Annotated in this window: 50 protein-coding genes and 1 pseudogene (2 of these 51 only partly in view); 23 read left to right on the top strand and 28 right to left on the bottom strand. The window is 72.5% G+C overall.

The features are described 5' to 3' along the window. Window positions 1-698: the 3' end of an APC family permease gene (locus CPH93_RS02210; protein WP_231977149.1), read on the top strand. It extends 760 nt beyond the left edge of the window; the window shows 698 of its 1,458 coding nt (coding positions 761-1,458); the start codon falls outside the window, past its left edge; the stop codon is at window positions 696-698. Between the two features lie 58 nt (window positions 699-756). On the opposite strand, the gene CPH93_RS02205 is transcribed toward CPH93_RS02210, so the two are convergent. Continuing rightward, a complete protein-coding gene (locus tag CPH93_RS02205) occupies window positions 757-1,095 on the bottom strand; it encodes a hypothetical protein (protein ID WP_096211764.1) in 339 nt (112 codons plus the stop codon). Window positions 1,096-1,545: 450 nt separating this feature from the next. On the opposite strand from CPH93_RS02205, the gene CPH93_RS02200 reads away from it, so the two are divergent. The 7 genes from CPH93_RS02200 to CPH93_RS02170 all read left to right on the top strand — a co-directional run bounded on the left by CPH93_RS02200 (window position 1,546) and on the right by CPH93_RS02170 (window position 10,072). Continuing rightward, window positions 1,546-4,254: a SpoIIE family protein phosphatase/ATP-binding protein gene (locus tag CPH93_RS02200; RefSeq protein WP_096211763.1), complete on the top strand. Its 2,709-nt coding sequence runs from the start codon at window positions 1,546-1,548 to the stop codon at window positions 4,252-4,254. Between the two features lie 41 nt (window positions 4,255-4,295). Continuing rightward, window positions 4,296-4,691, top strand: coding sequence for an SHOCT domain-containing protein (locus CPH93_RS02195; protein ID WP_096211762.1), 396 nt, complete (start codon window positions 4,296-4,298; stop codon window positions 4,689-4,691). Between the two features lie 126 nt (window positions 4,692-4,817). Next, a complete protein-coding gene (locus tag CPH93_RS02190) occupies window positions 4,818-5,630 on the top strand; it encodes a DeoR/GlpR family DNA-binding transcription regulator (RefSeq protein ID WP_096211761.1) in 813 nt (270 codons plus the stop codon). A gap of 33 nt (window positions 5,631-5,663) precedes the next feature. Further along, complete coding sequence (locus CPH93_RS02185; protein WP_231977148.1) at window positions 5,664-7,031, top strand: four-carbon acid sugar kinase family protein; 1,368 nt, start codon at window positions 5,664-5,666, stop codon at window positions 7,029-7,031. A gap of 61 nt (window positions 7,032-7,092) precedes the next feature. Beyond that, window positions 7,093-8,181 carry a 4-hydroxythreonine-4-phosphate dehydrogenase PdxA gene (pdxA, locus tag CPH93_RS02180; protein WP_096211759.1) on the top strand — a complete coding sequence of 363 codons (1,089 nt, stop codon included), beginning with the start codon at window positions 7,093-7,095 and terminating at the stop codon, window positions 8,179-8,181. Further along, complete coding sequence (locus CPH93_RS02175; RefSeq protein ID WP_096211758.1) at window positions 8,178-9,515, top strand: MFS transporter; 1,338 nt, start codon at window positions 8,178-8,180, stop codon at window positions 9,513-9,515. The genes pdxA and CPH93_RS02175 overlap by 4 nt, the downstream gene beginning before the upstream one ends. Window positions 9,516-9,835: 320 nt before the next feature. Beyond that, entirely contained in the window at window positions 9,836-10,072 is a 237-nt protein-coding gene (locus CPH93_RS02170; RefSeq protein ID WP_006607969.1) for a hypothetical protein, read from the top strand. A gap of 138 nt (window positions 10,073-10,210) precedes the next feature. Here CPH93_RS02170 and CPH93_RS02165 read toward each other — a convergent pair whose 3' ends face one another. The 14 genes from CPH93_RS02165 to CPH93_RS02100 form a co-directional block, all read right to left on the bottom strand. Beyond that, entirely contained in the window at window positions 10,211-11,038 is an 828-nt protein-coding gene (locus CPH93_RS02165) for an alpha/beta fold hydrolase (protein WP_093487731.1), read from the bottom strand. A gap of 81 nt (window positions 11,039-11,119) precedes the next feature. Beyond that, the gene (locus CPH93_RS02160; protein ID WP_143048121.1) at window positions 11,120-11,458 is read right to left on the bottom strand and encodes a hypothetical protein; all 339 of its coding nucleotides are present in this window, start codon (window positions 11,456-11,458) and stop codon (window positions 11,120-11,122) included. 286 nt (window positions 11,459-11,744) lie between these two features. Continuing rightward, window positions 11,745-12,944 (bottom strand): MFS transporter, encoded by a 1,200-nt coding sequence (locus CPH93_RS02155; protein WP_096211757.1) that lies wholly within the window; start codon window positions 12,942-12,944, stop codon window positions 11,745-11,747. 107 nt (window positions 12,945-13,051) lie between these two features. Then, window positions 13,052-14,857: a M4 family metallopeptidase gene (locus CPH93_RS02150; protein WP_096211756.1), complete on the bottom strand. Its 1,806-nt coding sequence runs from the start codon at window positions 14,855-14,857 to the stop codon at window positions 13,052-13,054. Window positions 14,858-15,210: 353 nt separating this feature from the next. Continuing rightward, a complete protein-coding gene (locus CPH93_RS02145; protein WP_096215264.1) occupies window positions 15,211-15,774 on the bottom strand; it encodes a hypothetical protein in 564 nt (187 codons plus the stop codon). A gap of 209 nt (window positions 15,775-15,983) precedes the next feature. Next, window positions 15,984-16,274: a hypothetical protein gene (locus CPH93_RS02140; protein ID WP_093487739.1), complete on the bottom strand. Its 291-nt coding sequence runs from the start codon at window positions 16,272-16,274 to the stop codon at window positions 15,984-15,986. Window positions 16,275-16,693: 419 nt separating this feature from the next. Then, entirely contained in the window at window positions 16,694-16,945 is a 252-nt protein-coding gene (locus CPH93_RS02135) for a hypothetical protein (protein WP_051007125.1), read from the bottom strand. 132 nt (window positions 16,946-17,077) lie between these two features. Beyond that, on the bottom strand, window positions 17,078-18,202 hold the full coding sequence (locus tag CPH93_RS02130; protein WP_096211755.1) for a PP2C family protein-serine/threonine phosphatase: 1,125 nt from the start codon (window positions 18,200-18,202) through the stop codon (window positions 17,078-17,080). Window positions 18,203-18,383: 181 nt separating this feature from the next. Beyond that, window positions 18,384-21,125: a fumarate reductase/succinate dehydrogenase flavoprotein subunit gene (locus CPH93_RS02125; RefSeq protein WP_443031423.1), complete on the bottom strand. Its 2,742-nt coding sequence runs from the start codon at window positions 21,123-21,125 to the stop codon at window positions 18,384-18,386. Window positions 21,126-21,383: 258 nt separating this feature from the next. Continuing rightward, window positions 21,384-22,160 (bottom strand): ABC transporter ATP-binding protein, encoded by a 777-nt coding sequence (locus CPH93_RS02120; protein ID WP_096215261.1) that lies wholly within the window; start codon window positions 22,158-22,160, stop codon window positions 21,384-21,386. Continuing rightward, window positions 22,157-23,050 (bottom strand): ABC transporter permease, encoded by an 894-nt coding sequence (locus CPH93_RS02115; RefSeq protein WP_173909695.1) that lies wholly within the window; start codon window positions 23,048-23,050, stop codon window positions 22,157-22,159. The genes CPH93_RS02120 and CPH93_RS02115 overlap by 4 nt, the downstream gene beginning before the upstream one ends. Beyond that, on the bottom strand, window positions 23,047-24,492 hold the full coding sequence (locus CPH93_RS02110; protein WP_096211754.1) for an ABC transporter substrate-binding protein: 1,446 nt from the start codon (window positions 24,490-24,492) through the stop codon (window positions 23,047-23,049). Before CPH93_RS02110 ends, CPH93_RS02115 begins: the two co-directional genes overlap by 4 nt. A 13-nt stretch (window positions 24,493-24,505) precedes the next feature. Then, window positions 24,506-24,733, bottom strand: a complete 228-nt coding sequence (locus tag CPH93_RS02105; protein WP_006607955.1) for a 4Fe-4S dicluster domain-containing protein — start codon at window positions 24,731-24,733, stop codon at window positions 24,506-24,508. A gap of 56 nt (window positions 24,734-24,789) precedes the next feature. Continuing rightward, a complete protein-coding gene (locus CPH93_RS02100) occupies window positions 24,790-25,560 on the bottom strand; it encodes a GntR family transcriptional regulator (RefSeq protein WP_231977147.1) in 771 nt (256 codons plus the stop codon). Window positions 25,561-25,984: 424 nt separating this feature from the next. Here CPH93_RS02100 and CPH93_RS02095 point away from each other — a divergent pair, with 424 nt between their 5' ends. Further along, window positions 25,985-26,905, top strand: a complete 921-nt coding sequence (locus CPH93_RS02095; protein ID WP_096211752.1) for a DMT family transporter — start codon at window positions 25,985-25,987, stop codon at window positions 26,903-26,905. A gap of 7 nt (window positions 26,906-26,912) precedes the next feature. Here CPH93_RS02095 and CPH93_RS02090 read toward each other — a convergent pair whose 3' ends face one another. Then, complete coding sequence (locus CPH93_RS02090) at window positions 26,913-28,064, bottom strand: aromatic ring-hydroxylating oxygenase subunit alpha (protein WP_096211751.1); 1,152 nt, start codon at window positions 28,062-28,064, stop codon at window positions 26,913-26,915. 237 nt (window positions 28,065-28,301) lie between these two features. On the opposite strand from CPH93_RS02090, the gene CPH93_RS02085 reads away from it, so the two are divergent. The 3 genes from CPH93_RS02085 to CPH93_RS02075 all read left to right on the top strand — a co-directional run bounded on the left by CPH93_RS02085 (window position 28,302) and on the right by CPH93_RS02075 (window position 30,681). Then, window positions 28,302-28,712: a hypothetical protein gene (locus CPH93_RS02085; RefSeq protein WP_093487751.1), complete on the top strand. Its 411-nt coding sequence runs from the start codon at window positions 28,302-28,304 to the stop codon at window positions 28,710-28,712. Further along, window positions 28,709-29,998, top strand: coding sequence for an NADH-ubiquinone oxidoreductase-F iron-sulfur binding region domain-containing protein (locus tag CPH93_RS02080; RefSeq protein WP_096211749.1), 1,290 nt, complete (start codon window positions 28,709-28,711; stop codon window positions 29,996-29,998). Before CPH93_RS02085 ends, CPH93_RS02080 begins: the two co-directional genes overlap by 4 nt. 71 nt (window positions 29,999-30,069) lie before the next feature. Then, a complete protein-coding gene (locus CPH93_RS02075; RefSeq protein WP_096211748.1) occupies window positions 30,070-30,681 on the top strand; it encodes a TetR/AcrR family transcriptional regulator in 612 nt (203 codons plus the stop codon). Window positions 30,682-30,743: 62 nt separating this feature from the next. On the opposite strand, the gene CPH93_RS02070 is transcribed toward CPH93_RS02075, so the two are convergent. Further along, window positions 30,744-31,733: a D-cysteine desulfhydrase family protein gene (locus CPH93_RS02070; protein WP_096211747.1), complete on the bottom strand. Its 990-nt coding sequence runs from the start codon at window positions 31,731-31,733 to the stop codon at window positions 30,744-30,746. Between the two features lie 281 nt (window positions 31,734-32,014). On the opposite strand from CPH93_RS02070, the gene CPH93_RS02065 reads away from it, so the two are divergent. The 3 genes from CPH93_RS02065 (at window position 32,015) to CPH93_RS02055 (ending at window position 36,942) form a co-directional block, all read left to right on the top strand. Next, window positions 32,015-32,566, top strand: a complete 552-nt coding sequence (locus CPH93_RS02065) for a MarR family winged helix-turn-helix transcriptional regulator (RefSeq protein WP_096211746.1) — start codon at window positions 32,015-32,017, stop codon at window positions 32,564-32,566. Further along, on the top strand, window positions 32,563-35,211 hold the full coding sequence (locus tag CPH93_RS02060) for an MFS transporter (RefSeq protein WP_096211745.1): 2,649 nt from the start codon (window positions 32,563-32,565) through the stop codon (window positions 35,209-35,211). Before CPH93_RS02065 ends, CPH93_RS02060 begins: the two co-directional genes overlap by 4 nt. Window positions 35,212-35,481: 270 nt before the next feature. Beyond that, window positions 35,482-36,942 carry an SDR family NAD(P)-dependent oxidoreductase gene (locus tag CPH93_RS02055; RefSeq protein ID WP_093487761.1) on the top strand — a complete coding sequence of 487 codons (1,461 nt, stop codon included), beginning with the start codon at window positions 35,482-35,484 and terminating at the stop codon, window positions 36,940-36,942. 24 nt (window positions 36,943-36,966) lie between these two features. Here CPH93_RS02055 and CPH93_RS02050 read toward each other — a convergent pair whose 3' ends face one another. Beyond that, window positions 36,967-37,950 carry a LysR family transcriptional regulator gene (locus tag CPH93_RS02050; protein ID WP_096215260.1) on the bottom strand — a complete coding sequence of 328 codons (984 nt, stop codon included), beginning with the start codon at window positions 37,948-37,950 and terminating at the stop codon, window positions 36,967-36,969. On the opposite strand from CPH93_RS02050, the pseudogene CPH93_RS02045 reads away from it, so the two are divergent. After that, a pseudogene (locus CPH93_RS02045) lies at window positions 37,930-38,280 on the top strand (maleylpyruvate isomerase family mycothiol-dependent enzyme); the annotation flags it as partial. The gene CPH93_RS02050 and the pseudogene CPH93_RS02045 sit on opposite strands and share 21 nt — an antisense overlap. 63 nt (window positions 38,281-38,343) lie before the next feature. Here CPH93_RS02045 and CPH93_RS02040 read toward each other — a convergent pair. Further along, on the bottom strand, window positions 38,344-40,368 hold the full coding sequence (locus CPH93_RS02040) for a M3 family metallopeptidase (RefSeq protein ID WP_096211744.1): 2,025 nt from the start codon (window positions 40,366-40,368) through the stop codon (window positions 38,344-38,346). Window positions 40,369-40,565: 197 nt separating this feature from the next. Between CPH93_RS02040 and CPH93_RS02035 the strand changes: the two genes are divergently transcribed. Further along, the gene (locus tag CPH93_RS02035; protein ID WP_093487769.1) at window positions 40,566-41,000 is read left to right on the top strand and encodes a CBS domain-containing protein; all 435 of its coding nucleotides are present in this window, start codon (window positions 40,566-40,568) and stop codon (window positions 40,998-41,000) included. 313 nt (window positions 41,001-41,313) lie between these two features. After that, entirely contained in the window at window positions 41,314-41,904 is a 591-nt protein-coding gene (locus tag CPH93_RS02030; RefSeq protein ID WP_096211743.1) for an LppU/SCO3897 family protein, read from the top strand. Between the two features lie 200 nt (window positions 41,905-42,104). Here the strand turns inward: CPH93_RS02030 and CPH93_RS02025 are convergent, their stop codons facing one another. Beyond that, window positions 42,105-42,794 (bottom strand): LysM peptidoglycan-binding domain-containing protein, encoded by a 690-nt coding sequence (locus tag CPH93_RS02025; RefSeq protein WP_096211742.1) that lies wholly within the window; start codon window positions 42,792-42,794, stop codon window positions 42,105-42,107. Window positions 42,795-43,433: 639 nt separating this feature from the next. Here CPH93_RS02025 and CPH93_RS02020 point away from each other — a divergent pair. Continuing rightward, window positions 43,434-45,053 (top strand): FAD-dependent monooxygenase, encoded by a 1,620-nt coding sequence (locus CPH93_RS02020; RefSeq protein WP_096211741.1) that lies wholly within the window; start codon window positions 43,434-43,436, stop codon window positions 45,051-45,053. A 57-nt stretch (window positions 45,054-45,110) separates the two neighbouring features. On the opposite strand, the gene CPH93_RS02015 is transcribed toward CPH93_RS02020, so the two are convergent. Beyond that, window positions 45,111-45,599, bottom strand: coding sequence for an EF-hand domain-containing protein (locus tag CPH93_RS02015; protein ID WP_093487775.1), 489 nt, complete (start codon window positions 45,597-45,599; stop codon window positions 45,111-45,113). Window positions 45,600-45,904: 305 nt separating this feature from the next. Here CPH93_RS02015 and CPH93_RS02010 point away from each other — a divergent pair, with 305 nt between their 5' ends. Together CPH93_RS02010 and CPH93_RS02005 are read left to right on the top strand one after the other, a co-directional pair. Next, complete coding sequence (locus tag CPH93_RS02010) at window positions 45,905-46,333, top strand: hypothetical protein (protein WP_096211740.1); 429 nt, start codon at window positions 45,905-45,907, stop codon at window positions 46,331-46,333. A 191-nt stretch (window positions 46,334-46,524) separates the two neighbouring features. After that, a complete protein-coding gene (locus tag CPH93_RS02005) occupies window positions 46,525-47,256 on the top strand; it encodes a L,D-transpeptidase family protein (RefSeq protein WP_093487779.1) in 732 nt (243 codons plus the stop codon). A gap of 101 nt (window positions 47,257-47,357) precedes the next feature. Here CPH93_RS02005 and CPH93_RS02000 read toward each other — a convergent pair whose 3' ends face one another. Further along, a complete protein-coding gene (locus CPH93_RS02000) occupies window positions 47,358-47,744 on the bottom strand; it encodes a thiol-disulfide oxidoreductase DCC family protein (protein ID WP_096211739.1) in 387 nt (128 codons plus the stop codon). 131 nt (window positions 47,745-47,875) lie between these two features. Next, the gene (locus tag CPH93_RS01995; protein ID WP_093487783.1) at window positions 47,876-48,379 is read right to left on the bottom strand and encodes a hypothetical protein; all 504 of its coding nucleotides are present in this window, start codon (window positions 48,377-48,379) and stop codon (window positions 47,876-47,878) included. Between the two features lie 223 nt (window positions 48,380-48,602). Here CPH93_RS01995 and CPH93_RS01990 point away from each other — a divergent pair, with 223 nt between their 5' ends. Together CPH93_RS01990 and CPH93_RS01985 are read left to right on the top strand one after the other, a co-directional pair. Then, window positions 48,603-49,424: an SDR family oxidoreductase gene (locus CPH93_RS01990; RefSeq protein ID WP_096211738.1), complete on the top strand. Its 822-nt coding sequence runs from the start codon at window positions 48,603-48,605 to the stop codon at window positions 49,422-49,424. 40 nt (window positions 49,425-49,464) lie between these two features. Next, window positions 49,465-49,968 carry a metallophosphoesterase family protein gene (locus CPH93_RS01985; protein WP_096211737.1) on the top strand — a complete coding sequence of 168 codons (504 nt, stop codon included), beginning with the start codon at window positions 49,465-49,467 and terminating at the stop codon, window positions 49,966-49,968. A 68-nt stretch (window positions 49,969-50,036) separates the two neighbouring features. On the opposite strand, the gene CPH93_RS01980 is transcribed toward CPH93_RS01985, so the two are convergent. The 5 genes from CPH93_RS01980 to CPH93_RS01960 all read right to left on the bottom strand — a co-directional run. Further along, the gene (locus tag CPH93_RS01980) at window positions 50,037-50,546 is read right to left on the bottom strand and encodes a mycothiol transferase (RefSeq protein WP_093487789.1); all 510 of its coding nucleotides are present in this window, start codon (window positions 50,544-50,546) and stop codon (window positions 50,037-50,039) included. Window positions 50,547-50,937: 391 nt separating this feature from the next. After that, window positions 50,938-52,173 carry a cytochrome P450 gene (locus CPH93_RS01975; protein WP_096211736.1) on the bottom strand — a complete coding sequence of 412 codons (1,236 nt, stop codon included), beginning with the start codon at window positions 52,171-52,173 and terminating at the stop codon, window positions 50,938-50,940. Further along, on the bottom strand, window positions 52,170-52,895 hold the full coding sequence (locus tag CPH93_RS01970; RefSeq protein WP_096211735.1) for a TetR/AcrR family transcriptional regulator: 726 nt from the start codon (window positions 52,893-52,895) through the stop codon (window positions 52,170-52,172). The genes CPH93_RS01975 and CPH93_RS01970 overlap by 4 nt, the downstream gene beginning before the upstream one ends. 228 nt (window positions 52,896-53,123) lie before the next feature. Continuing rightward, complete coding sequence (locus CPH93_RS01965; RefSeq protein ID WP_096211734.1) at window positions 53,124-55,979, bottom strand: condensation domain-containing protein; 2,856 nt, start codon at window positions 55,977-55,979, stop codon at window positions 53,124-53,126. Beyond that, window positions 55,969-56,384: the 3' end of a non-ribosomal peptide synthetase gene (locus CPH93_RS01960; protein WP_096211733.1), read on the bottom strand. It continues 1,501 nt past the right edge of the window; only the last 416 of its 1,917 coding nucleotides appear in the window; its start codon lies beyond the right edge, outside the window; the stop codon is at window positions 55,969-55,971. Before CPH93_RS01960 ends, CPH93_RS01965 begins: the two co-directional genes overlap by 11 nt.

Raw genomic sequence — 56,384 nt, 5'->3', positions numbered from 1 at the left:
CCGTGCTGTGGACCCTCGCCATCGGCGCGGCCGTCGTCCTGATCCCGGTCATCGCCATCACCCTGGGCGCCCCCGACCTGAAGACCCTCGGCGCCGGTGACGTCGCCGGCATGGTGCAGGACTGGAGCAACTCGGGCGTCGGCACCTTCGTCAGCCTCTGCATCGCCCTGGCGATCATCAATGCGGCGATCGTGATGGTGATCCAGAACTCCCGGGTGGTCTTCTCCTCGGCGCGCGACGCCGCCTGGCCGACCACCGTCAACCGCATCTTCTCGCACGTCGGCCGGCGCTTCGGCTCCCCCTGGGCGGCCACCCTCGCGGTCGGCGTGCCCGGAGCGGCCCTGTGCTTCGTCAACCTCGACACCCTGAGCGAGGTCACCGGGGTGGCCGTCGCCGCGATGTACGTCTTCGTCGCCCTGGGCGCCCTGGTCTCGCGCCGTGGTGAGCACAAGCACCGGCTGGCCTGGCGGATGCCGCTGTGGCCGGCGATCCCGGCGCTGCTGATCGTGGTCCTGGCGTGGGTGCTCTACCAGCAGAGCACCAAGAGCCTGGTGATCACCGGCGCGATCGTGGCGGCCGCCGCCCTGTACTGGGTGTGCTACCTGCGCCCCCGCCAGGAGACGCACTGGGTGATCTCGGTCCCCGAGGACGAGCAGGCTCCCGTGGAGACGGTGCCCGCCGGCCCGCCGTCCGAATAGGGCCCTGACGGCCCCAGAACCGCCCGCCCGGAGCGTCTGCCCGGGCGGGCCTTCTTCTTTACCGGCCGGGGTGCGCGGAGAGCGCGAGCGCGTCCAGCAGAAGGCATACGTGGTCGACGGCGTCCCGCCCGGCGGAGCTGTCGGCCACCGGTGCGTCGTCGAGCAGCCCGGCGGTCTCCTGCAGCAGCTTCAGCAGCCGCTCGTGCAGCCCGGCCGACGGCTCCGTGTGCGCCAGGGCGGACCGGATCTGCTCGCCCGTGAGCGGCAGACCGGTTTCGAGGAAGCGGTAGAGCGCCACGGCGGCTCGCCGGTCGGCGTCATTCGGCTTCCACAGCCCGAGCGCGTGGTGGTCGATGAGTGCGGCCGCCTCGGCACGGATCTCCTCGGGAACATGCATGCCCACGAACGTCTCATACCGTCCCGGTGTCCCCTCTTACGGCAGGGGTGACCTCGGCGCCACCCCAAGGGCGGACCCGTTCGCCTGGCGAGCCGGGCTGACCAGGCATATTGTGCTTACGCCGGACTCGCATGGGCGCCCGACCCCGATCAGGCAAGCGTCCGGGCCTGTGGGAAGAGTTACATGAACCGTCCGGCCTCTGGGCGATTTGTTCCCTGTGCGGCGGCGCGCTGCGGGCGCCGCGTATGTCCTCTTCGCCGAAGAGGTTCGCATATGCGTACCAGTAAAACCTACCCGGGAGACTTTCCGCCCTCTGGCGCCCGGACCCGGATCACGGGACGATCCTCTGACAGCCCGTGAGGCCGCCCGGCAGCAGCGCGGGCGCTCGCTGCTGCTGCGCTCCGCATCGCGCGGCTCGCCCACCGTATGCGGGAGGTGTAGAAAGAGGACATGGCCGGACGCTACGGCCGCCCGCGTTCGGTTCTCAGGATGCGAACTGTCGCAGGTCAGGTCTTTCTCCTGCAGGTGGCGATCGTGGTGTTGCTCGTCGCCGCCGCCATCGCAGCTCTCGTGCTGCAATCGCGGGCCGACGGAGACCGCGAGGCCCGCAACAGGTCGGTCGCGGTCGCCGAGGCCTTCGCGAATGCGCCGGGCATCGAGACCGCCCTGAAGAGCGCCGATCCGACCTTGGTGCTGCAGCCCCGGACGGAAGCCGCGCGCAAGCGCTCCGAGGTCGACTTCATCGTCGTGATGAACACGCAGGGCATCCGCTACACCCACCCCATCCCCAACCGCATCGGCAAGAAGTTCGTCGGCACGATCAAACCGGCACTGGCCGGGGGCGTCGTCACCGAGCGGATCACCGGCACCATCGGGCCCCTGGTACAGGCCGTGGTACCGGTGTTCGGGCGTAACGGCAAGGTCATCGGGCTGGTTTCGGCCGGTATCACCGTCAAACGTGTCAGCGGCGTCGTCGACAACCAGTTCCCGCTGCTGTTCGGCGCCGCGGCCGGCGTCCTCCTCGTCGCCACCGGCGGTACGGCCCTGGTCAGCAGGCGCCTGCGGCGGCAGACCCACGGCCTGGGCCCGGCCGAGATGACCCGGATGTACGAGCACCACGACGCGGTTCTGCACGCCGTACGGGAGGGCGTGATCATCGTGGGCGGGGACGGCCGTCTGCTGCTCGCCAACGACGAGGCACGCCGGCTGCTCGACCTGCCGTCCGAGGTCGAAGGGCGGCCGGTCGCCGAGCTCGGACTCGACCCCGCCACCGCCCATCTGCTGGCCTCCGGCCGGGTCGTCACCGACGAGGTCCACCCGGTCGGCGACCGGCTGCTGGCCGTCAACCAGCGCTCGACGGACCAGGCCGGCGGACCACCGGGCAGCGTCACGACGCTGCGGGACACCACCGAGCTGCGGGCCCTCACCGGGCGGGCCGACGTGGCCCGCGGCCGCCTCAAGCTGCTCTACGACGCCGGCACGGAGATCGGCACCACCCTCGACGTGGTGCGCACCTGCGAGGAGCTCGCGGAGTTCGGCGCCGCCCGCTTCGCCGATATCGTCACCGTCGATCTGGCCGAGGACGTGCTGATCGGCGAGGAGCCGACCGCCCCCACCAATGCGATCGTCGAGATGCGGCGCACGGCCCTCAGCGGCGCCCCGGCCGAGAGCGGCCTCTACCCCGTCGGCCGGCTGATCCGCTTCGAGCCGGCCACCGCCCTCGGCGCCAGTCTCCTGAGCGGGCAGGCGGCCCTGGAAGCGGATCTGACGGCGTTCACCGGCTGGCATCTGCAGAGCCCCGACCGGGCCAGAAAGATAGTCCAGCACGGCATCCACTCCAGGATCGCGGTGCCGTTGCGGGCCCGCGGCGTCATCCTGGGCGTCGCCATCTTCTGGCGCTCCAACGTGCCCGAGCCGTTCGAGGACGAGGACCTGTCCGTCGCCGAGGAGCTGGTCGCCCGCGCCGCGGTCAGCATCGACAACGCCCGCCGCTACACCCGCGAACACACCATGGCGGTCACCCTGCAGCGCAGCCTGCTGCCGCGCGCCCTGCCGGAACAGAACGCCGTCGAGGCGGCCTACCGCTATCTGCCCGCCCAGGCCGGGCGCGGCGGGCTCGGCGGCGTCGGCGGCGACTGGTTCGACATCATCCCGCTGCCCGGCGCCCGGGTCGCGCTGGTCGTCGGGGACGTCGTGGGGCACGGACTGCATGCCGCGGCCACCATGGGACGGCTGCGGACCGCGGTCCACAACTTCGCCAACCTGGACCTGCCGCCCGACGAAATCCTCTGGCACCTCGACGAACTCGTCACCCGTATCGATCAGGACGAGGGCGCCGAGGGCTCGGTCACCGGAGCCACCTGCCTCTACGCCATCTACGACCCGGCGTCCGGGAGCTGCACCATGGCGCGCGCCGGGCACGTCCAGCCGGTGCTGCTGCGGCCCGACGGCACCGCCGAGATCGCCGACGTGCCCGGCGGCCCGCCGCTCGGACTCGGCGGGCTGCCCTTCGAGACCTGGCAGCAGCAGCTGCCCGAGGCGAGCCGTCTGGTGCTGTTCACCGACGGGCTCGTCGAGGACCGCAACCGCGACCTCGACGAGGGCATGGCGCTGCTGAGCCGTACCCTGTCCGACCACCCCGGCCGGACGCCGGAGGAGACCTGTGAGGCGGCGCTGAGCGCGCTGTTGCCGGACCGCCCCAGCGATGACATCGCCCTGCTCGTCGCCCGCACCCAGGTGCTGGACGCCGCGCACGTCGCCGAGTGGGACGTGCCGCCGGATCCCTCGGCGGTGGCCCACATACGCGCCACGGCGGTCCGCAAGCTGATCGAATGGGGCCTGGCGGACGCGGCGTTCACCGCCGAGCTGATCCTCAGCGAGCTGGTCACCAACTCCATCCGGTACGCGGCCGGCCCCATCCGCGTACGGCTGATCCGCGACACCTCCCTGATCTGTGAGGTCTCCGACCGCAGCAGCACCTCACCGCATCTGCGGCAGGCCGCCACCACGGACGAGGGCGGCCGCGGCCTCTTCCTCGTCGCCCAATTGGCCGAACGCTGGGGCACCCGGTACACCGCCAGCGGCAAGGTCATCTGGACGGAACAGGCACTCACCGGCATCGATCTGGTAGCGGTGGACGTCGACCTCGACGATGCTTGAGGTGAGGGAGCTCGGGGTCTCTGCGTCACGAGGAGGCCGTGATGGATTACCCGCTGCTCAACGCATTCTGGACGATGTGCCTGATCTTCCTGTGGGTCATGTGGCTGATCCTGCTGTTCAGGATCATCGGCGACATCTTCCGGAGCCGTGACATCAACAACTGGGCCAAGACAGGCTGGCTCGTCCTGGTGATTCTGCTGCCCTTCCTGGGCGTCTTCATCTATGTGATCGCGCGCGGCCACGGCATGAGCGAGCGGGAGTTCGCGCAGGCGGAACGGCAGCAAAAGCAACTGCAGACCTACCTGCGGGACACCGTCGCGAGCGGTGACGAGACGGCGCGGCACGCGGATTCCCTGGCGAAGCTCGCCGAACTGAAGAACCACGGGGACATCACCGACGAGGAGTTCCAGAAGGCCAAGGCGAAGGTACTCGCCTGACCACCCGAGGCTGCCCGCCGCTGTCTGCCCGACTGCTAATCTCGAATTGCGCGAAACACGCAACTTGAGTGCCGGCGCCCCGCCAGGGCGCCGCGCGGTCGACGGCAGGCGGAGGCGGGCAGCGAAGTGACCGGTGGGGAACGCTCGGCCACCCGGCAGCGGCGCGAGCGGATGGTGCAACTCCTCGGCGCCGGGGACATCAGCGTGCACGATCTCGCCGCCGAATTCGACGTCTCGCTCTCCACCGTCCGCCGCGATCTCGCCACGCTGGCCGCCCTCGGCCGGATCACGCGGACATACGGCGGCGCGGTCGACCACCGGGCGGTGGAGCGCTCCCGGCACGACAAGGAGCGGGCACAGCGGGGCGAGAAGGACGCCATCGCCCGGGCCGCGGCCGGGCTGGTGCGCAGCGGCGACGTCGTGCTCCTCGACGCGGGCACCACCGTCGCCCGGCTGGCACACGAGCTGCGCGGCCGCGGCGACCTCACCGTCGTTACCAACGGCCTGTCCACGCTGGTCGAACTGGCCGACGCCGAGGTGGAGGTCGTGGTGCTCGGCGGCCGGCTGCGGCGCCCCAACGAGTCCCTGCTGGGCACCCGGACCGAACAGGCGCTGCGCCGGCTCACCCCGGACATCGCCTTCCTCGGCGTCGACGGTCTCGACCCCCGCCGCGGCATCAACTGTCCCGACCCCGAACAGGCCGCGCTGAAGGAGACCATGGCCGGATGCGCCCGGGCCGCCTGGGTGCTCGCCGACCACTCCAAGCTCCGCGGGGGAGGGGGCTTTCCGTACTGGGCGGAGATGTCGGCGGGTACGGGGCTGATCTCCGGGGGGACGGAGCGGGAGCTGGCCGCGTTCTCGGACGAGGGATGGCGGGTGCAGCTGGTCACGGACGGCACCGGGAGGCCCGCCGACGGGAGCGCCGTACGCACCTCTTGACAGCCCGTTCGGCTAGTCGCCACTCTGAGTTGCGTGAATCACGCAATCAACATTGCGTGGTTCGGTCACTTCGGGGTCGGCAGCACGGCACCGGAGCCGACGGGAGGAGACCTCGTGGCCCAGGTGCTCGTCATCGGAGACGACCTCACCGGCAGCAATGCGACCGGTGCGCGCTATGCGCGACTGGGTCTGCGAGCCATCACCGTCGGCGCGCTCGCCCAAGTCGAGCGCTATGCGCACCGGGTGGACGTCCTCGTCGTCAACACCGCCTCTCGGCACTGGCCCCCCGCCCGCGCCTATGCGGCCGTGCGGACCGCCGTCGAGACGTCGGGCGGGGCGCCCCTGATCGTCAAGCGCGTCGACACCACCCTGCGCGGCAACCCCGGCAGCGAACTCGACGCGGTGCTGGACGTCCTCGCCGCCCGCGAGCCGTCGGCCCGGGTCCGCACGCTGGCCGTCCCCGCCTTCCCCGACGCCGGCCGGACCACGGTGGGCGGCCTCCACCTCGTCGACGGCGTACCGCTGACCCGCACGGCCGTGGCCCGCGACCCGTTCGACCCCGTGCGGCATTCCCGGGTCGCGGCCGTGCTCGGCGCACAGAGCGGGCGCACCACGGACGAGGTGGCGCTGGACGTCGTGGAGCGCGGCCCGGACGCGGTGGCCGTGGCGTTACGGGAGAGCCCGGCCGAGATCGTGGTCTGTGACGCCACCGAGAACGCCCATCTGCGGACGGTCGCGGTGGCCGCCGCCCGGCTCGCCGCCGAGGACCGCATCCGCTGGGTCGCGCTGGACTCGGGACCGTTCGGCGCCGCGCTCGCCACCGAACTCGGCCTGCGGCCCGAAGCCGGCGCACCCGCCCGCATCCTCGCGGTCGTCGGCAGCGTCACGGACCGCACCCGCACCCAGCTCGCCCGCACCGAAACCGCGCTCGGCGCCCGCTGGAGCACACTCGACCCGACTGCCCCGGACCCCGACCGGACGCTGGCGGCGCTGCGCGCGGCAGCGGGGGAGGGCGCCACGGTGCTCGGCGTCCGGCTCGCCCCCGGACCGCCGGCCGCGCCCACCGGATCCGCCGCGGTGCTCGATCCCGGCACCGCCGCGCGCATCCTGCGGGCCCTCGCCGAGGTCGCCCGCCGTGCGGTCGCCGAACTGCGCCCCGGCGGCCTGTACGCCTCGGGCGGCGATGTCGCCGCGGCCGTCACCGCGGAGCTGGGCGCCGACGGCTTCGCCATCGAGACCGAGGTGCTGCCGCTGGCCATCGCCGGACACCTGGTGGGCGGCCCCCACGACGGGCTGCGCTTCGCCACGAAGGGCGGCCTGATCGGCGGCCCCGAGGCCGCCTGTGACTGCCTGGAACATCTGCGCGCGGCCTGCAGCCGGCACACCCTCGGCGCGGGATGACCAGCCCACCGCACCTCCACCAATCCCCTCGTACGCGCACGGCACCCCGAAAGGCAGCTTGATGACGCACCCTCAGCAGACGGGCCCGGACGGGACGGCGGCCGCCCGGCCGGCCTCCGACGGCCGGTTGCCGCTCCTCGCCGTCACCCTCGGCGATCCCGCCGGGATCGGCCCCGAGATCACCGCCCGTACCCTCGCCGACCCGGCTACTGCCGCGCTCGGCCGCGGACTCGCGGTCGGCGATGCCGCCGTACTGCGCCGAGCGGTGGCCGTCTGCGGGCTGGACGTCGAGGTCCGTGCGGTCACCGCGCCCGCCGAGGCGCGGTTCGAGCCCGGCACCATCGAGGTGCTCGACCTCGGTATTGCCCCTGGAGACCTCCCCTGGGGCAGGGTCGACGCGGTGGCCGGCCGTTCCGCCGTGGCCGCGATCGAGGCCGCCACCCGCGCCGCACTGTCCGGCGAGGTCGACGCCCTCGTCACCTCCCCGATCAACAAGGAGGCCATCTGGGCGGCCGGTTCGCCGCACCTCGGCCACACCGAGATGCTCGGTGAGCTCACCGGCGCCGCGCACTTCGACACCATGTTCGTGGTCCGCGGCCTCAAGATCTTCTTCACCACCCGGCATCTCGCCCTGCGCGCGGCGCTCGACCAGATCACCGAGGAACGGGTCGCGGCGAGCATCCGGCACGCGGCCACCGCGCTCCGCGTCTTCGGCCATGACACCCCCCGGCTCGCGGTCGCCGCGATCAACCCGCACGGCGGCGAGGGCGGCCACTTCGGCGACGAGGAGATCACCGTGCTGCGCCCGGCGGTGGAGCAGGCGGCCGCCGAAGGACTCGGAGTAGTGGGGCCGGTCCCCGCCGACTCGGTCTTCCACCAGGGCCTCGAAGGCCGCTTCGACGGTGTGCTGTCCCACTTCCACGACCAGGGCCATATCCCCGCCAAGACCGTCGACTTCGACGGCACGGTCTCCGTCACGGTGGGCCTGCCGATCCTGCGCACCTCCGTCGACCACGGCACCGCCTTCGACATCGCGGGCAGCGGCCGCGCCTCGCACGGCACGATGGCCGCGGCCTTCCGCGCCGCCGCCGGCTTCAGCCGCTTCACCGACCGGATCCGCGCCGCGTACGGAACGGGAGCGGCCCGGTGACGGCCGACCGCCCCGACGCGCTCCCGCAGCCCGCCGCGCCCGCGGTGCCCGCCAAGCGCTGGGCGTACGTCATCCCGGTCGCCGCGATCATGTACATGCTGGCGTATCTCGACCGGAACAACGTCTCCGTCATCCTCCCCTACATGCACGGCGATCTGGAGCTGTCCAACGCCGACAAGGGGCTGGTCGGCGGCATCTTCTTCGTCGGCTACGTCTTCCTGCAGATCCCGGCCGCGATCCTCGCGCAGCGCTGGAGCGCCCGGAAGACGGTCGTGCTGCTCATGGTGGCGTGGGGGCTGGCCGCGTCGCTGTCCGGTCTCGTGCAGAGCAAGGCCCAGTTCTACGCGGCCCGTTTCGTGCTGGGCTTCTTCGAGGGCGGCGTCTGGCCCGCCGTCCTCATCCTGCTCGCCTCGTGGTTCCCGCTGCGGGAGCGGGCCCGCGCCAACGCCCTGTGGATGGCCTGTCTGCCGCTCTCCTCGGTCCTCATGGCGCCGCTGTCGGGCTGGATGCTCGACCATGCCGGCTGGCGCTGGGTGCTGGTACTCCAGGGCGTCCCGCCCCTGGTGTGGGCGGTGGTCTGGTGGTTCGCGGTCGCCGACCGGCCGGCGCAGGCCCGGTGGATCTCGCGCGCGGAGGCCGACCATGTGGAGCGCTCGCTCGCCGCCGACGAGGCCGCCAAACCGCCGGCCGGCAGCGGCTCGTACCTCGATGCGGTCCGGCAGCGGCCGGTCCTCGTCCTCATCGGTGTCTACTTCTTCTGGATCACCGGCTTCTACGGCTTCAACCTGTGGCTGCCCGCCGTCATCAAGGACCTGACGCACGGCGGTTCGTCCACCGAGGTCGGGCTGCTCACCGCGATCCCGTTCACGGTCGCCCTGGCCGTGATGATCGCCAACGCCGCCTGGTCCGACCGCACCGGCCGCCGGCGCCAGGCGGTGGCCGTCCCGCTCGCCGTGGGCATCGTCGCACTGCTGCTGGGGCAGGCCGTGGACGGCGCCCTGCCCCGGATGCTGCTGTTGTGTGTGACCGCGGCCGCGGTCTATGCGCCCTACGGACCGTTCTGGGCGATCCCCGGGCAACTGCTGCGCATCGAGGTGGTGGCCGTCGCGATGGGCCTGATCAATGCCCTGGGAAACCTCGGCGGCTTCGCGGGCCCGTACCTGGTCGGCTGGCTGACCGACGCCACCGGATCCAGCGTGACCGGCTTCGCGGTGCTGTCCGGCTTCCTCGCCGTGGCCGTGGGGCTGGTGACGCTGGGCCTGCGCCCGGGCCCCGGCCCGGTGCGCCGCGCGACGGCACGGACCCCGGAGAGTCTCAGCCGATCAGGCGACTGACGGAAGACATCTGAGCCGATTCGGCGACTGACGGATCATCAATTCGGGGCGAGCGGCCCGCCGTGACCGGACGCTCGCCCCGGAGCGTTGCAGCCGACAGCGCCTGCACGTCAACGAGCCGCCAGTCAAAGGGTGTTGAGCGTGTGGGCCGGCTGAACGGAACCGGCCGGCGGGCGCCGTGACCGGGAGAGTCCTGAACGCGCCGAAAGCCACCGGTTACTCCGACTCGCGCAATTCGGGTTGTGTCAGGTTTTGGGAGGTTCTGCGAAGGTGATCCTGAAAAGGTCGATATACCCCTTTGATCCTCCCGAGGAGCAAACATGCGCATCCGCGCCGCGATCGCAGCCAGCGCCCTGGCCACCACCATCGTCATGGGCGGTGCGAGCGCCGCCCTGGCCTGCAACAACCACCACCACTACAAGCACCACCGGGGCCACGGCCACCACGCCGCCTGCTGGCTCTCGGCAGGCGTGCTGGAGCGCGTCGGCCCGGTCTTCAGCGAAGGCTGCGAGAGGAGCGGCTGGGGCTTTGACGGTGGCGACGGCTACCGGAGGTAATCGAAGCTGACACCCGGCGCCGGCCGACACGACCTCAGGTCGTGTCGGCCGGCGCCGGCGTCTGTGCGCGGCCGCGCGGCGTGCGGCAACGTGCAGCTCCAAGGCGGCCGACGGAGCAACAGTGGCCGCCCCGCACCCTCAGCTGTTGAGGAACGCCAGCAGATCGGCGTGCAGGTCGTCCTTGTACGAGCCGACCGCGAACAGCCCGTGCGGCGCCCCCGGGTAGACCTTCAGCGTGGCGCCCTTCACCAGCTTCGCCGACTTCTGGCCGGAGGCCATGAACGGCACGATCTGGTCGTCATCGCCGTGAATGATCAGGGTGGGGACATCGAACCGCCTGAGGTCCTCGGTGAAGTCGGTCTCCGAGAACTCCTTGACGCAGTCGTACGCCCCCTTCACCCCCACCTGCATGCTCCAGAGCCAGAACGCCTCGCGCACCCCCTGGGAGACGGCCGAACCGTGCCGGTTGGCACCGTAGAAGGTCTCGCTGAGGTCTTTGTAGAACTGCGACCGGTCGCCGGCCACACCGGCGCGGATCCCGTCGAAGACCGTGCGCGGCAGCCCCTCCGGGTTGGCTTCGGTCTTGAGCATCAGCGGCGGTACGGCACTGAGCAGGACCACCTTGGCGACCCGGCCGGTGCCGTGACGGCCGATGTAGCGGGCCACCTCACCGCCGCCGGTGGAGTGCCCGACCAGCACCGCCTCCCGCAGGTCGAGCGCGTCCATCAGCTGCGCCAGGTCGTCCGCGTAGGTGTCCATGTCGTTGCCCTGCCACGGCTGGCCGGAGCGGCCGTGACCACGGCGGTCGTGGGCGATCGCACGGAACCCGTGGGTGGCGACCAGGTGCAGCTGGTCGTCCCAGGCGTCGGCGTTGAGCGGCCATCCGTGGCTGAACACGACGGGGCGGCCCTCTCCCCAGTCCTTGTAGAAGATCTCCGTGCCGTCGGTGGTGGTGAGGGTCGCCATGCTGGGGTCGGTCCTTTCCTGCCGTTCACCGGTGTACGGGGCCTGGGCCGCGGGGGCCGGAAGGGGTGCGGGGCGGGGCGGTCAGCAGCGGTCCGTCGGCGGCGCGGAGTCCCGGCGCCGCCGCGCGCTCGCGACGAGCTCCGCGCCCGCGAGCACGGCCAGACCGGCCATCGTGCCCAGGCCCATGAAGACCAGCGGCTTGGTGGCCGTCGTTTCCGCAAGGGCAGGTCTCGCGGCGGCCGCAGCGTTGAACGCCCGGGCGCCGACGGGCCGTTGGCCGGCGGCCGGTACCCGTACGGGGGCCCGGGGGACAACGGCGGCGGCCGGCCCGGCGGTGCACCACATCGCGAGGAGGGCCACGGAGAGGACACACCCGCGCCGGAACCGGCCCAGGGCGCCAGGGGCGGAAGCTGTGGCCATGTGCATCTCACTTCTCCGTCTCCACGTGGAGGCTGCTGATCGAGGGACTGCCGGATCCCAGGGTTTCCGGCCTCCGCCGGAAGGGCGTGCCCACAGGGGCAGGCGGGTGAAGGCGGCACGCCATACGGGTGGCGGCCGGCCGCGCGAGGTGTCCGGCGGCGGTGCGGCCCGGGCCGCCTGGCGGTCCCCGGGGTGCGCTGGACGGGCCCGCCGCCCTGCCCTGGCGGCACGGGCCGGGGTCGGCGGGATCGCGACCGGTGAGGAGGCCGGCCCCGTCGGCGGAAGGTCAGTCGTCGCCGGCCGGCGGCCGCCGCAGGACGTAGAGCCCGACGGCCACCGTGACCACGATGACGCAGGCGGAGAAGGTCAGGCCGGCGCCGCGCAGACCGAGCGCGAGGGTGAGCGCGCCGACGCCGACGACCGGCAGCGAGATGCCGAGATAGGCGACGAGGAAGAAGGCCGAGATGGTGCCGCCGCGGTGCTCGGCCGGTGCGGCCCGGCCCACCGCGGTCAGACCGGCGCGGAACGCCAGGCCCTGGCCGATGCCGCCGCACACCGCACCGACGACCAGGACCGGCAGGGACGTCAAGGCCAGTGAGGTGGCCACCAGCAAGAGGCCCACCACCAGCACCAGGCAGCCGAGGGGGAGGGCCCGGCGGGTGCCGATCCGTTCCGTCAGGGACTGCCCGGCGGTGGAGCCCAGGAACACCGTGAAGACGATCAACCCGGTGACGGCCAGGTTGTGCTCGCCCAGGGTCTGGCCGACGAAGCTCGGCGCGACCGCGGTGAACAGCCCCAGCAGGGAAAAGCCGGCGAACGCGGCAACGGCCGAGGGGGCGAAGACGCCCCGGACTTCGGGCGGTAGCTCCAGGCCCTGGGGCCGCAGCGTCCGGGGGCGGTGCGGATGCGCGACGGTCTCCGGCAGCAGCCAGGTCACCACGGCCGCGACGGCCACCAGGGCGAGATGTACCAGGAACGGCAGCAGCAGCGGCCAGGGTGCGTACTGGGCCAGCAGGCCGGACAGCAACGGGCCGCAGCCGAGGCCGCCCATGTTCGCGGCGGTCGCGGCGAACCCCGCCTGCGCTTCCTGGCCGGGCTTGGCGAGTTCCAGCACCGCCGCCGTGGCGGCACCGCTGAACAACCCGGCGGCGAAGCCGGACAGCACCCGCCCGAGCAGCAGCATCGGCAGCCCGCCCTCGAAGATGAAGCACAGCCCGCTCGCCGCGGAAAGCCCCAGCGCGGCCAGCAACACCGGGCGCCGGCCCACCTCGTCGGAGACATTGCCCGCGAGCAGCAGCACCGTGATCACACCGAGCGCGTACACCGCGAAGACCACGGTCACCATCAACTCGGAGAACCCGAGCTGTGCGCGGTAGAGCCCGTACAGCGGGGTGGGAAGTGTCGTGCCGGCCATGCCGATGGCGAACACGCCCGCCGCCACCGGGTAGCCGAGCCGCCGTCTCCCGCCCGCACGATCAGTGATCATGGGCTCAAACGTAGGCGCCGTCGAGGCCCACTGGAGGGACCCGGGGCCGGACACGGAGGTGCCCCCGCGGGTGGCGGGGGCACCGTGCCGTGCTCGGTCCGGAAGGATCAGTGCGTGGCGGAGGGCGCGTTGGCCGCCGTCACGTTCACGGCGGCCCAGGCCTTGTTCACCGTCTTGTACTCGGTGCTGGTGGCGCCGTACAGGTCCTTGGCCGCATGCAGCGTCGCGGCCCGGGCGTCATGGAAGTCGGTCGTGGAGACCATGTACCGGGTGAGCGCCCGGTAGAAGATCGCCGTCGCCTTGGTCCGCCCGATGCCGGTCACCTTGGAGCCGTCGATGGTGGGGGAGTCGTAGGCGACACCGCCGATGGTCTTCTTCCCGCTGCCCTCGGCCAGCAGGTAGAAGGCGTGCGAGGAGATACCGGAACCGGCGTGCACCTCGGTGTCGTAGGCCGCCTTCGACCAGTAGTCGACGGTGCCCTCCAGCTTGTCCAGGGAGGGCTTGTCCAGGCGGCGCAGGAACTTCTGCCGGAGGCCGAGCTTCTCGCCCATCAGGTAGTTCGGCGGGTTCTTCGGGTTGTTGGTCGAGAACTCGACCGCGCTGCCGAAGATGTCCGCCAGCGACTCGTTGAGCGCGCCGGGCTCGCCGTACTGGTTCAACTCCTCGTCGACGCGGGTGGGCCGGAGCTTGGCGGTCGCGTCGACCACGCCGTGCGTGAGCTCATGGCCGGTGACGTCCAGGACGACCAGGGGCTTGGTGAACGTATTGCCGTCACCGTCGCCGTAGAGCATGCAGCCGCACTCGGGGGACCAGTAGGCGTTGCCGATCTTGTTGCCGAAGTGCACCAGGGCGTGCGCCCCGCGGCCGTCGTTCTTGATGCCCTTGCGGCCGAACGTCTTCTTGTAGAAGTCGAGGGTGCTGGTGATGCCGTACTGGGCGTCCACGGCGGCGCTGGCCCGGCTGCTGATGGTGCCGTTGCCCCAGCGGTTGGTGGTGCTGGTGAACGCCTTGCCGGCGGAGAACTTCTCCTGCGTCTTGTTGCCGGCGTCCCGGGTCTCGGTGTTGCCGCGGGTGGAGTCCTTGAGCGTGAAGGACTTCTTCGCGGTCCGGGTGGTGGACAGCTGCACCTGGCCGACGAAGAGCGACGCACCGGTGCCCTTGGCCGCGGCCGGGTAGCCGGCGGTCGCCGCCGCCTCGCCGGTGACGGGTGCCGCGGGGGTGGCCAGCCCCGTCGCGGGGTTGAGCCGCTCGCCTTGCGCGCGCAGCTTCTTCAGCAGGGCGGGCGACAGGAAGGAGTCGTTGTCCTGGACGTTGCTGAGCACCGCCCCGGTGGCCGCGTCGAGGAGGACGGTACGGGCGCCGTCGGCCTCGGCGGTACGGCTCCCCTCCACCTGCACCTGGTAGGCGAGCGAGGTCCGGTCGCCCCGGGCGTCCACGACCAGTTGGGCCTCGCCGGCCCTGCCCTTGGCTACGGCGGCGGCCTTCGTCTGCGCCTCTCCGGCCGACAGCTTCGGGTCCGTGTCGGACACGTCGACCTGGTGGCGGAAGGCCCGGGTCACGCCCTCGTACGCCGACTTGGCGGTGAGGTGGATGACGAGGTCGCCGCCGAGCACCGGAAGCCCGCGGTGGGTCCGGACGAAGCGGACGTGCTGCCTGCCGTCCGGGTCGACGAGGGTGTCGGTGGCTTCGAGGGTGTCCTTCTTGCCGACGCCGGTGGCCGCGGCATGCGCAAAGGCGGCGGTGCGGGCGGCGTCGACGGCCTTCTGGAGGGAGTGAGTTGCGGAAGAGGCAGCGGCCGGTGCGGCATCGGTGGTCGCGGCGGCGGTGCCCGCCACTCCCGCGGTGAGCGTCGCGGCCGTCGTCACGGCGACGGCGATCGCCAGACGGGTTCTGCGTATGTGGGGTCTACGCACAGCTATGGGTCCTTAGCGCTGTGGGGGCGGCCGGCCGTGCCAACCGCCCGTACGCGCGGTGCTGTTGTGCACCACGGGGGCCGTGGGGCCCCGCGCAAACCCTGGTATGTCTGGCATGGGCATGTAAAGAGAAATGATCAGAATGCGAGATTTATTGGGGAAATTTGACAATTGATCAGCTTTAAGTAGCTGCAAGGTGACCAACTGTGTCCCCTGAGGGAGACATCAGAAGGCGGGGAATGGTTGCTCCGTGGTCGGAGTGAACTGCGGGGTGATGGGCGGCGGCTGTCGGGCGCCTGTCATTCATGGCAGATGGTCGTAGCCCAACTCGCCTACAGCAAACGGAAGTTACTTCATTGAGGAGTTATCTCCCCATGCATCGCCCGGAGCTCGCCTATCGCGGCTGGAAGATCGCAGCACTCGGGATGAGCGAGGGCGTCCTCCCAGTGAAAGTACATCTGGTCCGACCGGGTCCAGGCCAGAAGGTCGACGATCCCCGTGAACGCCGATGGGGCGAACGGCGGGACCAACTCCTCGGCGTCGCCCTCGAGGTATGCCGTGGTACGCAGCTTCCGCCCCGCCAGCAGCCGCAGCCAGGCCGCCGCCGCGTAGGCCGACTGGGAGATGATGTGCCGCTCCGGATCCTGGTCCTCGGAATAGCACAGCGCCACCTCGGTCAACTGCTCATGCACCGCGTCGAAGTCGACCGGCTCTCCCGCGGCAGCCTTGCGCAGCTCACGCACCGCGTCCGGGGTCGACATGGCGGGGTCGTCGCTCAGCTCCTCGTCCTCTCGCTCCACGCGGTCGAGCAAGGGAGCCATCAGGCCGTACAGGCGGGCCGACCGTTCCCGAGGGTCCAGCCTTCCGGCGAACTCGTCGATGGTTCCCAGCAGTTCGTCGTACGTCGTATCCGTCATGCACGTATGGGTAGCACGCGGCACTGACATCCGGAGGACGGCCCGGGGGCGATGCCCTTCGGCAACAACGGCCAGGAGCCGGAGCGAGGGCATCCGGACGTTCTCACGGAAATGCTGCCGGGGCTCGCCAGGCTCGTCAGGGCGTGGCGCGACCGGAGTGCGAGAGCCGGCGCAGGGAGGCCGGCGGGGCCGTCACGGTCGCATCCCGGTCACCGCTGGAAAAGCTCCTCCAGGGAAGCCTCGGCCCGTTCGCCGCCGCGGGCGGCTTCGACGACGGCCTGGTGGAAGGAGCGGCTGGCTTCCTCGGAATCGCACGGGACGGGGCTGCCCTCCATGGTGTACCAGTCCGTGGCGCCGGTGTACTGCACAGCCACGTGGGCCAGGTTCTCCGACCAGGTCGTATGGATGGTCAGGTCGCCGTTGATCACGCCGATCTCCGCGGTGCGAACCGCGCCGGGTAGGGCGTGGATCCCGACAGTGGTCCAAGATGCCCAGGTCATAATGATCCCCTCGGCGACAAGGGCCCCGGCTGGCGGCCGGGCGCGGTGACTCAAGTTTGGCACCTGAGGTCCGGCAGCGCACCGCATGCGGCAGCACGGATTCCGCTTGGTGCACCGGAACCGGGCAGGGGCCCGTTGGCGAACGGAATCCAGCGCACCGGCGCCCGACCGCCGCGGCGGCCCGGAACCGCTCCAGCCCATGGCGGCAGGCTCAGCATTCACCTGCCTCCGGTTGCTGTGCGCGCGCATCGGTCACCGTCCGTGCCCGGCATACGGGCAGCTCCGGCGACCGTCGTAGGGCCTCGGCTCCGGACCGCCCGCGCGGAGACCGGGCGGGCCGGAGCCGTACCGGGAGTCCGGGGGGGGCGGCGGTGCGCCGCCCCCCCCCGGACCGGCGGCCGGGAATGCGCCGGCGAATGTCAGTCGATGACCGTATGGAAGAAGGTGACGGCGGCGCCGAAGGCCGCGCCGCCGACGAGAGTCGCGGAAGCCGGAGTGCCGCCATTGCAAAAAGTGAGCACACCGGCGCCGACAGCGGTGAGGGCGCCGAGGAGGAAAATGACAGCGGCGCGCTGACTCAGCAGGGTTGATCTGTTGTTGGACACATCAACTCCGATCTGCGCGGGAGCGAGGAATCGCTCGGTGCGGATGCTGATGCTCTTACTGATCATCTCATCCCGCATCAAGAATTTCCGGTAGCACACGAGGGAATTCCGAAAAGGCCACGGAAAGCAGCAACGCACCGTCAGGGACGCGGCGTGGCGCAGTGATCGGGCAGCCATGGGCCCCTCCGCCCGCCCCCGTCAGCGGTCGGTGCCGTTCCCACCGGACCGGAGCTTCCGGCGGCCGTCTCCCTGCCGGCTGACCGCCAGGACCGCCATGTCGTCGTCGCGCGGCCCGCCGGTCCACCGCTCGACCTCCCCTACCAGCAGGTCGATCAGTTCCTCGGGGCCGCGGAACGGGCCGCGGCCCGTCAGCTGGACCGCCGGGTCGTAGAACGTGCCGGCCTCGTTGCGGGCCTCGGTCACCCCGTCGGTGATCAGCAGCAGCGTGCTGCCCTCCGGGAACGGCCAGTCGTCCGGTGCGGTCCGGGCCGCGCCCAGTGTCCCGATGCCCAGCGGGAGGCCCGGATCGCGGGATTCCAGCGGGCGTACCGCACCGCCATGGCAGAGATAGGGCGCCGGATGGCCGCAGTCCAGCAGCCGCAGGCCGCTGCCGCCCGGGAGGACTTCGCAGATCAGGGCCGTGATGAAGCCCTCCAGACGGTCCTCCTCGGAGGTCTGCTCGCTCTCCCGCAGCAGGGCGTGCTCCATCCGGTCGGCCACCGTCGTCAGGTCCGGTTCCTGCTCGGCCGCCTCGCGGAACGCACCCAGCAGCACGGACACCGCGCTCACCGCCCCCAGTCCCTTGCCGCGTACGTCGGCGATCAGCAGCCGGACGCCGAACGGGGTCCGCTGGACGGCGTAGGCGTCCCCGCCGATCCGGGCCTCGCTCTGCGCGGCCTGGTACCGGGCGGCGATGGTCAGCGGGCCGATGCGTTGCGGGGGCGCGGGCAGCACGGCGCGCTGGGCGGCCTCCGCCACCGTGCGGACCACGTCCAGATGGCGTCCGTGACGGGCGATCACCCGGTTGACGCCGACGCCCATGAGCGCGGCGAAGACGGTGTTGACGAGCTCCAGATGGCCCACGGAGTTGTCGGCGGTGCCGTCCTTCACCGTCAGCGCGAAGACACCGACGATGATGACGGCACCGATCGCCAGGGTGTGCCGCAGCGAGAGCAGCGCACCGGCCGTCACGCTCGCCGCGATGAGCATCGGGTCGCCCCAGTAGTCCGCGGGCGAGAACACGTCCCAGAGGAGTCCCGCGGCGACCAGGACGGTCGGCGCGAACTCGACATAGCGGGGCCACTGCGGCGAGGGACGGGGCATGGGGGTTCCTGATCAGCCCTTCCTGGCGCGTGGGCGCCCGCCGTGCCGGCGGCCCCCGGGCGCTCGGCGGTGCTCGGGGCCGGCGGTGTCCGGCCGGCGGCCGTATTCCGATCGGTGCGCTGATGGCCCTCAGCCTTCGTCCCCCGGCCCCGCCCGGCCACCCGGACGGCCCGAACGTGTGTCACCCCGTTGCTGCCGGGCGGGCGTAGGCCCGGACATCGGCGTCCGGGTCGTCGGCGACCGAGGCGAGGGCCCGGCGGGCGTCCGCGCGGCCGGCGTGGGCGCGCAGCGCGAGGACCGCGGCCTTGCGCACATCCGCGTGAGGGTCGCCCAGCGCGGCGGAGAGCGCGGCCACGGCGGTTGCGGAGCCGGCGGCCGTCAGGGCCGTGGCGGCACCGGCCCGGACCTGCCAGGCCGGATCGCCGAGCGCCGTGGCGGCCGCCGCGTCGTACGGCGCCGGGCAGCCGGCCGTGGCCAGCGCCGCGAGCGCCGCGGCGCGGACGAGGGGGTCGTCGTCGGGCAGGAACGCGGCCAGCTCTTCGGGGCGGCCGACCGTACCGAGGCCCTGTGCGGCGGCCACCCGCACCTCACGGGAGCCGTCCTCGGCGGCCCGCCGCAGGTCGTGCGGGGCGTCGACAGAGACCAGGGCGCGGACGGCCTGGAGGCGTACGTCCACGGCCGGGTCGGTGAGTGCGGCGGCGAACAGGGCCCGGTCGCCGAGGCCGAGCGCGCGCAGCACCTCCACGGCGGCCGAGCGGACGACGGCGTCGGGCCCGTGCACGGCGGCGGCCAGCGAGGCGCCCAGGCCGGCCTCCGGGGGGAGGACTTCGACCAGTTCGCGCAGTGAGGCGCCGGCCGCGGCCCGGACGGCCGGGGCGGGGTCGGCGAGGGCGGCGGCGAGGGCCTGGCCGGTGCCGGGCGGGACGCTCTCGGTGAGCGCGTCGACCGCGGCCCGGCGGACGGCCGGGTCGGGATCGGCCAGGTAGGGGCGCAGCGCCGGGAGGTCCGGCTGGTCCTCGGTGAGGGCGAGGAGTTCGAGGATGCGGGGGGAGGGGGGAGTCCCGGTGGCGGTGCCGGTCCCGTCGCTGGACCCGGGCGCCGCGGCAGCACTCGCCCCCGTGGACCCCACCGGTGGAGTGTCCCGCCGCCCCGCCGTCGCGACCTGCTCCGGATGGACCTCGCCGAGGAAGCGGGAGTCGCCGCCCATGGGGGCGTACTCGTCGACCGGGACGAGGTACGGCGCCACCGGGCGGGCGGTGAACTCCATTGCTCCCGTGGCCGATTTGCGCAGGTCGAGGTGGTGCAGCCAGTCGCGGTCATTGCTCTTCGGGTGGTCGGTGCGCGCGTGGTAGAGGCCCCAGCGGGACTCGGTACGGGCCAGCGACGACCGAGCGGCCATCTCGGCGCAGTCGCGGATGAAGGTGACCTCCGCGCAGCGCATCAGCTCGTGCGGGGTGCGGGCACCCATGGCGGCGATATCGGTGTGCATCCGGGTGAAGTGCTCGACGGCCAGCGACAGCCGGGCACCGCTCTTGGGCGGGGCGACATAGTCGTTGACGAAGCGGCGGAGCTTGTATTCGACCTGGGGCTGCGGCGGGCCGTCGGGAGAGCGCAGCGGCCGGTAGATCAGCTCATGGGCGGCGCGCACCTGGTCGGCGGGCAACTCGCCCTCGTACACGCGGAATTGCGCGGCGTCCTCGCCCGCCAGATCACCGAAGACGAACGCTCCGATCATGTAGTTGTGCGGGACGCAGGCCAGGTCACCGGCCGCGTACAGTCCCGGCACGGTCGTGCGGGCCCGGTCGTCGACGCGCACGCCCGACGCCGAATGCCCGCCGCACAGGCCGATCTCGGAGATGTGCATCTCCACGTCGTGGGTGCGGTAGTCGTGGCCGCGCCCGGCGTGGAAGGTACCGCGGGTGGGGCGCTCGGTGGTGTGCAGGATCGTCTCCAGGGCGGCGACGGACTCCTCCGGGAGGTGACTGAGTTTCAGATAGACCGGTCCGCGCGCGGAGGCGACCTCGGCCGCGAACTCCGCCATCATCTGGCCCGACCAGTAGTCGGATTCCACGAACCGCGCACCGTGCCGGTTGACCTGGTAGCCGCCGAACGGATTGGCGACATAGGCGCAGGCCGGGCCGTTGTAGTCCTTGATCAGCGGGTTGATCTGGAAACATTCGATGCCGGTGAGTTCGGCGCCCGCGTGGTAGGCCATCGCATAGCCGTCGCCGGCGTTGGTGGGGTTCTCGTAGGTGCCGTAGAGATAGCCGGAGGCGGGCAGGCCGAGGCGGCCGCAGGCTCCGGTGGCGAGGATCACCGCCCCGGCGCGGACCGTGACGAACCGTCCCGTACGGGTGTGGAAGCCGGCCGCGCCGACCGCCCGGCCGCCGGACGTGAGCACCCGCACCGGCATGATGCGGTTCTCGATGCGGATCCGCTCGCGCATCTCGCGCCGCCGCAACTGCCGGTAGAGGACCTTCTTGACGTCCTTGCCCTCCGGCATCGGCAGCACGTACGACCCGGAGCGGTGCACCCGCCGGACCGCGTACGCGCCGTGTTCGTCCTTCTCGAACTTCACGCCGTACGACTCCAGCCGCTGCACCATCGCGAAGCCGCGGGTCGCGGTCTGGCAGACGGTGGACTGGTCGACGATGCCGTCGTTGGCGCGGGTGATCTCGGCGACGTAGTCATCGGGTTCCGCGCGGCCCGGGATGACGGCGTTGTTGACCCCGTCCATGCCCATGGCGAGCGCACCGGAGTGCCGGACGTGCGCCTTCTCCAGCAGCAGGACGGATGCGCCGTGTTCGGCGGCGGTGAGCGCCGCCATGGTCCCGGCGGTGCCGCCGCCGATGACGAGGACGTCGCAGGACAGTTCCTCGGCGGTGTCGGGGGAGGGGATCTCCATGACTTCCGTGGTCTCCATGGCGGTGCCTTTCGGTCGCCGGTCACGTCGGACGACGTGACCGGTCACAGGGTCAGGGGCGGGTCACGCCGGGCGCCGGACGCCCGGTCGGCGCTAGGGCCCTTCTGATGGATCTCCGCGGCGTCGCGACGCCCGGCACGCCCTCTCACCGCACCGCGCGAAAGCCCAAGTAGCGCCGCTACGAGGACTTCCGCGCAGCGCGCCGAGAGCACGCACCGGACGCCGCTCCTTCTGCCACGGAGATCCATCAGAAGGGCCCTAGGCCCGGCCGTCCAGGGAGGCCAGGACCTCGCGGCGCAGGGCGGCCGTCGCCGGCTCGGCGTGCGCCGCGCGCACCCGTGGCCGCGGGACGTCCAGCACCCGGCCGGTGCCCAGCAGCGCGACCCGGTCCCCCAGGAACAGCGCCTCGTCCACGTCATGGGTGACGAAGACGACGGTGGCCCGGGTCCCGCTCAGCGCCGTCACCAGCAACTGCTGCATGCCGGCCCGGGTCTGTGCGTCGAGCGCGCCGAAGGGTTCGTCCATCAGCACCGCGCGCGGCCGCCCCGCCAGCGCACGCGCCAGCTGGGCGCGCTGCCGCTGGCCGCCGGAGACCTGGTGCGGCAGGCGGGTGGCGTGCTCGGTGAGGCCGACCCGGGCCACCCAGTCGTCGGCCCGCGCACGGCGCTGCGCGCGGCCCACGCCCCGGATGGCCAGCGGGAGTTCCACATTGGCCCGCAGGGTGCGCCAGGGCAGCAGCGCATCCTCCTGGAAGATCAGCGCACGGTCCGCGGCGGGGCCCTCGACGGGCGTGCCGTCCTGGCTCAGCCGGCCATCGAGCAGCGGCAGCAGACCGGCCAGCGTGCGCAGCAGGGTGGATTTGCCGCAGCCGGACGGGCCGACGACGGTGAGGATCTCGCCCGCGGCGACATCGAGGTCCAGGCCGTGCAGTATGGGGGCGCCGGGCCGGCCGAGCGCGGCACCGGTGAGGGTCAGCCGGAGACCCGGGGCAGCGCTCCGCGCCGGGGCCGCCGGGCTGATCTCGGTATCGGTCATGAGGATCCCCCCGGCACCGCGCGGGCCCGACGCCACCGCACCCGCCCGCCCGCGGGTGGGCCCGGGCCGTCCGCCGTCCGCGGCAGCCACCGGGTCAGGCGCCGCCCCAGCAGCTCCACCCCCGTGGAGGTGAGCCTGCCGAGCAGGCCGATGGTGGCCATCCCGACGAAGACCCCCGGATAGTCGAGGACGGTGTAGTCCTGCCAGGTGCGGTAGCCCACGCCGTACTCGCCGGAGATCATCTCGGCGGAGATCACACAGATCCACGAGACCCCGACGCCGACCGACAGCCCGCCGAGGATGCCGGGCAGCGCGCCTGGCAGCACCACCGACCACAGCACCCGCCACCGGCCCGCGCCCATGGTGCGGACCGCTTCCTCCCAGACCGGCGTCAGCGCCCGCACCGCATGCCGGGTGGAGACCGTGACCGGGAAGAACGCCGCGGCGAAGGTGATGAAGACGATGCCCTGTTCATTGCTGGGGAACAGCAGGATCGCCACCGGCACCAGCGCGATCGCCGGTATCGGGCGCAGCACTTCGAGCAGCGGGCCGAGCAGATCGAAGGCCAGGGCGGAGCGGGCGAGGGCGGTGCCGACGGCGACGCCCAGGACGGCCGCGAGGGCGAAGCCGCCGACGATCCGGGTCAGGCTTTCGGACACGTCCTGCCAGTAGGCGCCGGTACCGAGCCGGCGGGCGAACTCCCGGGCCGTCTCGGTGACCGTCGGGAACTGGGAGAACCGCAGCCACAGGTGCACCCGGAACTGCGCGAGCAACTGCCACAGGGCGAGCGCCGCGAGGACCGCTGCCGTACGCCGGGCGTGCCGGGTCCAGGGCGCCGGACGCGGGCCCGTCCGCGGGGCGGCGCCGGCCGTGGTGGCGGGCGCGCTCACCGGGCCAGCTCCAGGGCGGCCGCGTAGCTGACGGTGCGGGCCCCGCGGTGCTGATGCGTCCAGGCGTCGGCGGTGGCCCGGGCGGTGAAGGGCAGCAGCCGGTCCCCGTCGTGCACCCAGACAGACTTGTCGGCGAACCAGCGGCTGCCGGTCGTCGTATCGGCCGTGTACGCGGCCCGCACCGTGCCGTGGTGGGCGGCGACGAACCGCAGCAGCGCGGCCGGCCCGGCGAAGGTGTGGGTACGGTCCTCGCCGCGCAGCCACACCTCGTCCGGCGACGGGTGCGCGGTGCTGCGCACGGCCTTGGCGTAGCCGCTGCCGTAACTCTGCCTCAGGTAGCGGTCGTCGACGAAGGAGTCCACATCGACCGGCCCGGTCAGCCTCGCCGCGCGCAGCACCGGGACGTCCTTCTTCAGTGCGGCGAGCAGCTGCGGCTTGAGGGTGGGATCGAAGGTGGCGATGCCGCCGGAGCCGTTGTAGAGGTAGACCACCTCGGGCGGGAGCCCGGTGGCCGAGGCGACCTTTTGGGCGGCGTCGACCGGATGGGCCCGCAGATAACGCGTCGCGTCCCGCTGCGCGGTCAGGAACGCCCGCACCAGTGCCGGGTGCTGTGCGGCGAAGGCGTTCCGCACGGTCACGCCGTGGAAGGTGGGCAGGCCGAGTGCGCCCCCGTCGTAGAGCGGCTGCGCCTTGCCCTGGAAGGCGAGCAGCCCCGGCCAGGCGACGAACTGGGAGAGCGCGTCCGCGCTGCCCGACCGCAGCGCCGAAGCCCCCACGGCCGGCTGCTGGTTGAGCTTGTGGATGCCCTGCTCCGGGTCGATCCCGGCCCGCTGCAGCGCCCGGACGAGCGTGCCGTCGGAGGCCGAGCCGACGCTGCTGGAGACGTTCTTTCCGCGCAGGTCCGCCAGCGAGCGCAGCGCCGAACCGGGCCTGGTCACAATGGTGTTGAGAGCGCCGCGCAGGTTGTAGCCGGTGACGGAGACCAGCCGGGTCGGGGCGTGCAGCTGCGTACCGCGGGCGGCGTTGATGAGCAGCGGGAAGTCGCCCATCGAGCCGATGTCGACCTTCCCCGCGACCATCTGGGCGGTGATCGGCGCACCGGTCGCATAGTCCTGCCACCGCACCTTGTACGTCCTGCCGTCGCGCCTGCCCTGGGCGCGCAGCGCACGTTCGAAGGAGCCCAGCGAGCGGAGCAGGGTTCCGGCGGTGACGGTGTTGATGGTCTTGGACTGGTAGCCGACGGTCACGGTGACGGTCTTGTCGTCCGACGCGTCCGCGGTGCTGCCGCAGCCGCTGAGCGACACCGTCAGCAGGGTGGACGACAGCGCCGCCACCAGCACCCGGCGGCCGGCCGGACGCCGGGCGGCGGATGCGGGAGCGGACAGGGTGGGGGAGGGGAGGGGGAACGGAGTGGACGGGGAGCCCGGGAGTCGGGAGCTCATGGACGGAGGCCTCTCATCGCAGCAGATAGGGCATGTTGACCGTGACCGCACCGGTGGGACAGCGCGCGGCGCACGGGCCGCAGTACCAGCACTCGTCGACGTGCATATAGGCCTTGTTGCTCGCCGGATCGATGGCGAGTGAGTCCAGCGGGCACATGTCGACGCACAGCGTGCAGCCGTCGATGCACCGGGACTCGTCGATGGTCACGGGCACATCGCCGCGTTGGGGCACAAGAGGCATGGCGGTCTCCGGGCGGGGCGGGAGCGGATGAAGAGGGGAGGAGCGGACGGCGGGGTTCAGAGCGTGCGGCGCAACAAGCCCCGCATGGTGAGGCGGTCCCCGCGGAAGCGGATGAACTCCAGGTCGACGGGGGAGCCGTCGGCGAGATGGGTGAGCCGTTCGAGCATCAGCAGGGCGGTGCCGCGGGGAGCCTCCAGCACAGCCGCCGAGTGGGCATCGGCGTTGACGGCCTCCAGGCTGATCTCGGCGGTGCCCAGCGGCTGTCCGGCGGCCTCCTCGAGTAGCCGGAACACATCGTTGTTCTCCAGATCGGCGTCGAGCAGCGACAGACCGAGGTCCATCGGGACATAGGTGAGGTCCAGCGACAGCGGCAGACCGTCCAGCCTGCGCAGCCGCTCCACGTACAGCACCTCGCCGCGCGGCGGGATCCGCAGCCGGTCCGCCACCGGGGCCGGTGCGGCGACCGGGCTGATGGTGCGTACCTCATTGGTGACCCTGCCGTGCGCGTGCAGGGTCTCGGCGAGACCCCTCAACCGGTCCAGGGCGTGCGGGTACTTGCGGCACACCACGACCGTGCCCACACCCGGCTGGCGTTCCACGAGCTGTTCGGCACGCAGCAGGTCCAGGGCCTGGCGCACGGTGTTGCGCGACGCGCCGTAATCCGCGCCGATCACCTCCTCGTGCGGCAGTACGCCGTCGGGGAAGCGGCCCGCGAGCACCTGATGGCGCAGCAGGTCGGCGAGCTGCCGGGCGCGGTCCGCGCGGAGCCGGCGACGGCGGGCGGCCGCCACCGGAGTGGTGTGCTGGCGGGTGCGTTCGGCTGGCATGCGGTGGACCATACCGACGGGATCCGGCCAATGGTGTTGCCGCAACATTGCGCCATCTGCCGCCCTCGGGTCGAGGGCTGTGACCTGCGCTTTCGCCGCCGTCGGGGCAAGATCTGCCACCGCGGACGCGGTCGTACGGCACCTCGGAACTGGCCGGACGGCCCCCGGATACGGCCGGACGGGCACCCCGGGCAAGGCCGGACGGGCACCCCCGATACGGCCCTCCGGAGCCCGGGACTCGACCCCCGGTGCCCCGGAGGCAGCCGTCCGGATCGGCGAATGCGGCCGTCCGGCGCCCGTGTCGTCGGGCGGTCCGCGCCGGCCTGCCGATAGCGTCGCATCCCACCACGGCGCCACCCCCGCCCCGCCCGACGACCGGCGCGGGACCCGCCCGGTGCCCGGGTGCCGACGAGGAGGTGGGCGCGTGTCCACATGGCCGTCCGTGCTGTTCGCGCTGCTCGCGGCGGCCAGCAATGCCCTGGCCACGGTGCTGCAGCGGCGCGCGGCCCGTACCGTCCCGCTGTCCGCCGGACTGCGGCTGGGACTGCTCGTCGATCTGCTGCACCGTGCCGTCTGGATCGGCGGGATGCTCGCGGTCGTCGCCGCGGCGTGCTTCCAGGCGCTGGCACTGTCGCAGGGGGCGCTGTCGGTGGTGCAGCCGCTCTTCGTGCTGGAACTGCCGCTCGCGCTGCTCATCGGGCGGGTCCTCCTCGGCGGCCGGATCTCCCGCAGCGGCTGGGTGGGGGTGGTGCTGCTGGTCGTCGGACTCGGCTCCGCCCTCGCCGCCGCCGCGCCCACCATCGGCACCGACCACGCCCCGTTCGGCCGTTGGGTGCCCGCCCTCGTGGTCTGCGCCGCGGTGATCGTCACGGCCGTCGGCGCCGCGCTCCGCCGCGGTGCGGGCGGCGTGCGGGCGGCCTGCTTCGCGGGGGCGACGGCCGTCTCCTACGCACTCACCGCGGCCCTGATGAAGGACGCGACGCACACCTGGCAGGCCGGCGGCCCCGGCGCGTTCTTCACCGCATGGCAGACCTATGGCTTCGCCGCTGTCGGGATCATGGCGATCTTCCTCTTGGAGAACGCCATGCAATCGGGCCCGCTCACCGCCTCGCAGCCGGTGCTCACCCTCGGGGACGCACTGGTGAGCCTGTCGCTGGGCGTCACCCTCTACGACGAGCGGGTACGGGCCGGCTGGTGGCTGGTGCCCGAAGCCCTGGGCGTCGCCCTGGTCCTGTGGGGCGCGGTGCTGCTCTCCCGCGTCGCCCTGGCCCGGGACCTGACGGGCGCGCCGGGCACCGCCCCCGCCGCCCCCGGCGGGACCGCCGCCGAAGCCGGACCGCCGTGACCTGAGATCAGCGCGCCGCGCCCCCGAGGTCGGCGCGTATCCGGTCGGCGAACCAGCCGACCGCGGCCTCCCGGCGGGACAGCGGACCCGGCTCAAAGTCCGGTGTGCCGAGGCCCTTTTGCACCCGGGCCACCAAGGCGACGTCTTCGTCATTGGTGAGCCGGCCGAGGTGGATGTTGAGCCGTCGGGCGAGCCGGGTGCGGACACCGGCCCCGCGGCGGGTGTAGAAGGCGCCGGGGACGGCGACCCGGTCGACCGCCGTGGGGAGGGCGGTCCAGGCAAGTACGTGGTCGGGGTAGAAGTCGAGGAGCGTGTTGGGGTAGATCACCGCGTACCGCCAGACCCGCCGGTCCGCCTCGGTCAGCCCGGGCATGGGGGAGGCGAGCCGCTGGTAGAGCCGCTCGGCCCGGTTCGAGGACGGCTTGTCCCGCAGCGGTGAGGTGAAGAGCGCATACGCCTCGGCGGTCTCGCAGGTGTAGCGCCGGTAGTCGAGCAGGCGCATCAGCCCGGGGTGGGCGACCGGGATGTGATAGCCCTCCAGGTAATTGTCGACCGTGACCTTCCAGTTGGCCTGCTGCACCTCGGCGCCGGCCAGATCGTGGAGGCGGCTGCGGCCCACCGGGACCAGGTCGGCGCCCGCGTAGTGGCCGACGGCCGCGGCCAGTTGGGCGCACTGCTCCGCCAGCGGCACCGCGTCCGGGTCGAGGTTGGCGAAGACGAACCCGAGGAACGACTCGACCCGGACCGGGAAGAGACCGAGCGCCGGCTTGTCCAGACAGGGGATCTGGCGCGCCTCCGGCGCGCCGACCAGCCGTCCGTCGAGCTTGTACGTCCAGCCGTGATAGGGGCACCGGATGGCCTTGCCGGAGGGTTCGGGCGCGGTGACCAGGCGGGTGCCGCGGTGCCGGCACACATTGAGGTGTCCGGCGAGGGTGCCGTCCCCGGTGCGTACGACCAGCACCTCGCGGTCGGCGACGGTGGCCGCGAGCCGCGCGCCGGGGCCGGGGAGATCGGATTCATGGCACACGAGCTGCCAGGACCTGGCGAAGATCTGCCGTGTCTCGGCGGCTACCAGAGCCGGATCGGTGTAGTAGCGGGCGGACAGTGCCTGCCCGGGGAGGTCCTGCTCCGGGACCGTGGTGGTGGCTTCAGGGTGCATCGAATCACTCCTCCGTGCCGCACGGACGGGGCGAGGCGGTGGGCGGGCGTGCAGGGACCGTACCGGCCTGCCGGGATCCGTGCTGACTCATTGGCCGGTCGTCGGCTCACCGGCGGGTTCAGCGACGCCAGGAGTTGTGTCCTGACTAACTGATTAGTTAGTGTAGTGGAGGTGCCGCTCCGGCGCTCCGTCACAGGGGGCCGGACGCGGCCGGACCCCCTCTCCCCGGAGGCACGCATGAGCCGTCGTCGGAGCCTGGTCTGGCTCGGACTCACCCCCGAACCGGAGCGGGAACTGCCCACCACCGTCGCGGCCCTGCGCACCGCCGTACGGGACCTGGCCCACACCCCCGCCGAAGCGGCGCAGGCCGAGCGGCACCGCGTCGAGCGGCTGATCCTGCACGGCACCCAGCAGCGCTGGCTGCGCTATCTCGCCGAGGTGACCGGCCTGGTGACGGCCGTCGCCGGCGGCGCACGCCCCGGTGACCGGCGGGCCGCACTCCGGGCGGCCGAGGTCGTGCTCGACCACCACCGCATGCTGATCGGCCTGCCCGGAACCGGGTACGGCCGGACGGCCGCCGACCGCCGAGCCCTGGAAAGCGCGGTACGCACCCTGCGCACCGCCCCACCGGACGGAGACCGAGGATGACCCGGATCGACTCCCTGATACCCCGGGGGACCCTCGGGGTGCTCGGCGCCGCCCCGGGTGTGAGCGAGGACGCCGCGGCGTACGACGCCGCCGGCGGCTACCGCGCGACGACCGCGGCGGCCGAGCTCCTCGCCGGTATCGACGCCGCCGGTCTGCGCGGCCGCGGCGGCGCCGGCTACCTCACCGCGGCCAAGCTGCGCGCCGTCCGTGACGCCGGAGACCGCCCCGTCGTCGTGGCCAACGGCGAGGAGGGCGAGCCCGGTTCGGTCAAGGACCGCTGGCTGCTGCGGGCCCGGCCGCATCTGGTCCTGGACGGGCTGCTGCGGGCCGCGGAGATCACCGGTGCGCGGCGCGGCTATGTGTACCTCTCCGACACCGCGGCGGGCGAACGGGTGCGCCGCGCGCTCGCCGAGCGGCCGCCGCGGCTGCCGGTGGAGGTCGTCGAGACCCGGCACGCCTATGTCGCCGGGGAGGAGTCCGCGGTCGTCCGGCGGATCAACGGCGGACCCGCCCTCCCCACCACCACACCGCCCCGCCCCCATGAGGAGGGCATCGACGGCGCCCCCACCCTCGTCGCCAATGTCGAGACCCTGGCCCGTGTTGCGCTGATCGCCGCCCGGCCGGAAGGGCGCCGCCACACCGCGCGCAGCACGCTGGTGACCCTCGCCGGGGGCGGCGCCGATCCGCTGCTCGCCGAGGTGCCCTACGGCTGCACCCTGCGGAGCCTGGCCCGCGCCCAGGGCACCCCCGAGCCGGCCGGCGTCCTCATGGACGGGCTGTTCGGCGGGCTGATCGGGCCGCACTTTCTCGACCTCGCGCTGGGCCCCGACACCCTCGCGGCCGCGGGCACGGCCCTGGGCTGTGGGGCGATCCGCTTCCTCGCCCCCGAGGAGTGCCCGGTCTCCCTCGCCTCCGCCGCCATCGCCCATCTTGCCGCCGAGAGCGCCCGGCAGTGCGGCAGTTGCGTCCCGGGCACCGGCTCGATCCGCGACGACGTCGGCTCGCTGACGACCGGCACGGCCGCCCCTGGCCTCGTCTCCCGGCTGCACCGCCGGGCCACCGCACTGCCCGGCCGCGCCGCCTGCGGGCTGCTGGACGCCGCGGCGCGTACGGCCGGCAGCCTCCTGCGGGCCTTTCCCCACCTCGTCCGGTCCCACCTCAACGACGCCTGCCCGGCCTGCGCGGCGCCCGTCGGCCCGCTCACCGTGGCCGTCCCCCGCGTCGCCGGCCGCCCCGTGCCCCATCCGCGCTCCGCCGCCTGCCCGGCGGACGACCGGGAAAGGTGATGCGGGAAGATGGCGCCGGACGGGCCCGCCGCGCCCGCCGAGGATTTCGACACGACCCGGGGAGCACTCACGTGGCCAAGGCTGGACGCACTCTCGAAACGCGGGAACGGATTCTTGCCGCCGCGTGCGAAGTGATCGCCGAGGTCGGCTTCGAGAAGATCCGGATGCGGATGGTCGCGGAACACGCCGGAGTGTCGACGGCCCTGCTCCACTACCACTTCGAGAACCGCGAGCGGCTCTTCGCCGAGGCGATGACCCATTCCTTCGGGCAGACCGGCACCGAACTCGAACGGGACGCCGACACCGTGCCGGCCTCCGTGGTCCTGGCCCGCATCCTGCACAACATGCTGCCCACGGACCCGGAGCTGCGGCAGGACTGGCGGCTGTGGCAGGAACTGTGGGTCAGGGCCCTGCGCGACGAGACCGCCCAGCAGCTCGCCGTCGATCTCTACGACCAGCTGCACACCTGGCTCGCCCAGGCCATCCGGCGGGGCATCGCGGCGGGCGAATTCCGCGACTGCGACGTCGACGCGACCAGCTCGCTGCTGCTCGCGCTGAGCGACGGTTTCGGCATCCGGCTGATGCTGGGCGACCCCAGGATCGACCTCGCTGCCGCCCAGGCCGCCATCTGGCGGGCCGTCGCGGGGACGCTCGGTGTCCCCGACGCCTTCCCCGAGATCTGAACGCACTGGCCGGAACGTCCCTGATGGCGCCGCGGTGACGGTGGCAGCCGGGCCCGCCGGCGTTACGGCGACAGGACCGTGAGTGCGTCCTGCGCCCGGGCGACGGCGGCGGAATGGCCGAACAGACCGGGCAGCCCGCCGGAGTGCAGCAGTACGGTGCGCCGGCCGGCCGCCACCGAGCCGTCCCGCACCGCCGCCCGCAGCCCGGCCAGCGCACGCCCGGTGTAGACGGGGTCGAGGGCGATGCCCTCCGTACGGCCCGCCAGGGTCAGCGCCTCCATCGACTCCTCGGTCAAGGTGCTGTAGCCGGCGCCGACTTGGTCGAGCCGCAGGCGCAGCGCCTCCGGGGCGTGGACCGTGCCGGACAGGCTGGAGACCAACTCGGTCACGGTGCCCGCCGGGTCGTCCACCGCACCGCAGTGGACACCCAGCACCTTCCCGGGCCCGAGGGTGTCCACCAGCCCGGCCATCGTGCCACCGGACCCGAGGGCCACGACGACGGTGTCCAGGTCCGGTGCCTGGCCGAGCAGTTCGCGCCCGCACTCGGCATAGCCGTACGCACCCAGCGGGCTGGAACCCCCTAGGGGGATCACGGCCGGGACGGCGCCCCGCTGCCGGAGCCGCTGCGCCACCCGCTCCGCCGCGGCGGCGAGTTCCGCGCCCCGTACGTTCCCGGCCCATACGACGGTGGCTCCGAAGAGGCCGTCGAGGACGAGGTTCCCGGAGGACGACGAGGTGGCCGAGCCGGCCAGTACCAGCACCACATCGAGTCCGAGCCGGGCGCCGGCGGCTGCGGTCAGCCGGGCATGGTTGCTCTGCGCGGCGCCGGTCGTCACCAGGGTCGTGGCGCCCTCGGCGAGCGCCGCACCACAGATCCACTCCAGCTTGCGCACCTTGTTCCCGCCGCCGCCGAGACCGGTGAGGTCCTCGCGCTTGATCCAGAGATCCTCCGCCCCGAGCCCCAGCTCGCGGGCCAGCCGCGGTGCCGGTTCCAGCGGGGTCGGCCATGTCGCGAGCGCTGCCCGCCGCGGTGCGCCGCTGTCCAAGCCCATCGTCGGCTTCCTTCCGTCCGCCTGTCCTTGCCGGTCCGCGGTCAGCCTGTCATGCCCCCTGCACCGGGGGGGCGCCATGGTCCGAACAGGGCGGCGCCCAGGGCGTGTCCGGTGGATCACGGCCGGGTCGGACCGTGATCCACCGGACAGGCCCTAAGGAATTCCCCGGATGGCCGGTGGGGGTGCGACGTGGCCGGATCCGGACGCTATGCTTGCTGGATACAAGCAATGTATTCAGCCGACCGATGGCATCACCGGCATCACCGCGAAGGAACACGACGATGAGTAAGGGCACGGTCCATGCCTGCGACCGGGCTGCCGCGCAGGTCACCGCCTCGTCGAGGCTGGAGGACGCTGCCGCCGGGCTGGGGACGGAGATCGTCCGCTTCTCCCGGCTGATGGCGGCATGGAAGCAACGCGCCAAGGCGGACGGCGGTGCGGCCGACCGGGTGCTGCTGGCCAGGCTGGTGGTCGGCGGGGATCAGCGGGCGACCGACCTGGCCGCCGACGCCTTCTTGGACCTGTCGACCGTCAGCCGTCAGGTGCGTTCGCTGGTCGAACGGGGCCTGGTCACCCGTCGCCCCGATCCGGAGGACCGCCGTGGGTCGCTGCTGGCCGCGACGGAGGCCGGGCGTGCCGCTTTCGCTCAGTACCGCCGTCAGCGCGACGCCGAACTGGCTGAGCTGCTCGAACCGTGGTCGCCCCAGGACCGGGCCGATCTGATCCGGCTGCTGGGCCGCCTCAACGAGGACATGGCAGAACGACAACACACACGGCTGGGTCCCGGGGGAGACCAGGGCGCCGCCGTGGAGCAGGGAGACATACGTACATGAGCACAGCCACCTCTCCGCCCGAGGCGGGAGCCGAGGCGATACCCGCCCCAGGCTTCCTGAGTCACCGTCAGATCCTCACCATCCTCAGCGGCTTGATGCTGGGGATGTTCCTGGCCGCCCTCGACCAGACCATCGTCAGCACCTCGATCCGGACCATCGCCGACGATCTGCACGGCCTCAGCCAGCAGGCCTGGGCGACCACCGCCTATCTGATCACCTCGACGATCGCCACCCCGCTGTACGGCAAGCTGTCCGACCTGCACGGCCGCAAGCCCTACTACCTGGCCGCGATCACGATCTTCGTCGCGGGTTCGGTGCTGTGCACCTTCTCCACCTCGATGACCGAACTCGCCGCGTTCCGGGCCGTACAGGGCCTGGGCGCGGGCGGTCTGATGTCGCTGGCGCTGGCGATCCTCGGTGACATCGTGCCGCCCCGGGAACGCGCCCGGTACCAGGGCTACATGCTCGGCACCTTCGCCACCTCCAGTGTGGCCGGGCCGCTGATCGGCGGCGCCCTGGCGGGCCAGGACCAGCTGCTGGGCCTCACCGGCTGGCGCTGGGTCTTCCTGGTCAACGTACCGATCGGCATCATCGCGCTGTTCGTGGTCGCCAAGGTCCTCAACATCCCGCACACCAGGCGCGATCACCGCATCGACTGGTGGGGCGCGGTCACCATCTCGCTCGGTGTCGTGCCGCTGCTGCTCGTCGCGGAGCAGGGCCGGGAGTGGGGCTGGGACTCGTCCCGGTCGATCGCCTGCTATGCCATCGGTGTGGTCGGCATCATCGCCTGGATCCTGGTCGAGCGGCGGATCGGGGACGACGCCCTCATCCCGATGCGGCTGTTCCGCAACGGCACCTTCAGCAAGACGAGCCTGATGTCCGTGCTGATCGGTATGGGGATGTTCGGCGGATTGCTGATGATCCCGCAGTACCTCCAGATCGTGAAGGGCGCCAGCCCCACCAAGTCGGGTCTGGAGATGCTGCCGCTGATGGCGGGCATGTTGATCGCTTCGGTCGCGTCCGGCCAGATCACCGGCAAGACCGGCCGCTACAAGATCTTCCCGATCATCGGCACCGCGCTGATGTTCGCGTCGATGCTGCTCTTCCACTTCCGCGTCCAGTGGGACACCCCGCTGTGGGAGACCATGTTCTACATGCTGGTCTTCGGCCTCGGTCTGGGCGGCTGTATGCAGACCCTGGTGCTGTCCGTACAGAACGCGGTGCCGCCGCGGGACATGGGCGTGGCGACCTCGTCGGCCACGTTCTTCCGGCAGATGGGTGCCACCGTGGGCACCGCGATCTTCCTGTCGGTGCTGTTCAGCACGGTCGGCGAGAAGATTTCCGGGGCGTTCAAAGACGCCGTGTCCACCGAGCGGTTCCAGGCCGCACTGCACGACCCCGCGGTGCTGCACGACCCCGCCAACAAGCCCGTGCTGGACATGCTCAAGCACCCCGGCAACGGCAACTCCTCGGGCGTGCTGAGCGATTCGTCGTTCATCCAGCACCTCGACCCGCGGCTGGCCGAGCCGTTCAAGCGCGGCTTCGCGGACTCGATGCACACCGTGTTCCTCATGGGCGCGGTCGTCGTCGCACTGGCCTTTGTGCTGATGTGGTTCATCAAGGAGATGCCGCTGCGGCAGCTGTCCGGCCTGCAGGCACGGGCCCAGGCCGAGGCGGAGGCCGACGCGGCAGCGCAGTCCGCCGGGGGCGCGGCGGACGGTGTAGCCGACGACGCGGCGGGTGCCGCGGACGGGGCTGACGCCGCTGGTTCGCCTGCTCCGGACGAACGCGCCGAACGTGCCCAACCGGCCGCTGTCCCGGCCGACGAGCCCGTACCGGCCCTCGCCGCACCGCCCGCCGGCTCCGTGACCGGTGCGACCGGTCCCGCGATCCGGGGCACGGTGCGGGACGGCGACGGCCGGCCGGTGGACCGGGCCGCGGTCACCCTGATCAGTGTCGGCGGCCGGCAGCTCGGCCGTACCTCGACCGGGGCCGACGGCGGCTACGCCCTGCCCACGACCGGCGCCGGCACCTATGTGCTGATCGGCTCCGCGGGGGCTCGTCAGCCGCAGGCCGCGACCGTCGTGGTGGGCGCGGAGCCGGTGTCGTTCGATCTGACGCTCAGCGGTGCCGCGGGCCTGTCGGGCGAGGTCCGTGCGGAGAAGGGCGACGACCCGGTGCCCGGCGCACTCGTCGTGGCCACCGACGTCCGCGGCGAGGTCGTGGCGTCGGGTGTGGCCGGCCAGGACGGCGGCTTCGCCTTCGCTGAACTGAGCCCGGGCAGCTACACCCTGGCCGTCAGCGCCGCGCACCACCGCCCGTCCGCGCTCCAGGTAGAGGTCGCCTCCGGCGCCCGCAACTGGTACGAGGTCCGGCTGACGCTCGGCGCCCAGGTCCGGGGCACCGTCCGCACGGCACACGGCAGTCCGGTGGACGACGCCCGGGTGACCCTGCTGGACCCGGCGGGCAATGTCGTGGGCACCGCCACCAGCGGCCGGGACGGTGAGTACGTCTTCACCGATCTCGACAGCGGCGACTACACCCTGATCGCCAGCGGCTACCCGCCGGTGGCGACCCCGCTGTCCGTGGGGGCCGCCGGGCACGGCGAGTGCGACATCGAGCTGGGCCATGACCCGGTGACGTGACGGCCGCCGGCGAGGGAGGCGGAGCCGACGGGCCCCGTGCGGACGCGCGCCGGGCCCGTCGGCCATGACCGGGGCCCGGCCGTTCTCGTCGGCCCGCAGCGCGTGGGCGCGGGCCGGCGCGGGAGCCGGCCGGCGCGTCCGTCGCCGGCGCCAGGAGCCCTGCGACCACCGCTTTCCCACCCACCGGGTTTGGCGCCGTGGCCCCCGTCTACGTACAGTTCCGCCGAAGCTTGAATAGAACACACGATCCCAGGGGAAGCGGCAGCGGCGATGACGGTGACCGAAACAGGCATGGCCGAGGGCGCGGGTATCGACGCGGAACGGATGGCGGTCTGCCTCAGCGTGCTGGAGGAGCTCGACGCGCTGCCCATCGACCACCCCGACGCCATCGCCATACGGCGCGCCACGGCCGGGATCTACCGCAAGGTGAAGCAGCGGCGCCGGCACGAGCGCCGGGCGGCCAAGACCGCCAACGACCGGGCGGTGACCGCGGCCACCGCCACCGGCGCCCCCGACCGGATCGATGACGAGACGCAGGGGCTGGCCCTCAGCAGCTCCGTGACGAGCGAGATCGCCGGAATCCTGGAGCGGCCCCGGTCCTGCTACACCTGCAAGAGCCGCTACGTCCAGGTCGACGCCTTCTACCACCAGCTCTGCCCGCCCTGCGCCAAGGAGAACCGGGCCCGCCGCGACGCCCGCACCGACCTCACCGGCCGGCGCGCGCTGCTCACCGGCGGCCGGGCGAAGATCGGCATGTACATCGCGCTGCGGCTGCTGCGCGACGGCGCCCACACCACCGTCACCACCCGCTTCCCGAACGACGCCATCCGCCGCTTCAAGGCGATGCCGGACAGCGCGGAGTGGCTGCACCGGCTGAAGATCGTCGGCATCGATCTCCGGGACCCGGCGCAGGTCCTCGCCCTCGCCGATGCGGTGAGCGCCGAAGGCCCGCTCGACATTCTGATCAACAACGCCGCCCAGACCGTCCGCCGGTCGCCCGACGCCTACGGCCAGTTGATCGCCGCCGAATCCGCGCCGCTGCCCGCCGGGGAACTGCCCGCCTCGGTCGTCCTCGGCCACTTCGGCAGCGGTGCCCCCGCCGCGCTCCCCGCCGCCACGGCCGGCTCCGGCGCCCTGACCGCCGAGGACATCACCGCGCTCGCCCTGACCACCGGCTCCGCCTCGCCCGCCCGGATCGAGGCGGGCACCGCGATCGACGCCGGCGGGCTGGTCCCCGATCTGCACGCGACCAACAGCTGGATCCAGAAGGTCGATGAGGTCGACCCGGTCGAGCTGCTGGAAGTCCAGCTGTGCAATATGACCGCGCCCTTCCTGCTGGTGAGCAGGCTGCGCCCGGCGATGGCGGCGGCCCCCGCGCGCCGTAAGTACGTGGTCAACGTCTCGGCGATGGAGGGTCAGTTCAGCCGCGGCTACAAGGGCGCCGGGCATCCGCACACCAATATGGCCAAGGCGGCGCTGAACATGCTCACCCGCACCAGCGCCAGGGAGATGCTGGAGACCGACGGCATCCTCATGACCGCCGTCGACACCGGCTGGATCACCGACGAGCGCCCGCACCCCGACAAGATGCGCCTGGCGGACGAGGGCTTCCACGCCCCGCTCGACCTGGTCGACGGCGCCGCCCGGGTCTACGACCCGATCGTCCGCGGCGAGCTCGGTGAGGACCTGTTCGGCTGCTTCCTGAAGGACTACGCCCCCGCGGCCTGGTGATCCGTCCGCTGCCCGCCGAGGGCCTCAGCCGGCCGGACGCTCGCGCGCTCCGGACGGCTTCCGGCGGCGCGGACGCGGCGCCGCGGACGACTCCTGGGCCTCCTCCGGTGGCGCCGCGTCGGCCCCCGGGACGGGCAGCGTGCTGCGCAGCCGCGCCAGCAGGGCCCTGGCAGCGGGGGCGGCGGGCCCGTCCGTCCGCCAGGTCAGGGCGACCCGGCCGCGAGGTTGCGGCGCGGCGAGCGCCAGCGTCCGCAGCCCGGCCGCGGCCCCGTCCGCCGGCGGCGGGATGACGGCCACGCCGAGCCCCCGGGCGGCGAGCCGCTCCAGCACCGGCGGAGCGGCCGCCTCGAAGGCGATACGGGGCCGGAACCCCGCCTCCGCGCAGGCGCGTTCGAGTACCCCGCGCAGACCGGTACCGCGCGGCAGGCTGATCAACGGGCGGTCGCGGAGCGCGGCCAGCGGGATGCTCCCACCGGCCGGGTACGTCCTGAGCAGGGGATCGTCGGCCGCGACGGCGGCGACCAGGGGCTCGTCGACCACGAGCTGCACGGAGATCCCCGGCGGCGGCTCGTCCGCCACGAGGCCGGTCACGGCGAGGTCGAGTTCCCCGCGGTGCAGCGCGTCGAGCATCCGCTCCGAGGTGTCCTCCGTGAGGGAGATCTCGACCTGCGGATGGGCGTCGTGGAAATCGGCCAGCAGCGAGGCCATATCGAATCGGCGGGTGCTCGCGCCCGAGACCAGGCCGACCCGGACCCGCCCCCGCAGCAGCCCGCTGAACTCGTCCACGCTCTGCCGGATCCCCTCGGCGGCGGCGAGCGCGGCCCGCGCATAGGGGAGGACGGCCCGCCCCACCTCCGTCACGGTCACCGCCCGGCCTCCGCGGTCGAGGAGCGGCTGCCCCAGCTCCCGTTCGAGCTGCCGTATCTGGGCGCTCACCCCGGGCTGCGCCAGATGCAGACGGGCCGCGGCCCGGGTGAAGTTGGCCTCCTCCAGGACAATGCGACGCACCCCTGGACCTCGCCGGTGGGCGGACTGGCGTCGGCGCTCGGGCACGACGTGGTCCACGGCCTGGACTTCACCGTCCCCCTCGGCCTCGACCGGCAGGTTCCCGCCGCCCGCGTCCGCTTCCTCCTGGAGCAGATCACCCCCAGGACCGCCCGGTTCTTCGGGGCCGACCTCAGCGGTATCGCACTCCACGCCGAGGACCTCGACTGGTCCCTTGGCACCGGAGCCCCGCTCTACGGCACCGCCCAGGACCTGCTGTTGGTCGCGTACGGACGCAAGCTCCCTCCGGGGCGGCTCCAGGGGGAGGCGCAGCACCGCTTCGTGGCGGGGTGAGGGCGGCCGCCTGCCATTTCTGCGGAGGGGCCGCCGACCGTACTTGCGGCGCGGCCGTGCCGCTCAGCCCTCCAGCCCGTGCCGCGCCAGCAGCGGCTCGATCTGCGCATCCCGGCCGACCACCGCGCGGAACGCCCCCATCGGATCGACGCTGCCGCCCTTGCTCAGCAGTTCCCGGCGGAAGATCTCTCCGCTCTTGCGGACCGTCTTCCCGTTCTCCCGGAACCAGCGGACGGTGTCGGCGTCCAGGACTTCCGCCCAGCGGTAGCCGTAGTACCCGGCCGCGTAGCCGCCGTGGAAGACATGGGCGAAGTAGCCGGTGCGGTAACGCGGCGGGATCGCGGCCATCGCGAGCCCGTGGCGCTCAAGGGCGGCCGCCTCGAACGCCTCGGCGGCGCCTTCCTCCGGCACCTGGTCGGCAGAAAGGCTGTGCCAGGCCCAGTCGAGCACCGCGGCCGCCTGGTGCTCGACCATCCGGAACCCCGCACCGAAGGTCTCCGCCTCGCGTAGCCGGGCGGGCAGTTCGGGCGGCATCGGCTCGCCGGTGACGTGGTGGCGGGCGTAATGCGCCAGAACCTCCGGCCAGTCCGCCCACACCTCGTTGACCTGGGACGGGAACTCGACGAAGTCGCGCGGCACCTGGGTGCCCGACAGCAGTGGGTAGCGGACGTCCGAGAACAGACCGTGCAGCGCATGCCCGAACTCGTGGAAGAGCGTGTGGACCTCACTCCACGTCAGCAGCACCGGTTCGCCGGCCGGCGGCTTCGCGACGTTGAGATGGTTGACGACCACCGGCTGGTGGCCGAGCAGACGGGACTGCGGCACCAGCGCGTCCATCCAGGCGCCGCCCCGCTTGGACTCACGGGCGTGGAAGTCGCCGATGTACAGGCCGAGTTGACTTCCGTCGGCGTCGTGCACCTCGTAGACGCGGGCATCCGGGTGGTGCGGCACCAGATCGGGGCGCGGGGTGAAGCTGATCCCGTAGACCAGCCCGGCGGCATGAAAGACACCGTCGTGCAGCACGGTCTCCAGCTCCAGATACGGCCGCAGCGCCGCCGCGTCGAGATCGAAGCGTTCCTTGCGCACCCGCTCGGAGTAGTACTGCCAGTCCGCCGCGCCGATCTCGGCGACTCCGGCCGCCTCGGCCAGGGCCGCGCCCTCCCGCTCGGCATTGGCGACGGCGGGTGCGACCAGCCGGCCGAGCAGGGTCTCGACGGCCTCGGTGGTGCCGGCGGTCCGGTCCGCGACCTCCCAGGCGGCGTGGCTGGGGTAGCCGAGCAGGGCGGCGCGCTCGGCGCGGAGCCGGGCCAGGGTGACGGCGACCGGGCCGTTGGTGTCGATACCGCGCCCCAGGGAGGCGGCCAGCAGCCGTTCGCGCAGGGCGGGATCGTCGAGCGCGGCCAGCTCCGGCTGGTTCGAGAAGTTCTTCAGGCTGAGTACGAACTTGCCCTCGTGCCCGAGCGCATGGGCGTTCCGGGCGGCGGCCGCGATCTGGTCCGCCGACAGCCCGGCCAGCTCCTCGGCACGGTCCAGCACCAGCGCGGCGGCCGCGTCGGCGGTGCGCAGGTTCTGTCCGAACTCGATGGACCGGGCGGCGATTTCGGCATTGAGCTCGCGCAGCCGCTGCTGCTGTTCCGGGGCGAGGCGCGCACCTGCGCGGACCCGGCGGGTGTGATGGCGTTCCAGCAGCATCCGCTGTTCCGCGTCCAGCCCGAGCTGCTCGCGCCGCTCGTGGAGCGCGTCGAGCCGGGCGAACAGGGCGGGGTCGAGCAGCAGTGCATCGTCATGGGCGGCCAGCCGGGGAGTGATCTCGGCTTCGAGCGCCTGGATCTCGTCATCGGTGTCGCAGGCCGCCTTGTTGAAGAACACCCGGCTCACCCGGTCCAGCACCGCGCCGCTGCGCTCCAGCGCCTCGACGGTGTTCTCGAAGGTCGCCGGCCCGGCACCGGCGCTGATCGCCGCCACCTCGGCCAGTTGCTCGTCCATGCCGCGTACGAAGGCGGGCAGAAAGTGCTCGTTACGGATCCGCGCGAAGGGCGGCAGCTCGTAGGGCAGATCGCTCGGCGCAAAGAAGGGATTCGACGTCACAGCGTTCGACACTACGCCGCAGGCCCGGCCCGGGTACGGCAGTCGCTGCAGGAGAAGAGCTTGTGCGCGATGGTAGTTGACACCGAAATTTGTGGGATCGGCTGCGGGGAGGGGCGGTGGGGCCCGGGAAGCGACGACGGACCATCCGTGATGTGATCGAAGGCAAGGCGAACCACACTCCTGAGGCAGGAGGAATCATGGCCAGCAAGCTGCGGGCGCGGGACATCATGTCCGGCGGAGCACACTGCGTGGGGGCACACGAGTCCTTGAAGGACGCGGCGAAGATGATGCGCGATCTGGACGTCGGCTGCCTGCCCATCTGCGGTGACAACAACAAGCTGACCGGGTTGATCACCGATCGTGACATCGTCGTCTCGTGTTGTGCCGAAGGGATCGATCCGGCGACGGTACAGGCCGGTTCGATGGGCGGACGGCTGCACTGGATCGACGCCGACGCGGACGCCAAGGAGGTGCTGCAGACCATGGAGAAGCAGCACATCAAGCGCCTGCCGGTGATCGACGTCAAGGGCGGCCACCAACTGGTGGGAATGATCACCGAGGCCGATCTCGCCAAGAACCTCAGCGACAAACAGATCGCGGAGTTCGCAAGCGCCGTCTACGCAACCGCCTGACCCCGGAACGGCTCCGTCCGTTCAGCACCGGCCAGGCGCGCTACCGGCACCGAGTCCGGCGGCGCGCTTGAGCCGGGCACGCTTGAGCCGGCACGTCTGAGCTGGGCAGGCCTGAGCCGGGCACGTCCGAGCCGGCGTGCCGCGTGCCGGATGCCGGCGTGCCGCGTCCGGGCGGGGCGGAGCCCGGTGTCCGTCCCATGGGCCCGTGTTGGGGACGGTGGCCCCACCCATTAGCCTGCGGTGATCAACATCGGCTCGGAGCGCTGGGCGCATGCTCGGTTGCGCCCACACGAAAGGACTCGCTTCTGTGTCCATGCCCTCCCCACCGCAGGGCGGTTACGGCCCCTACGGACAGCCGGGCCAGGCCCCTTACGGACAGCCGGGCCCGTCCCCGTACGGACCGCCGGGACAGGTCCCCTACGGGCAGCCGGCGCAGGCTCCGTACGGCGGTCCCGGGATGCCGCAGCAGGGCGGCTACCCCGGCGGTCAGCTGCCCGGCGGCCCCGTACCCGGGCCGCCCGGTGGGCGGCCGCCGCGGCAGGTGCGGATACCCGGCATCGTCCGTGCGCTCCTCGTCCTTGTGCTCTTCGGCGGGGTGGCCACCTGGGTGGCGCTGCACCAGGACGAGTACAACGCCGAGAGCCGCAAGCGTCCCAGGGTCGATCCGCACAGCGCCGGTACGGCCCAGGTGGGCGACTGCCTGCAGCAGACCGGCGGCACGGACGACGAGCCGATTCTCCGGACGGTCGGCTGTGCCGAGCCCGCGGCGAAGTACAAGGTCGTAAGGCGTGAACCGCACGCCGAATGCGGGCCCGGTGAGACCCGCTACCGGCAACTCAGCGGCCACTACGAGACCTTGAACCTCTGCATGACGCGCGTCGGCGACAAGGCCGCGGCCTCCTAGGACGCCGGCGGCCGGAATGCCCCAGTCGACCGGTCAGCGGGGGACCGGGGGAGCCGGACCGCTTCCAGTGGAATTCCCCGCCCGGCGAGAGCGCCTGACGGTGGCTCGTCCGTCCGGACGAGCCACCGTGCCGTGCAGGGGCGGAGCATCAGCGGATTTCCCTCAACACGCCGGGAAATACCGGGGATTGCGAACCGTGCTCAGTGCCCCGCGGAACGCGGCAGGACCAGTCGCATGCCGGGGAAAATGAGATGCGGATTCGCCCCGATCGCCTTTCGGTTCAGCCGGTAGAATTCGCGCCAGTCGCATCCGTGCGCATACGCGAGGCCGCTCACCGTGTCCCCGGTGTTGACGACGAGCGACCTGCCGGTACTCCGATGACTTCCGTCTTTGTGGCGCTTCTCATGGATCTGCGGATGCCGTACCCGGCCGCGGGCCGGCGCACCGGTGTGCCGCTGCGGGGTGGCGTGCGCGGTGGTGGAGCGTGGCGCGCTGTGCCGGGTGGCCGAGTTGAGCCCCAGCGAGGCCGAGCAGGCCGGCCAGGCGCTCCAGCCCTGACGGGCCAGCACCCGTTCCGCGACCTGGATCTGCTGTGCCCGGGTCGCCCGCCCGGCCCGTGACGCATAGGCGCCGCCGCCGAACGAGTGCCAGGTGGAGTGGGCGAGCTGCAGCCCTCCGGAGAAGCCGTTTCCCGTGTCGATACGCCAGTTCCCTCCGCTCTCGCACCCGGCGAGGCGGTCCCAGGCGCCTCCCCGGGCCTCGGCCGGCGCTCCGGACGCGAGGTTCAGCACACCGGCCGCCAACAGGACGGCTGCCGCCGTGATGCCCCGGATCCCGTGGCCCCGAAATTCATTCCGGGCGGTCGATTTCGATGCCTGACGAAATTCCATGCGGGTACTCCCGTCGCCCGCCGCGCAGTTGCCTGGCGGCATTTCAGAAAACCCGGCGTCTTAACGGTGTGCGTGTTCGAACGATGCTCGAACCTCATTTCCGTACGGCGCCGTGAATTTGACGGGGAAGAGACAACCATGCCCCGACTTACCCTCGGCAGAGCGCGCGGTAGCGCCCTCGCCTTACGCCCTGCACCCTTGCCGTCCGTCCGCGACCGTGCCTGCACACGGCGCACCTGATCAGACCGGCAGGGGCGCACCGTTCTTGCCCGAGGCGCATGACACCCACGGGCCCCGCGATCACCTGCCCGGCCCCGGGGTGTCCGCCGAGCGCATCCGGCGCACGTGTTGCATGCGCTGCGCAGGTCCGCACGCACCGCGCACGGGCGCCGGTGCGATGCAACGACCCGTGGCGGCCTGGTGCAACGACCCGTGGCAACCCGGTGCAACGGCCCGTGTCGGCCGGTACGGCGAGGTGCAGGGCCGGTCGGACCCTGAAGCCCACATCCGCCCCCGCTTCGGCGGGACCGCACCAAGGGGCGCACATCGCCAAACCACCATGAAATAGACAGGCGCACCACCCTGTGGTCCATTGGAAAGAAGTGCGTCTGCGTACAGGAGGCAGCAGGGGAGACAGCAGTGACCGACGTGGAGGTGCTGGTCGTGGGGGCCGGGCCGGTCGGGCTGACGGCGGCCTGTGAGCTGCGGCGTCGGGGGATCGGGTGCCGCATCGTCGACCGGCTGCCCGCGCGGCAGCCGTACGCCAAGGCGGTGGGCATCCAGCCCAGGACGCTGGAGATCTGGGACCGCATGGGGGTGGTCCGGGAGGTCCTGGCGGCCGCGGTGCCGCTGCGGGGGCAGTTGCTCTACGTCAATGGCGCCCAGCAGGCGCGGATAGAACTGACCCTGCCGCCGGAGGTTCCGTACCGCTTCGCCGCACTTCCGCAGAACGACACCGAGCGGATCCTGGAGGAAGCGCTCGTGCACGGCGGGGGCCGGATCGAACGCGACACCGAGCTGGTGGGTTTCGCGCAGGACGCCGACGAGGTCCGGGCCGAGCTCGCGCTGCCCTCCGGCGCCCGGGAACGCATCAGCGCCGGCTACCTCCTCGGATGCGACGGCGCCCACAGCATCGTCCGCAAGGTTCTCGGGTTCGGCTTCGAGGGCGCCGCTCTCCCCGAGGAGTACATGCTGGGGGACGTCGAGGTCGACTGGGAACTGCCGCCCGGCTACGCGGTCCGGTCCATGCACCAGCGCGACGGGCACACCGACGATCTGCTGGTGTGCATTCCGCTGCCCGGCCGCAACCGCTACCGGATGTCCATGCTCGTCCCGCCCGAACTCTCCCGTGCTCAACTCCCCGGTGACGAGGGCCTGTTGCACGGCCTGGAGGGCGGTGGCCCCGCTCCCGGCCTGGAACACCTCCAGGCGGTCCTGGACCGGCTCGCCCCGCAGCCCGCCACCGCCTCCCGGCTCCGCTGGTCCTCGGTCTTCCGGATCAGCCACCGCCTGGTGGACCACTACGGCGCGCACCGGGTGTTCCTCGCGGGGGACGCCGCCCACATCCATCCGCCTACCGGCGCCCAGGGCATGAACACCGGTATCCAGGACGCCTGCAACCTCGCCTGGAAGGTGGCCATGGCGGTGCGGTCGACGGCGAGTGCGCAGCTCTTGCGCAGCTACGACGCGGAACGCCGCCCCGTGGGCGAGGAGGTGGTGCAGCGGACGGTGCGGCACGCCGCTGAGGGCGTCCAGGCGGATCCGGACGACCCGTCGACGGTGATCCGGCGCGAGGCCCAGCTGCTCGTCAACTACCGGGGCAGCCCGATCGTCGCGCCGGACCGGCCGCCGCACCAGGGCCCCGCGCCCGGCGACCGGGCACCGGACTGCGGCGGTCTCCGCTTCGACCTCACCGCCTTCCCGTCCCGGCTGTTCGACCTCCTGCGCGGCCAGGAGCACACCGTGCTGCTCTATGCGGACCACCCGGAGCAGCTGGCGCCGTACGGCGAGCTGGTGGCGTCGGCGCGGAGCGCGGCGCACGGGCAGCTGGACGCCTGGGTGATCGTGGCCCCGCACACCGCGACGGACGGCCTGCTGCTGCCCGTCGTCCGGGATGCGCTGGACGAGTTCCGGCAGAGCTACGGCGCAGCCGGCGGCGCCGGGTTCGTCATCCGTCCCGACGGCTACCTGGGGCTGCGCTCTTCGCAGGTGAGCGGTCCGGAGCTGGTGTCGTACCTCGCGGCGACCTTCCGCACGTGAGGGGCGGGGTGCCGCTCTCCCGACGGGGCGGCCGTGGGCCGGCGCCGCCGTCGACGGCTACTCGCTGACGGCGGCCTGCCAGGCCTCGACCATCAGCCGGCCCTCGCCTTCGCGGTCCAGTGCCGTGAACGCCGCGTCCGCCTGGGTGGCCGAGTACCCCGCCGCCCGGTGCAGCGCCGCGAAGTCCTCCCGGCTGACCACGCCGTCCCCGTCGGTGTCGGCCAGCGCGATGGTCGCGGCGATCGACGGGCCCACGACGGAGCCGATGGCTCCCGACATGCCGGCGCGGGAGAACGCCTTGATGAACTGCTCCTGGCTCAGGCGTCCCGTACGGTCCACGTCGGCCAGGTCGGCGAGCTGCTCGAAGGTGTGGCGCATCCCCGCCTGCAGCGCCTGCGCCTTGGCCGAGTCCGCCGGCTCACCCACAGCGTCCGCCAGCACGCGGGCCCGCTCGGTGAAGTCCTGGGCGGTCAGATAGCCGTCGCCGTCGGTGTCGTACGTGGCGAAGCGCTGCTCGTACTCCGCGCGCAGGGCCTTGGGGATCATGGGCATTCCTTCCGGACGAGGTGCTCCTGGCGGAGCCTGAGCGGCGGCTCTTCGCGGGCGCCACGAAGAGCCGCCATGAGCACAGTAAGTGGCCGACTTCTTGCGGAGGGTCACCGGTGGGCGTGTCCGGCGTGGCTCCCGGGGGCCGGAGTCGGCCAATGCTGTCCGAATATCTATTCGGTTCGGCCGTGGGAGATCACGTATGATCCCGAGTCAAAACGAATATCTGTCGCAGTCGCCCGCACAGAGGGATATTTCTCCGTCGTCTCGGACCAGGGTGGCTGCGCAGGGGGGAAGGAAACACGATGAAGTCATCCCGTCTCCGGCGTCGTCTCGCCGGTGCCGCGGCCGTTACCGCTCTGGTCGGCGCCGGTGTGCTCGCCTCGGCGCCGGCCGCGTCCGCCAAGGCCAACCTCCTGGCGATCAACAAGGTCGCCCTGCATGCGCCGGGCCTGCAGGTGAAGGTCACCTACTCCTGCGACCTCGGCATGAACCATCAGCTGGTCGCCAACGTGGTCAACACCTCGACCGACCGTCGTAACGACTCGGAAGCCGCCGGGACGATCAAGAAAGACAAGCTCATCTGCGACTACGCCGATCACACGGTGCAGGTGAACCTCAAGGTGCAGGTCGGTTCGTACTTCAACAAGGGCGACAAGGTGAAGGCCACCGTCTTCTACTTCGACGAGGACGGGTTCAGCTACGCGCACGATGAGGCCGCCGCGGTGCTCTGAGTGAGCCGGCCCCCGGCGGACGGGACGCCCTCCCGTCCGCCGGGGGTACCACCTCCTGGAGCCCGGCCGCCGCCCGGATCGGGGTCGAAGATGGGGCGCGTACCCGCCGGCAGGAGGGCAGGGGGGCACAGCAGATATTTCGGGTCGGTCACGCCTGCAACCGACGGGTCGGGCAAACAGTCCTACGGGGCATGAAAAGACGACTGAACCTGCGTATGCGGCGGTCCGCTGCCGGTCGCCGGGTGGGCGCCGCGCTCGCCTTCACGGCGCTGACCGTTCCGCTGACGGTGGCCTTCGGCTCCACGGCCCAGGCCGCCACCGCGTCCTCATGCACCGCGGCCCGCGGGCCCTACCAGAAGCAGGCCGAGAAGTTCCTCGGGCTTCCGGTGGACGGCCGGCAGTCGGCCGCCGACTGCCGGGCGATCCGTGCCTTCCAGACCAGCCACGGCATCACCCCGAACATCGGCTACGCGGGCCCCGTCACCTGGGGGGTGATGAGCCTGGTCGCGCAGCAGAAGGCGGCCGGGAACAACCCGAACAAGGCACACAAGTGCCCCACCAACAAGGGGCGGATAGCCTGCGTCGACCTGACGCGTCAGCTCAGCTGGGTCCAGGACGGCTCGAAGCTGGTGTACGGGCCGGTGCCGGTCCGCAGTGGGCGCGACGGTTACGAGACCCGCACCGGCGCCAAGAAGATCTACTGGCGCAACCTGCACCACTATTCGACGATCTATCACGTGGCCATGCCCTACAGCCAGTTCTTCGACGGCGGCCAGGCATTCCACTCCATCAGCGGCAGCGTCTGGTCGGCACCCGGCTCGCACGGCTGCGTCAATATGCGCACCGGCGACGCCAAGAAGTACTGGTCGCTGCTGAAGAACGGTGACGACGTCTACGTCTACGGCCGTAAGCCCGGCACCTGATCCGACCCTGCACCGGGGAGCGCCCGATGGCGGACAGCCACCGGGCGCCGTGCCCTCCGCACACCCGACCCGTCCCGTACGGCCGTGTCCTGCTCGGCCCGCTAGCGGGAGGCGCGGGAGGAGGGCAGCGCACAGGCCGCCGTGCCGCCCGGCAGCCGATGACGGTTGCGGGCGATCAGCCGGTACAGGCCGTGGGCCATCCAGCGCACCGGCGGGAGCGTGAGCAGCGCTCCCACTAGCGGCCACCCGCCGGGCGCGCTCAGCAGCAGCTTCGCGACGGCCTGGGCGCCACCGTGCACCGCTCCGGACGGCGTCACCCACAACACCTCGCGCTCCGCGCGCCCGGGCGTGACGCCCAGCCGTGCGAGATCGGCGAGCTGCCAGGGCGTGGCGGTACAGCGCGGACGCAGCCATCGTTCCGCGAACCGGACCGCGGACGTGCAAAAGGCACAGTCGCCGTCATAGACAAGTACGGGTTGCCGCTGCATTTACCGTCCCCCTCGACCCCTCGCGCGGTCCGTAGCGATGTGCACTGCCGACGACCATGGTATTCGCTGCGTTGCGCGAGGAATCGTGCGCGGCGTCGATGCGCGTGGCCGCCGCCGCGGGGGACAGCTGGTCAGTCGGCCAGCAGGTTGTACAGCGCCATCGGCGTCACATAGCCCGGCCAGCGGCCGTCGGCGAAGAGATGCACGCCGGCGTCCTCGTAGCACTGGTCGACGAGCTGGGAGCAGATCATGTGCCGGGTGCTGGCGACATAGCGGCGCAGCCCGGGCAGGGGCAGACGGAAGCGATGCGCGGCGATCGCCAGATAGTCGAGGAAGCTGTACGGCACCCCGGTGTAGCGGGTGGCCGCGGCGCAGATCGCGGCGCGCTGACGCTCGGTGAGCCGCTCCGGGCACACATAGCGCACGTCGGCACCGTCGTAGGTGTCGAGCGGCACGATGCGGGCCCCGCCCGGTTCGGCCTCCAGCAGCTGGTCGTCGGGCAGGACGAGGAAGGCGTGTTCGTAGTCGGCGAAGCCGTCTCCGTTGATCCATTGTCCGAAGCGGATCAACCGGCCTGTGATGCCGGATATTTGGGTGAGTCCGATGTCGCCGGGCAGGGGGTGGGTGTGCCTCATGAGCAGCTCCCGGGAGCCAAAGGGGGGTTCCCGGAGGTAATACCCAATGGACCGTCAGGCGGACCGTGAAGCGCAGAGGCGCGGCCGAATTCCGGCCGCGCCGGGAACCGCGGGCAGATGGCGGACGGGGAGGGACATCGGACTCCCGGCGGGGTACTGGTCACCGGACCGGGATGCGGCCCGCCGGGGGTCGGCGGGAACGAGCAGGAGGAGCGAGCGCACGATGGGCACCGGACAGAGCAAGCACACCCCGGCCGCGCGCCGGAACGCCTCCGCGCCGGCCGGCGGCGACGGCCAACGGCCGCTGTCGGGCACCGTGGCGCTGGTGACCGGCGCCTCCAGCGGCATCGGTGCGGCCACCGCACGGGCGCTCGCCCGGGAAGGCTGCTCCGTCGCCCTGGTCGCCCGCCGCACCGAGCGGCTGGAGGAACTCACCCGGTCCCTCGGGGAGCAGGGCAGTACGTCCCTGGCCCTGACCGCCGACCTCCGCGACGCGGCGCAGCCGGCCGAGGCGGTCGAGCAGGCCGTGGCGCACTTCGGGCGGCTGGACATCGTGGTGAACAACGCGGGCTTCGGCGTGCGCGGCCCGGTGGCGGAGAGCGATCCCGAGGACTGGGACCGGATGATCGACCTCAACGTCAGGGCGGTGCTGCGGATGTCCCGTGCCGCGCTCCCGCATCTGCTGCACGCGGCGAGTGCTGGGCCACGCGGCGTGGCCGACCTGGTGAACGTCAGCTCGGTCGCGGGCCGGGTGCCCCGCAAGGACAACAGCGTCTACTCGGCCACCAAGCACGCGGTGTGCTCGTTCAGCGAGGCGCTGCGCCGGGAGGTGGCCGGCCGTCAGGTCCGGGTCGGGCTGGTCGAGCCGGGCATGACCCGGACGGAGATGACGCGCGGCGGTCAGGCCGCCTCGGCGCACGGACTGCCGCCGGAGCGCTGGCTGCGGGCCGAGGACATCGCCCGCTCCCTGGCCTTCATGGTCACCCAGCCGGCGCATGTGGCCATCAATGAGATCATGGTGCGGCCGACCGCCCAGGAACACTGACCGCTCTGCCGTCTCCACGAGCCCTGCCGAGGAGAGTCCCGTGCGCCTGCTGATCGTCTCCGACACTCATCTCCCGACCCGCGCCAAGACGCTGCCGGCGCAGCTGCTCGACGAAGTGCCGCGCGCGGATGTCGTCGTGCATGCCGGTGACTGGGTCGACACCGCGACCCTGGACCTGCTGGCGGAGCGCGCCGCCCGGCTGATCGGGGTGTACGGCAACAACGACGGCCCGGAACTGCGCTCCCGGCTGCCCGAGGTGGCATACGCCGAACTGGCCGGAGTACAGCTGGGCGTGGTGCATGAGACGGGCCCGGCGCAGGGGCGGGAGCGCCGGTGCGCCGAACGGTTCCCAGGCCTCGACGTCCTGGTCTTCGGCCACAGTCACATCCCCTGGGACACCATGGCCGGCGACCGGCTGCGCCTGCTGAACCCGGGCTCGCCGACCGACCGCCGCCGGCAGCCGTACTGCACCTACATGACCGCGGAGATCGACGCGAGCCGGCTCACCGCGGTGGAGCTGCACCGGCTGCCGCACCGCACTTGAGAAGTGCCCGCCCGGGGCGTGACGTGTGCCCGGCCCGTGACGCCCGGCCCGTGCCGCCCCCCGGATCCTCAGCGGCCGAGCAGACCGCGGACGTAGGCGGCCTGGCCGGCGTGCTGCAGATCGTCGGCGATCACGCTGATCAGACGGACTCCCAGGGTGACGGGCGGGGTCCAGGCGCGGTCCACGACCCGCTTCATGTCCTTGTCGTCGATCCCGGCGAGGTACTGCACCGTGTTGTCGTGCACCGCTCCGTGATAGTCCGTCAACAATTCCCCGCTCAGGTCCCGTACGGCGGCCACGTCCTTGGTGGAGTGGGCGAAGCCGGTGTCGTCGGCGGCGAAGGGGAGCCCGAAGCGGTCGTACCAGCCGTCCGAGGTCCAGATCTGCTCGGTGCCGGCCACACCGGCGACGTGGTCGTCCTGGATCCTGGTGAGGTGCCAGACCAGCCAGCCGATGGAGTTGGCGTCGTCCTCGGGGCGGGTGCTGAGTTCGTCGGGGTCGAGCCCGGTGACCACGTCTTCGACGACCTCCCGGATCCGGCCGAAGGCATCGACGAGCAGGTCCGTGCTGGCGTTCATACAGGGCTCCTTTGCGGCGACGGAGGTCTGCGCGCGGACGGTCCGCGGCTGCCGGTACCGGTCGACCGGTCCGTCGCGCTCCGGCGGCGGTCGCACACCCGGCGGGTCCCGGCCCCGGCAGCTCGCCCATGGTCGCAAGCCGAGCGGAGGAATCGGCGGGGGCAGGCCGACGGGCGGCATTTTCCCCGGTGCACCGAACTCGTTCGGCCGGGGGTCGCCGCAACCGGTGTGCTGCCGCCGTGCGCCGTTCCTGCTAGGAAACGACAGCGGGCGGCCGCACCAGCAAGTAGCGGTGCAGGAGCGGTCCGAGGAGGGTGATGACGGTGGCCAGCCCCGCCGCGACGACCAGGTCGGGGTGCGGCATCCCCGCGCGTCAGTCGGGAGAAGCGCGTCAGCCGAGCGAGAGCGGAAGTCGGCTCAGCCCTCGCAGCGTGATGTGGTCCTTCCACTCGGGCTCGCCGGCCAGCCGCAGCTGGGGGGCGCGCGCCAGCAGTATTCGCAGGGCGATCTGTGTTTCGAGGCGGGCGAGCGGAGCGCCGAGACAGAAGTGGATGCCCTGGCCGAAGGCGAGGTGCCGCAGGGGCGTGCGGCCGATGTCCAGCCGCTCGGGGTGCTCGTACGCCGCGGGGTCGCGGTTCGCCGCACCGATCAGCAGCAGAAGTGTGCTGCCCGCGGGGACCGGGACCCCGGCGACCTCGGCATCCTGCAGGGCGAAGCGGACGGTGAGCTGGACGGGCGAGTCATAGCGCAGCAGCTCCTCGACCGCGTTGTCGGTCAGGGCCGGGTCACTGCGCAGCCGCGCCAACTGGTCGGGGTGGCGCAGCAGGGCGAGGGTGCCGTTGCCGATGAGGTTGACGGTGGTTTCATGACCGGCGATCAGTAGCAGGGTGCAGGTGGCCAGCAGCTCGTTCTCGGTCAGCACGTCGCCGTCGTCGTGCACGGTGACCAGGGCCGAGAGCAGGTCGTCGCCGGGTGCGCGGCGGCGCTCGACGACGAGTTCGCGCAGATAGTCGGTGAACTCGCGCCGGGCCTGCGCTTCCTGCTCGGCGGCACCGGGCGGCAGCAGGAAGTCCGGGACGAGAGCGCGCGCGACGGCATGTGACCAGGTCAGCATCCGGTGACGGTCGGCCGTGGGCACGCCGAGCAGTTCGCTGATCACCGCCACCGGCAGGGGAGTGGCCAGGCCCTCGATGAGGTCGACCGGTCCCGGCGTGCGCTCCATGGCCGTGAACAGCTCTTCGGTGAGCTCTTCGATCCGTGGTGCGAGACGCTCGACCCGTCGCCGGGTGAAGGCCTGGGAGACCAGGGCCCGCATCCGGGTGTGGTCGGGTGGGTTCAGGCCCAGGAAGCCGCGTACGGGACGGCCGTCGTCATCGACCAGCACTTCCAGGGACGGGCGGCGGCCGGCGAACCGGGGATCGTCGGCCTCCGGGTGCCCGAACCGCCCGTCGCGCAGGACCGCGGCGCAGTCCTCGTACCGGGTGAGGACCATCAGCCGATCGTCGAGTCCCGCGAGCGGCGACTGCGCCCGCCAGCGGGAGTAGAGGGGGTAGGGGTCGGCCTGGTTCCGCGGGTCGAGCAGGTCCTGCAGTGACGGCAGGGCGGCCGTGGTGTCGACGTGGGTCATCGGTTCTCCTCGGGCCGGTCGGCGGCTGCGGGGGTGTCCGTGGCCGCGGGGTCGTCCGTGGTGTCGGGGCCCTGGGCGCCGGTGGTGGTGCTGTTCGCCGCGATACCGGCGAACAGCCACTGCATCGCCTGGCCCAGCAGCTCGTCCGGCACGCTCGCCGGGTCGATCCGCCGCTGGCGCAGCAGCCCCTGGAAGAGCGCCATCGCGATCGTGGCCACCGCATCGGCGGGCACGGCCGCGGGCGCCCCGATGTGCTCCAGCGCCTTGCCCATGAGGCTTTCCAGCTCGGCCCGGGGACCGCGCAGCTCCTCGGCCAGCGTCTCCATGAGCGGCGGGTTGCGCACCGCGTAGAGCCAGAATTCGGCCTGGAGGGGAGCGAAGTCGGGGTCCTTGTCGGCGGCGTTCGCCAGCAGCCGGCCGAGCGCGGGCACCGGATCATCGCCGGCCTGTGCGTCGGCCACGATCCGGGTCGCCCGGGACACCTGCTCGCTCGCGCGCTCCTTGAGCAGCTCCACGAACAGCCGCTCCTTACTGCCGAAGTTCGAGTACACCGCGCCGATGGAGAACCCCGCCGCCTCGGCGATCTCCTCGACGGAGGCCCCGGCGAATCCCTTACGGGCATACGTCCGCGCCGCCGCGTCGAGCAGCAGCCGCCGGGTGCGGGCCTTGGTCTCCGCTCTCGTCGGGCGGCGCTTCGGGGTGTGGTCGGCATCCGGGCTCATGTCTTCCACACTAGAGATAGTGACAGCTATGTCAATAGTGAGCGCTATGTGAAGTGCCGGCTACCACGGGCTCTCGTGGTGTCGCCGCAGGCCATGCGGCCGGTGGTGCTCGCGGATCCGTCCGGTGCGGGAGGCCGCGGATACGGCAACGCCGCGGGTGACAGCACGGCTGTCACCCGCGGCGCGGTGCGGCGGCACGGCCCGGCGGACCGGTGCCGTCGTGGCGGCTCAGTCCTCCTCGGGGCCGACCATGGCGGCCAGTACGGCACGCCAGTCCTCGCCCGGCTGCGCGACCAGGGACGGGGCCAGCCGCCCGGAGTGGTAGTGCCAGCGGTGGTCCAGATCCGGGTGGACCTCGTCGGTGTCACGGATCTCGCTGTCGCTGCCGAGCAGTGCGGTCAGTTCGGTGGCGAGGTCCCGCCAGGCGAGATGTCCGCTGACGGCGTTGGCGACACCGTGCACGGGGGCGTCCAGGCAGGAGACCACGGCCCGGGCCAGCGCCGCGGCGTGCACCCAGGCCGCGCCGTACCAGGCGTGGCCGCCGGTGCCCGGCCGCGGCAGGGCGATCGGCCGGCCCTCCCGCGCGGCTTGGTAGAGCAGACCGGTGGCGCCCCAGCGCAACTGGTCCCGCAGCCGCTGGTGCGCTCCCCACACCAGAGGGGAGCGGACGGCGCTCGCCCCGCCCCGGCCCTCGGCCCCGGCGGCGCGCAGCAGCAGCCGCTCGCAGTCGGCCTTCGCCTGGCCGTACCCGCTGAGCGGCCCGCGCGGGGCGGACTCCTCCGCCACCCACTCGCCCTCGGGGTGCCCATAGGCGTCCACGCTGCTGACGAAGACGAACGGGCCGCGCGACCAGGCGTCGATCATCGCCGCCATCGCCGTCACATCGACCTCGGGCCGGGTGAAGGTGCAGGCTGCGTGGATGACCGCATCGGCGCTGTCGACGGCCTTGCGCAGACCGTCCAGGTCGGTGAGGTCGCCCTCGATGACGTCCACGCCCTGCGCGGCGACCAGGTGCGCGGACTCGGGACGGGCCAGCGCCAGCACCGGGCGTCCCTGGGCGGCCAGTTCGCGCAGTACGAACGCGCCGACCCCGCCGGTGCCACCGGTGACCAGGACCGTGCCCTCGCGGGCGCGCCGCGGGCGGGAGGGGGCGGCCGTGGGCGCGGCGGCACGCTCCGCCTCGCGCGCGTCCAGCAGGGCGGTGACCGCCCGCGGGGTGCGGGCCTGCAGGATGTCCAGGCCGGTCAGCGGCAACTTCAGCGCCTGGCGCAGCCGTTCGGCGAGCTGCACGGCGATCAGCGAGTGGCCGCCGAGCAGGAAGAAGTCGTCGTCCGGCCCGGGCGCCTGGCCCAGCAGCGCGGCGAAGCCCTCGGTCACGGCCTCGGCGCGCTCGCCTTCCGGTGCGGGGGCCGACGGCATGCCCGGCAGCCGGGACACCTCGACCGTGCCGGCGGCCGTACGCGGCATGGCGTCCAGAAGGGTCACCGCGGCGGGCACCAACTCCCGGGCCAGCGACGCGCGCAGATGGGAGTGCAGCACGGCCGGTGCGGGGCCGCCGATCTCCCGCAGCACGGCATACGCCAGCAGCGGGCCGCCCGCTGGTTCGACCACGACGGCCTCGGCCACCTCGGGGTGCGCCCGCAGCAGCGCCTCGGCCGGATGCCCGCCGGCCTCGCCACGGCGTGCCGGCGGCTCACCGGGCAGGCGGGACAGCCGCAGGCCCGGGTCGGCGGCGACCGCGGTGAGCAGGGCGGCGTAGTGCCCGCCGAGAGCGGCCGCGGCCTCCTCGTCCAGCGCGGTCCGGCTGTACTGGACGAGGCCGGCCGGTTCGGCGCCGTCGACCAGGCCGAAGGACAGGTCGAACTTGGCCTCCGCGGCGCTGACCTCGATGTACTCGCCCTCGGTGCCCGGCAGTTGCAGGGTGGTGGGCGCACCCAGGACATCCGCGGTCACCCGGACCAGCGGGGTCCCGTCGGCGTCCCGGGCGGTGGCGCCGAGCCGTTCCAGGATGAGGTCGAAGGGCACCTCGCGGCCCTGCTGGGCGTCGAGCAGCGCGTCCCGTACGCGTGCCACGAGCGCGGTGAAGGACGGGTCGCCGGCGGTGTTCACCCGCACCGGGAGGGTGTTGACGCAGAGCCCGACCAGGCCGCGCATGTCCGCGCCCTGCCGGTGGGTGCCGGCCACGCCGATCACCAGGTCGTCCCGGCCGGTGAAGCGGTGCAGGGCCGCGAAGGCCCCGGCGAGCGCCACGGTGAACAGGGTGGCCCGGTGTTCCTGGCCGAGGGCGCGCAGGGCGGCCGGCACCTGCGGCGCGAGCGGGACGGTGCGGGTGCCGGCCGGCCGGGCGCCGGTGTCGGCGGGCGGCTGCGCGGGGCGCGGCAGCGGCAGGGGGGAGGCGCCGTCGAGGCGCTCGGCCCAGTGGCTCAACCCCTGTGCCAGCCGGTCGGTGGCCGCCTGCTCGCGCCGCGCGAAGTCCGCGTACTGCGGGGGCGGCGACGGCAGAGCGGCGGCCGAGCCCTCGGTAGCGGCCGTGTAGAGCAGGCTCAGTTCCCCGGCCACCGTCTCCAACGACGGGCCGTCGATGGCGATGTGATGGAACGTCAGCAAGGCGGTGTGGTCCTGCGGCCCGTGCCGCAGGACCAGGGCGCGCGGCATCGGGCCGGCGGCGAGGTCGAACGGGCGGTGGGCCTCCTCGGCCAGCAGCGCGGGGGCGCCCTCCTCGTCCGTCTCCACGACGCGCAGCGCGAGCACCTCCGGTGCCGGCAGCACCTCCTGGTACGGCTCGCCGTCCTGCTGCCCGTAGCGGGTCCGCAGGATCTCGTGACGGCGTACCAGCGAGGTCAGCGCGGCGGCCAGCGCGTCCAGGTCGAGCGGGCCGCGCAGCCGGGTGGCGAAGGGCACGCTGTACGAGCCGCTGTCCCGGCCGAGCCGGTCCATCAGCCACATCCGGCGCTGGGCATGGGAGAGCGGCGTCGGACCCCGGTGGACGGCCTCGTCGGCGGGAGCGGGGCGGGCGGTGCGGGAGCGAGCCCGGCGCAGCAGCTCCTCCTGGAGCGCCGCAGCGGTGGGGGAATCAGTGGCCATCGGTGTCCTCCGGGGCGCCGGGGTGCAGATCGCTGTGGGCGGCCAGCAGCGCGCGCTCGACCAGCGCGGCATGCCCCGCCACCGTCGGGGCGGCGAAGAAGTCGGCGAGCGTCAGCTCCACGCCGAGGTCCTCGCGGAGGTCGTCGGTGACGGCCAGCGCGAGCAGGGAATGACCGCCCAGCGCGAGGAAGTCGGCGTCCGCGCGGGCGACCTCACGGCCCAGCGACCGGCTCCAGATCTCGGCGACGGCCTGCTCCAGCGGACTCAGCGGCCCGGCCGGGGCCTCGGCCCCGCCGTCGGTGACGAGATCCGTCAGCGCGCGGCGGTCGACCTTGCCGGAGGCGGTGAGCGGCAGCGCCTCGACGAGCTGGATGTCGTCGGGGACCAGATGGGCCGGCAGGACGG

Source organism: Streptomyces sp. 2323.1 (genome assembly GCF_900221035.1).
Taxonomy (GTDB): Bacteria; Actinomycetota; Actinomycetes; order Streptomycetales; family Streptomycetaceae; genus Streptomyces; species Streptomyces sioyaensis.
Note: the sequence above shows the minus strand (reverse complement) of the source record. Positions and strands in the feature narration are given on the sequence as shown.

Excerpts from the sequence above, each read along its gene's own strand:
- CPH93_RS02205 (WP_096211764.1), bottom strand. The coding sequence starts at position 1,095 with ATGCATGTTCCCGAGGAGATCCGTGCCGAGGCGGCCGCACTCATCGAC.
- CPH93_RS02200 (WP_096211763.1), top strand. The coding sequence starts at position 1,546 with ATGGCCGGACGCTACGGCCGCCCGCGTTCGGTTCTCAGGATGCGAACT.
- CPH93_RS02195 (WP_096211762.1), top strand. The coding sequence starts at position 4,296 with ATGGATTACCCGCTGCTCAACGCATTCTGGACGATGTGCCTGATCTTC.
- pdxA (WP_096211759.1), top strand. The coding sequence starts at position 7,093 with ATGACGCACCCTCAGCAGACGGGCCCGGACGGGACGGCGGCCGCCCGG.
- CPH93_RS02170 (WP_006607969.1), top strand. The coding sequence starts at position 9,836 with ATGCGCATCCGCGCCGCGATCGCAGCCAGCGCCCTGGCCACCACCATC.
- CPH93_RS02165 (WP_093487731.1), bottom strand. The coding sequence starts at position 11,038 with ATGGCGACCCTCACCACCACCGACGGCACGGAGATCTTCTACAAGGAC.
- CPH93_RS02160 (WP_143048121.1), bottom strand. The coding sequence starts at position 11,458 with ATGGCCACAGCTTCCGCCCCTGGCGCCCTGGGCCGGTTCCGGCGCGGG.
- CPH93_RS02155 (WP_096211757.1), bottom strand. The coding sequence starts at position 12,944 with ATGATCACTGATCGTGCGGGCGGGAGACGGCGGCTCGGCTACCCGGTG.
- CPH93_RS02145 (WP_096215264.1), bottom strand. The coding sequence starts at position 15,774 with ATGACGGATACGACGTACGACGAACTGCTGGGAACCATCGACGAGTTC.
- CPH93_RS02140 (WP_093487739.1), bottom strand. The coding sequence starts at position 16,274 with ATGACCTGGGCATCTTGGACCACTGTCGGGATCCACGCCCTACCCGGC.
- CPH93_RS02135 (WP_051007125.1), bottom strand. The coding sequence starts at position 16,945 with ATGATCAGTAAGAGCATCAGCATCCGCACCGAGCGATTCCTCGCTCCC.
- CPH93_RS02130 (WP_096211755.1), bottom strand. The coding sequence starts at position 18,202 with ATGCCCCGTCCCTCGCCGCAGTGGCCCCGCTATGTCGAGTTCGCGCCG.
- CPH93_RS02125 (WP_443031423.1), bottom strand. The coding sequence starts at position 21,125 with ATGGAGACCACGGAAGTCATGGAGATCCCCTCCCCCGACACCGCCGAG.
- CPH93_RS02120 (WP_096215261.1), bottom strand. The coding sequence starts at position 22,160 with ATGACCGATACCGAGATCAGCCCGGCGGCCCCGGCGCGGAGCGCTGCC.
- CPH93_RS02110 (WP_096211754.1), bottom strand. The coding sequence starts at position 24,492 with ATGAGCTCCCGACTCCCGGGCTCCCCGTCCACTCCGTTCCCCCTCCCC.
- CPH93_RS02105 (WP_006607955.1), bottom strand. The coding sequence starts at position 24,733 with ATGCCTCTTGTGCCCCAACGCGGCGATGTGCCCGTGACCATCGACGAG.
- CPH93_RS02100 (WP_231977147.1), bottom strand. The coding sequence starts at position 25,560 with ATGCCAGCCGAACGCACCCGCCAGCACACCACTCCGGTGGCGGCCGCC.
- CPH93_RS02090 (WP_096211751.1), bottom strand. The coding sequence starts at position 28,064 with ATGCACCCTGAAGCCACCACCACGGTCCCGGAGCAGGACCTCCCCGGG.
- CPH93_RS02085 (WP_093487751.1), top strand. The coding sequence starts at position 28,302 with ATGAGCCGTCGTCGGAGCCTGGTCTGGCTCGGACTCACCCCCGAACCG.
- CPH93_RS02080 (WP_096211749.1), top strand. The coding sequence starts at position 28,709 with ATGACCCGGATCGACTCCCTGATACCCCGGGGGACCCTCGGGGTGCTC.
- CPH93_RS02070 (WP_096211747.1), bottom strand. The coding sequence starts at position 31,733 with ATGGGCTTGGACAGCGGCGCACCGCGGCGGGCAGCGCTCGCGACATGG.
- CPH93_RS02065 (WP_096211746.1), top strand. The coding sequence starts at position 32,015 with ATGAGTAAGGGCACGGTCCATGCCTGCGACCGGGCTGCCGCGCAGGTC.
- CPH93_RS02060 (WP_096211745.1), top strand. The coding sequence starts at position 32,563 with ATGAGCACAGCCACCTCTCCGCCCGAGGCGGGAGCCGAGGCGATACCC.
- CPH93_RS02055 (WP_093487761.1), top strand. The coding sequence starts at position 35,482 with ATGACGGTGACCGAAACAGGCATGGCCGAGGGCGCGGGTATCGACGCG.
- CPH93_RS02035 (WP_093487769.1), top strand. The coding sequence starts at position 40,566 with ATGGCCAGCAAGCTGCGGGCGCGGGACATCATGTCCGGCGGAGCACAC.
- CPH93_RS02030 (WP_096211743.1), top strand. The coding sequence starts at position 41,314 with ATGCCCTCCCCACCGCAGGGCGGTTACGGCCCCTACGGACAGCCGGGC.
- CPH93_RS02025 (WP_096211742.1), bottom strand. The coding sequence starts at position 42,794 with ATGGAATTTCGTCAGGCATCGAAATCGACCGCCCGGAATGAATTTCGG.
- CPH93_RS02015 (WP_093487775.1), bottom strand. The coding sequence starts at position 45,599 with ATGATCCCCAAGGCCCTGCGCGCGGAGTACGAGCAGCGCTTCGCCACG.
- CPH93_RS02010 (WP_096211740.1), top strand. The coding sequence starts at position 45,905 with ATGAAGTCATCCCGTCTCCGGCGTCGTCTCGCCGGTGCCGCGGCCGTT.
- CPH93_RS02005 (WP_093487779.1), top strand. The coding sequence starts at position 46,525 with ATGAAAAGACGACTGAACCTGCGTATGCGGCGGTCCGCTGCCGGTCGC.
- CPH93_RS02000 (WP_096211739.1), bottom strand. The coding sequence starts at position 47,744 with ATGCAGCGGCAACCCGTACTTGTCTATGACGGCGACTGTGCCTTTTGC.
- CPH93_RS01995 (WP_093487783.1), bottom strand. The coding sequence starts at position 48,379 with ATGAGGCACACCCACCCCCTGCCCGGCGACATCGGACTCACCCAAATA.
- CPH93_RS01990 (WP_096211738.1), top strand. The coding sequence starts at position 48,603 with ATGGGCACCGGACAGAGCAAGCACACCCCGGCCGCGCGCCGGAACGCC.
- CPH93_RS01980 (WP_093487789.1), bottom strand. The coding sequence starts at position 50,546 with ATGAACGCCAGCACGGACCTGCTCGTCGATGCCTTCGGCCGGATCCGG.
- CPH93_RS01975 (WP_096211736.1), bottom strand. The coding sequence starts at position 52,173 with ATGACCCACGTCGACACCACGGCCGCCCTGCCGTCACTGCAGGACCTG.
- CPH93_RS01970 (WP_096211735.1), bottom strand. The coding sequence starts at position 52,895 with ATGAGCCCGGATGCCGACCACACCCCGAAGCGCCGCCCGACGAGAGCG.
- CPH93_RS01965 (WP_096211734.1), bottom strand. The coding sequence starts at position 55,979 with ATGGCCACTGATTCCCCCACCGCTGCGGCGCTCCAGGAGGAGCTGCTG.